The sequence below is a fragment of the Methanosphaerula palustris E1-9c genome, assembly GCF_000021965.1.
Taxonomy (GTDB): Archaea; Halobacteriota; Methanomicrobia; order Methanomicrobiales; family Methanospirillaceae; genus Methanosphaerula; species Methanosphaerula palustris.
On sequence record NC_011832.1, the window covers coordinates 1,773,630 to 1,831,300 of the forward strand.

48 protein-coding genes, 2 tRNA genes, 1 other RNA gene and 1 pseudogene (1 of these 52 only partly in view) are annotated in these 57,671 nt (G+C 54.0%); 21 read left to right on the plus strand and 31 right to left on the minus strand.

What is annotated here, in order from left to right; genetic code table 11:
* Positions 1 to 2: 2 nt before the first annotated feature.
* The 7 genes and pseudogenes from MPAL_RS08490 (at position 3) to pfkB (ending at position 14,897) form a co-directional block, all read left to right on the plus strand.
* Positions 3 to 2,012 carry a response regulator gene (locus MPAL_RS08490; protein ID WP_012618336.1) on the plus strand — a complete coding sequence of 670 codons (2,010 nt, stop codon included), beginning with the start codon at positions 3 to 5 and terminating at the stop codon, positions 2,010 to 2,012.
* A 951-nt stretch (positions 2,013 to 2,963) separates the two neighbouring features.
* Complete coding sequence (locus MPAL_RS14560; protein WP_012618337.1) at positions 2,964 to 7,031, plus strand: methyl-accepting chemotaxis protein; 4,068 nt, start codon at positions 2,964 to 2,966, stop codon at positions 7,029 to 7,031.
* A gap of 14 nt (positions 7,032 to 7,045) precedes the next feature.
* A pseudogene (locus MPAL_RS08505) lies at positions 7,046 to 7,592 on the plus strand (chemotaxis protein CheW); the annotation flags it as partial.
* A 538-nt stretch (positions 7,593 to 8,130) separates the two neighbouring features.
* Positions 8,131 to 9,189, plus strand: a complete 1,059-nt coding sequence (locus MPAL_RS08510; protein ID WP_012618338.1) for a lysylphosphatidylglycerol synthase transmembrane domain-containing protein — start codon at positions 8,131 to 8,133, stop codon at positions 9,187 to 9,189.
* Between the two features lie 147 nt (positions 9,190 to 9,336).
* The gene (locus tag MPAL_RS08515) at positions 9,337 to 11,388 is read left to right on the plus strand and encodes a sodium-translocating pyrophosphatase (RefSeq protein WP_012618339.1); all 2,052 of its coding nucleotides are present in this window, start codon (positions 9,337 to 9,339) and stop codon (positions 11,386 to 11,388) included.
* A 635-nt stretch (positions 11,389 to 12,023) separates the two neighbouring features.
* A complete protein-coding gene (locus MPAL_RS08520) occupies positions 12,024 to 13,850 on the plus strand; it encodes a KUP/HAK/KT family potassium transporter (RefSeq protein ID WP_012618340.1) in 1,827 nt (608 codons plus the stop codon).
* 66 nt (positions 13,851 to 13,916) lie between these two features.
* Positions 13,917 to 14,897 carry a 1-phosphofructokinase gene (gene pfkB / locus MPAL_RS08525; RefSeq protein ID WP_201763841.1) on the plus strand — a complete coding sequence of 327 codons (981 nt, stop codon included), beginning with the start codon at positions 13,917 to 13,919 and terminating at the stop codon, positions 14,895 to 14,897.
* Here pfkB and MPAL_RS08530 read toward each other — a convergent pair.
* Genes MPAL_RS08530 through MPAL_RS08595 form a run of 14 tightly spaced genes read right to left on the minus strand, consistent with a single transcriptional unit; the run spans position 14,870 to position 26,350 of the window.
* Positions 14,870 to 15,451, minus strand: a complete 582-nt coding sequence (locus MPAL_RS08530) for a cobalt-precorrin-7 (C(5))-methyltransferase (protein ID WP_012618342.1) — start codon at positions 15,449 to 15,451, stop codon at positions 14,870 to 14,872. The two genes, pfkB and MPAL_RS08530, sit on opposite strands and share 28 nt — an antisense overlap.
* A complete protein-coding gene (locus MPAL_RS08535) occupies positions 15,448 to 16,470 on the minus strand; it encodes a cobalt-precorrin-5B (C(1))-methyltransferase (RefSeq protein ID WP_012618343.1) in 1,023 nt (340 codons plus the stop codon). Before MPAL_RS08535 ends, MPAL_RS08530 begins: the two co-directional genes overlap by 4 nt.
* A complete protein-coding gene (locus tag MPAL_RS08540) occupies positions 16,463 to 17,116 on the minus strand; it encodes a precorrin-8X methylmutase (protein WP_012618344.1) in 654 nt (217 codons plus the stop codon). Before MPAL_RS08540 ends, MPAL_RS08535 begins: the two co-directional genes overlap by 8 nt.
* Positions 17,064 to 17,861: a precorrin-3B C(17)-methyltransferase gene (cobJ, locus tag MPAL_RS08545; RefSeq protein WP_012618345.1), complete on the minus strand. Its 798-nt coding sequence runs from the start codon at positions 17,859 to 17,861 to the stop codon at positions 17,064 to 17,066. Before cobJ ends, MPAL_RS08540 begins: the two co-directional genes overlap by 53 nt.
* Positions 17,830 to 18,702 carry a cobalt-precorrin 5A hydrolase gene (gene cbiG, locus MPAL_RS08550; protein WP_012618346.1) on the minus strand — a complete coding sequence of 291 codons (873 nt, stop codon included), beginning with the start codon at positions 18,700 to 18,702 and terminating at the stop codon, positions 17,830 to 17,832. Before cbiG ends, cobJ begins: the two co-directional genes overlap by 32 nt.
* Positions 18,699 to 19,421, minus strand: a complete 723-nt coding sequence (locus MPAL_RS08555; protein ID WP_012618347.1) for a cobalt-precorrin-4/precorrin-4 C(11)-methyltransferase — start codon at positions 19,419 to 19,421, stop codon at positions 18,699 to 18,701. The genes cbiG and MPAL_RS08555 overlap by 4 nt, the downstream gene beginning before the upstream one ends.
* Entirely contained in the window at positions 19,418 to 20,026 is a 609-nt protein-coding gene (locus MPAL_RS08560; RefSeq protein WP_012618348.1) for a cobalt-factor II C(20)-methyltransferase, read from the minus strand. Before MPAL_RS08560 ends, MPAL_RS08555 begins: the two co-directional genes overlap by 4 nt.
* Entirely contained in the window at positions 20,026 to 20,550 is a 525-nt protein-coding gene (locus MPAL_RS08565) for a bifunctional cobalt-precorrin-7 (C(5))-methyltransferase/cobalt-precorrin-6B (C(15))-methyltransferase (RefSeq protein ID WP_012618349.1), read from the minus strand. The genes MPAL_RS08560 and MPAL_RS08565 overlap by 1 nt, the downstream gene beginning before the upstream one ends.
* 56 nt (positions 20,551 to 20,606) lie before the next feature.
* On the minus strand, positions 20,607 to 21,359 hold the full coding sequence (gene cobA / locus MPAL_RS08570; RefSeq protein ID WP_012618350.1) for a uroporphyrinogen-III C-methyltransferase: 753 nt from the start codon (positions 21,357 to 21,359) through the stop codon (positions 20,607 to 20,609).
* A complete protein-coding gene (gene hemC / locus MPAL_RS08575; RefSeq protein WP_012618351.1) occupies positions 21,356 to 22,240 on the minus strand; it encodes a hydroxymethylbilane synthase in 885 nt (294 codons plus the stop codon). Before hemC ends, cobA begins: the two co-directional genes overlap by 4 nt.
* A complete protein-coding gene (gene hemL / locus MPAL_RS08580) occupies positions 22,225 to 23,487 on the minus strand; it encodes a glutamate-1-semialdehyde 2,1-aminomutase (protein WP_012618352.1) in 1,263 nt (420 codons plus the stop codon). The genes hemC and hemL overlap by 16 nt, the downstream gene beginning before the upstream one ends.
* Entirely contained in the window at positions 23,471 to 24,442 is a 972-nt protein-coding gene (gene hemB / locus MPAL_RS08585; protein ID WP_012618353.1) for a porphobilinogen synthase, read from the minus strand. The genes hemL and hemB overlap by 17 nt, the downstream gene beginning before the upstream one ends.
* Entirely contained in the window at positions 24,439 to 25,716 is a 1,278-nt protein-coding gene (gene hemA / locus MPAL_RS08590) for a glutamyl-tRNA reductase (protein WP_012618354.1), read from the minus strand. The genes hemB and hemA overlap by 4 nt, the downstream gene beginning before the upstream one ends.
* Positions 25,706 to 26,350, minus strand: coding sequence for a precorrin-2 dehydrogenase/sirohydrochlorin ferrochelatase family protein (locus tag MPAL_RS08595; protein ID WP_048145284.1), 645 nt, complete (start codon positions 26,348 to 26,350; stop codon positions 25,706 to 25,708). Before MPAL_RS08595 ends, hemA begins: the two co-directional genes overlap by 11 nt.
* A gap of 149 nt (positions 26,351 to 26,499) precedes the next feature.
* Between MPAL_RS08595 and rnpB the strand changes: the two genes are divergently transcribed.
* Both rnpB and MPAL_RS08605 read left to right on the plus strand, forming a co-directional pair.
* An RNA gene (gene rnpB, locus MPAL_RS14880) (RNase P RNA component) lies at positions 26,500 to 26,836 on the plus strand.
* Between the two features lie 82 nt (positions 26,837 to 26,918).
* Complete coding sequence (locus MPAL_RS08605) at positions 26,919 to 27,473, plus strand: CBS domain-containing protein (protein ID WP_012618356.1); 555 nt, start codon at positions 26,919 to 26,921, stop codon at positions 27,471 to 27,473.
* On the opposite strand, the gene tpiA is transcribed toward MPAL_RS08605, so the two are convergent.
* From tpiA to MPAL_RS08645, 8 genes are all read right to left on the minus strand, one after another.
* The gene (gene tpiA / locus MPAL_RS08610; protein WP_012618357.1) at positions 27,470 to 28,138 is read right to left on the minus strand and encodes a triose-phosphate isomerase; all 669 of its coding nucleotides are present in this window, start codon (positions 28,136 to 28,138) and stop codon (positions 27,470 to 27,472) included. The two genes, MPAL_RS08605 and tpiA, sit on opposite strands and share 4 nt — an antisense overlap.
* Before the next feature lie 73 nt (positions 28,139 to 28,211).
* Positions 28,212 to 30,833, minus strand: coding sequence for a U32 family peptidase (locus MPAL_RS08615; protein WP_012618358.1), 2,622 nt, complete (start codon positions 30,831 to 30,833; stop codon positions 28,212 to 28,214).
* Positions 30,834 to 30,877: 44 nt separating this feature from the next.
* Positions 30,878 to 31,198 (minus strand): DUF167 domain-containing protein, encoded by a 321-nt coding sequence (locus MPAL_RS08620; protein ID WP_012618359.1) that lies wholly within the window; start codon positions 31,196 to 31,198, stop codon positions 30,878 to 30,880.
* A 199-nt stretch (positions 31,199 to 31,397) separates the two neighbouring features.
* Positions 31,398 to 32,666, minus strand: coding sequence for a dihydroorotase (gene pyrC / locus MPAL_RS08625; RefSeq protein WP_012618360.1), 1,269 nt, complete (start codon positions 32,664 to 32,666; stop codon positions 31,398 to 31,400).
* Complete coding sequence (gene hypE, locus MPAL_RS08630; protein ID WP_012618361.1) at positions 32,660 to 33,655, minus strand: hydrogenase expression/formation protein HypE; 996 nt, start codon at positions 33,653 to 33,655, stop codon at positions 32,660 to 32,662. The genes pyrC and hypE overlap by 7 nt, the downstream gene beginning before the upstream one ends.
* Positions 33,652 to 33,996, minus strand: a complete 345-nt coding sequence (locus MPAL_RS08635; protein ID WP_012618362.1) for a hydrogenase maturation nickel metallochaperone HypA/HybF — start codon at positions 33,994 to 33,996, stop codon at positions 33,652 to 33,654. The genes hypE and MPAL_RS08635 overlap by 4 nt, the downstream gene beginning before the upstream one ends.
* A 169-nt stretch (positions 33,997 to 34,165) precedes the next feature.
* On the minus strand, positions 34,166 to 34,396 hold the full coding sequence (locus MPAL_RS08640) for a HypC/HybG/HupF family hydrogenase formation chaperone (protein ID WP_012618363.1): 231 nt from the start codon (positions 34,394 to 34,396) through the stop codon (positions 34,166 to 34,168).
* Between the two features lie 97 nt (positions 34,397 to 34,493).
* Positions 34,494 to 34,877: a hypothetical protein gene (locus MPAL_RS08645; protein WP_012618364.1), complete on the minus strand. Its 384-nt coding sequence runs from the start codon at positions 34,875 to 34,877 to the stop codon at positions 34,494 to 34,496.
* A gap of 428 nt (positions 34,878 to 35,305) precedes the next feature.
* On the opposite strand from MPAL_RS08645, the gene MPAL_RS08650 reads away from it, so the two are divergent.
* Positions 35,306 to 36,541: a condensation domain-containing protein gene (locus MPAL_RS08650; RefSeq protein ID WP_012618365.1), complete on the plus strand. Its 1,236-nt coding sequence runs from the start codon at positions 35,306 to 35,308 to the stop codon at positions 36,539 to 36,541.
* A gap of 146 nt (positions 36,542 to 36,687) precedes the next feature.
* Here the strand turns inward: MPAL_RS08650 and MPAL_RS08655 are convergent.
* The 3 genes from MPAL_RS08655 to MPAL_RS08665 form a co-directional block, all read right to left on the minus strand.
* Positions 36,688 to 36,772, minus strand: a tRNA-Ser gene (locus MPAL_RS08655).
* Between the two features lie 55 nt (positions 36,773 to 36,827).
* Positions 36,828 to 39,215 (minus strand): DNA-directed DNA polymerase, encoded by a 2,388-nt coding sequence (locus MPAL_RS08660; protein ID WP_012618366.1) that lies wholly within the window; start codon positions 39,213 to 39,215, stop codon positions 36,828 to 36,830.
* Position 39,216: 1 nt separating this feature from the next.
* A complete protein-coding gene (locus MPAL_RS08665; RefSeq protein WP_048145286.1) occupies positions 39,217 to 40,083 on the minus strand; it encodes a malate dehydrogenase in 867 nt (288 codons plus the stop codon).
* A gap of 122 nt (positions 40,084 to 40,205) precedes the next feature.
* Here MPAL_RS08665 and MPAL_RS08670 point away from each other — a divergent pair, with 122 nt between their 5' ends.
* The 6 genes from MPAL_RS08670 to hisB all read left to right on the plus strand — a co-directional run bounded on the left by MPAL_RS08670 (position 40,206) and on the right by hisB (position 45,351).
* Positions 40,206 to 41,093: a dihydroorotate dehydrogenase gene (locus tag MPAL_RS08670; protein ID WP_012618368.1), complete on the plus strand. Its 888-nt coding sequence runs from the start codon at positions 40,206 to 40,208 to the stop codon at positions 41,091 to 41,093.
* Positions 41,086 to 41,883: a dihydroorotate dehydrogenase electron transfer subunit gene (locus MPAL_RS08675; protein ID WP_012618369.1), complete on the plus strand. Its 798-nt coding sequence runs from the start codon at positions 41,086 to 41,088 to the stop codon at positions 41,881 to 41,883. The genes MPAL_RS08670 and MPAL_RS08675 overlap by 8 nt, the downstream gene beginning before the upstream one ends.
* Positions 41,884 to 41,984: 101 nt before the next feature.
* A complete protein-coding gene (locus MPAL_RS08680) occupies positions 41,985 to 43,190 on the plus strand; it encodes a methionine adenosyltransferase (RefSeq protein WP_012618370.1) in 1,206 nt (401 codons plus the stop codon).
* Positions 43,138 to 44,049, plus strand: coding sequence for an ATP phosphoribosyltransferase (gene hisG, locus MPAL_RS08685; RefSeq protein WP_048145287.1), 912 nt, complete (start codon positions 43,138 to 43,140; stop codon positions 44,047 to 44,049). Before MPAL_RS08680 ends, hisG begins: the two co-directional genes overlap by 53 nt.
* A gap of 7 nt (positions 44,050 to 44,056) precedes the next feature.
* Complete coding sequence (gene hisA, locus MPAL_RS08690; RefSeq protein WP_012618372.1) at positions 44,057 to 44,767, plus strand: 1-(5-phosphoribosyl)-5-[(5-phosphoribosylamino)methylideneamino]imidazole-4-carboxamide isomerase; 711 nt, start codon at positions 44,057 to 44,059, stop codon at positions 44,765 to 44,767.
* Complete coding sequence (gene hisB, locus MPAL_RS08695) at positions 44,764 to 45,351, plus strand: imidazoleglycerol-phosphate dehydratase HisB (protein WP_012618373.1); 588 nt, start codon at positions 44,764 to 44,766, stop codon at positions 45,349 to 45,351. The genes hisA and hisB overlap by 4 nt, the downstream gene beginning before the upstream one ends.
* A gap of 58 nt (positions 45,352 to 45,409) precedes the next feature.
* Here hisB and MPAL_RS08700 read toward each other — a convergent pair whose 3' ends face one another.
* The 3 genes from MPAL_RS08700 to MPAL_RS08710 form a co-directional block, all read right to left on the minus strand.
* The gene (locus MPAL_RS08700) at positions 45,410 to 45,616 is read right to left on the minus strand and encodes a histone family protein (protein WP_012618374.1); all 207 of its coding nucleotides are present in this window, start codon (positions 45,614 to 45,616) and stop codon (positions 45,410 to 45,412) included.
* Positions 45,617 to 45,813: 197 nt separating this feature from the next.
* Positions 45,814 to 46,554 carry a methanogenesis marker protein Mmp4/MtxX gene (mtxX, locus tag MPAL_RS08705; RefSeq protein ID WP_012618375.1) on the minus strand — a complete coding sequence of 247 codons (741 nt, stop codon included), beginning with the start codon at positions 46,552 to 46,554 and terminating at the stop codon, positions 45,814 to 45,816.
* A gap of 8 nt (positions 46,555 to 46,562) precedes the next feature.
* The gene (locus tag MPAL_RS08710) at positions 46,563 to 47,555 is read right to left on the minus strand and encodes a methanogenesis marker 2 protein (protein ID WP_012618376.1); all 993 of its coding nucleotides are present in this window, start codon (positions 47,553 to 47,555) and stop codon (positions 46,563 to 46,565) included.
* Between the two features lie 82 nt (positions 47,556 to 47,637).
* Here MPAL_RS08710 and MPAL_RS08715 point away from each other — a divergent pair, with 82 nt between their 5' ends.
* Positions 47,638 to 48,987: a replication factor C large subunit gene (locus tag MPAL_RS08715; protein ID WP_048145875.1), complete on the plus strand. Its 1,350-nt coding sequence runs from the start codon at positions 47,638 to 47,640 to the stop codon at positions 48,985 to 48,987.
* On the opposite strand, the gene MPAL_RS08720 is transcribed toward MPAL_RS08715, so the two are convergent.
* Positions 48,961 to 49,383 (minus strand): UPF0146 family protein, encoded by a 423-nt coding sequence (locus tag MPAL_RS08720; protein ID WP_012618378.1) that lies wholly within the window; start codon positions 49,381 to 49,383, stop codon positions 48,961 to 48,963. The genes MPAL_RS08715 and MPAL_RS08720 overlap by 27 nt on opposite strands.
* A gap of 16 nt (positions 49,384 to 49,399) precedes the next feature.
* Between MPAL_RS08720 and MPAL_RS08725 the strand changes: the two genes are divergently transcribed.
* The gene (locus MPAL_RS08725) at positions 49,400 to 49,927 is read left to right on the plus strand and encodes an archaemetzincin family Zn-dependent metalloprotease (RefSeq protein WP_012618379.1); all 528 of its coding nucleotides are present in this window, start codon (positions 49,400 to 49,402) and stop codon (positions 49,925 to 49,927) included.
* A gap of 173 nt (positions 49,928 to 50,100) precedes the next feature.
* Here the strand turns inward: MPAL_RS08725 and MPAL_RS08730 are convergent.
* Positions 50,101 to 50,172 (minus strand) — tRNA-Gly (locus tag MPAL_RS08730).
* A gap of 125 nt (positions 50,173 to 50,297) precedes the next feature.
* On the opposite strand from MPAL_RS08730, the gene ftsA reads away from it, so the two are divergent.
* Together ftsA and MPAL_RS14565 are read left to right on the plus strand one after the other, a co-directional pair.
* Positions 50,298 to 51,653 carry a coenzyme F390 synthetase gene (gene ftsA / locus MPAL_RS08735; protein WP_012618380.1) on the plus strand — a complete coding sequence of 452 codons (1,356 nt, stop codon included), beginning with the start codon at positions 50,298 to 50,300 and terminating at the stop codon, positions 51,651 to 51,653.
* A 217-nt stretch (positions 51,654 to 51,870) separates the two neighbouring features.
* Entirely contained in the window at positions 51,871 to 54,216 is a 2,346-nt protein-coding gene (locus MPAL_RS14565) for a PAS domain S-box protein (protein WP_012618381.1), read from the plus strand.
* A 54-nt stretch (positions 54,217 to 54,270) separates the two neighbouring features.
* On the opposite strand, the gene MPAL_RS14570 is transcribed toward MPAL_RS14565, so the two are convergent.
* The gene (locus tag MPAL_RS14570) at positions 54,271 to 56,898 is read right to left on the minus strand and encodes a carbohydrate-binding protein (protein WP_158303659.1); all 2,628 of its coding nucleotides are present in this window, start codon (positions 56,896 to 56,898) and stop codon (positions 54,271 to 54,273) included.
* Between the two features lie 539 nt (positions 56,899 to 57,437).
* On the opposite strand from MPAL_RS14570, the gene MPAL_RS08750 reads away from it, so the two are divergent.
* Positions 57,438 to 57,671: the 5' portion of a cupin domain-containing protein gene (locus MPAL_RS08750; protein ID WP_048145879.1), read on the plus strand. Its footprint extends 105 nt past the window's final position; the window shows 234 of its 339 coding nt (coding positions 1–234); its start codon is at positions 57,438 to 57,440; its stop codon lies off the right edge, out of view.

Below are 57,671 nucleotides of genomic sequence, written 5' to 3' on the forward strand. Positions count from 1 at the left end.
AGATGGTTGTTAAAGCCGGACCAGGTTCTTCTAGGGTGGCAGAACCCCCACCACAGATCACAGAGCCTAGCATACGGATCCTCTATGTTGATGATGAACCTGAACTGCTTGAGATCGGAACATGGTTTCTGGAAAAGACAGGGATCTTCACAGTGACCGTCAGTTCGTCTGTTAAAGAGGGACTCAAGATCATCGACAGTCATTCATTCGATGCGATCGTTTCTGATTATCTGATGCCCGAAATGGACGGCATCGCTTTTCTCAAAGAGTTACGGCACCGTGGTGATCAGACCCCATTCATCCTCTTCACAGGCCAGGGAAGAGAACAGATCGCCATCGAGGCCTACGAACAGGGGGCAGACCATTATGTACAGAAAGGAGGCGACCCCCGCACACAATTTGTTGACCTTGCTCACAAGATCAGAGCCAGTGTTGAGAAACGTCTGATCGAAGAGAAGAACAGAGCTCTGACCAGACGTCTCGATTTCATGAGCCGAATCAACAAAGCACTTGCCCGGAGTCGGGACCGTGATGAACTGCTCGTAGAAATCTCCGACCTTGCGATCCAATTCTGGAATTTTGAACTCTGCTGGACTGGGTTCATCGACCCGGAACAGAGCATGGTGTTTCCCTATATCGCCCGCAGCAGTGATGGACAGGTGCCAGATATCCCCGGGATCACCCTATCAGATCCAAAAGAGGGAGAAGGGGATGACCCCTGTGGGGATGCATTGATTCGGGGATACCCTTATACCTGTAATGATATCAGTCATCTTCAGGTGATCCCCCAATGGGGTGAATGGGCAATGACCCAGGGCTACAACTCACTTTGTTCAGTGCCGCTCAAATTATATGGAGATCTGATCGGTGCAATTGTGTTCATATCTCGACAGAGAGATGTCTTTGATGGGGATCGGATAGAGATGTTCTCTGAGATTGGAGACGATATCTCATTTATTTTCAGTACCCTTGAGAGAGAGGAACGTTCTCATAGCACAGAGAATACTATCACCGCGAGTGAACCTCAAAACCAATCTCCAGACAAGGACCAACTGCTCAACCTGATCGATCAAACCACTGATGGGATCCTTCTGACCGACGAAGAAGGGATGATACTCATCTGGAATCAGAGCATGGAGCGGATCACCGGCATTTTAAAAACTCAGGCACAGGGAATGCCTCTCGGGGCGATATATGCCTTGCTCAACGCAGAAAATGACCCGGAAGAATATCAGCAGATAGATCTAATGCTCAAAGCAGGCCCTACACCATGGCCAGATATACCATGGAAGAGTACACTGATCACTTCCGGCAGAGAGAAAAAAGAGATTGAGACGTTCTGGTCTGTTGTTCAGACCAGTTGCGGGTTTAGAATACAGAGTATTGTCCGTGAAATTTTCAGGCAGTCATCAAAAAACTCACATCATATCCCAATGAACTCGTATCTCCCGACACTGATCGATGATCTCCTTGAGGTGATCTATACTGTGGATAAACACGGGATCGTCACTAGGATCGGTTCTGCGATCGAACGGCTCTCATCATATTCTGCACGGGAACTTATCGGTAAAGATCTCTGTGAACTGGCTTATCAAAAAGATAGACTCGTCCTGAAGGCCATGATAATGGCAGCCATACAGAAGGATGAATCACCAGATCTGACCTTTAGGATTCAGGACAGAGATGGCACGCTCCATCACATGAAGGGTTCGCACCACCCGCTGAACAGAACCGGGAAGGACAGCGGGTTAATCGGGATACTCTCAGAAGTGACCACACAGACAAAGACCTGCACTACCCTGCAGAGAACAACCCAAAAAGAGGATCAACTCTTTGAAGTCATCCACCATTCCCTCCTCAATCAAATCACTGCCCTGAACTGCTACATTGAACTGCTCGTCGAAGATAGCAGAGGGAAAAATCCGACGGATCATTATCTGGGAAAGATCAGAGAGATCGCATTGGCGATCCAGAATCAGGTCTTCCAGATCAGGGATAGCCGTGAGATATAGGTGGAACTTTCCTATATTTGTAATTTCTATCAGTAACAGATACACAGTACGAGCATCCGTATATCCTATAAAACTCCCCATTATTCACGATGTTACTGCTGTTTGATTAGATTTGCGACGTGTTTCCGGGATTGATTTTGAAAAAGTCAATCCCAGCCTTCCAGCCCATTATGAGATACATGATACTCTTTTTTCCTCACGATGAATAGATCACCTGCCAAATCATTTCATCATAGAAGAGAGGAGAGGAGACTTATTTGACTGGTCAATCATTTGAAGGAGAGCAGAGAGATCCCATCGAGGTACAATATACGGTGAATGATCTGATCGAGGAAACTGATGGTCAGACGTGCAGTTAATAGTTGTGGTTTTATCTCTTGCCAATGGATCTTCAGTTCCATTGGTGAACACAAATCATATTTGAGACAGAGACGAGCATCGTTACGGCACCCGATCGAATGGAAAGAGAAAGTAGACCTTTACCGCAACGAAGAATTTCACCTCAACATAATCTAATACCATCGGCATGTTGACACATCTTGCCACAGAATTCCAGTTCAGGTCCAGTTCCCGTGAGATATTAGTTATAGAAAGTCCACGCGGGTCCTATTCAGGACTTCCTTGATGGATGTCAGGTCCGGTTTTGCCAGGATCATGCCAACATCCTATCCTGCCGCCCTCCAGGCAATGTAGATTGAATATGATCTGTCTCCAATTTTTTGCCATGCATAAGTGCTGGAGCCTTCACAATTAGATATATTTAAATAATAATTCTGGTACTCAGAACGAAGATCCAATCCGTATCAATAGAGCAGGTCTACTACAGGAGAATTACCATGAGATCGTTTAGAATAAGACATTCCCGGATCGATGAAATCGTTCCAGGTTTGAACAGGTGGAATGCAGGAACATCCGGAGTGCAGTCGGACCATCTCAACAGGGGCGTCTGAAATGTCTGCTGATAAAGAGGACAGTCCATCAGGGTCTCTGGCACCTGACCCGACAACGATAGCACTCCTCATTCAAGGACTTGATCAGCTCCCGATCCCGATGCATGTGATCAGCAAAGACCACAGGATTCTCTACACCAATGAGGCTGCTGCATCACTGGTTGGAGAGAAACGAGAAGATATGATCGGTAAAAAATGCTATGATATCTTCAAATCCCCAAACTGCAAAACCCCCAACTGCACGTGCGAGATCGCGATGGAAAAGAAGATCCTCTATAGTGTCGATGTTCCCATCGGGGACAGGGTGATCTACGTAACCAGTGCACCCCTGATGGACAGTACCGGCACCGTGATCGGTGCGATAGAGTACTTCCCTGATGTGACCGGACAGAAGAAGGCAATCGCCGATATAATCACAATCACAGAAGAGGCGAAGAGCGGGGATCTTTCGGCACGTACAGATCTTACCCTCCATACCGGGGACTTCAAGAAGATGGCCGAGGGAATCAACAATCTCCTCGACATCTTCGTCGAGAAGAACAGTTCGGTCAGGGATTTCACCAAGGCTGAGGTTGAACGGATGGCTGCAAACCTCTCCCTGCTCGCAGAGGGAGACCTCAACTTCGACCTGACCGTCAGGCCGGCCGACGAGTTCACTCAGGCAGAATACGCCGATTTTTTGAAGATGAACGAAAGTCTGCACCAGGTGCAGCTTGCGGTCTGTGCAGTGATCAACGATGGTGCTCTGCTCACTGAATCTATAGGAAAGGGGAAACTTTCAGTGCGTGCTGACACCTCCCGGCACAAAGGAGACTTCAGGCAGATCATGGCAGGGTTCAACCAGACGCTCGATGACCTAATTCGCAGGCTCCGTATTGTATCGGTTGCAGTCAGCAAGATCGGAATGGGAGTTATTCCAGAGAAGATCACAACCGAAACGTATGGAGAGTTCATTGATCTTAGGGACAACTTAAATGCCTGCATTGACGGGCTTGGCGGGCTGGTCGAGGCAAATCAAATCCTAGAACGGATGGCGAATAACGACTACAGTAAAGGGATTGAAGGGAACTACCTTGGCCTCTTTGAAGAGGTCAAGATCCATGTCAACACGGTCAAGGATCGGGTCAACACACTGGCCACCTCGATAGAGAAGATCGGCGATGGCGATCTCAGCGAGTGGAAGGAATATGTTGCCATAGAAAAGAGATCAGAGCAGGACCGGTTGATCCCGGGATTCATTCGAACACTTAAACATCTGCATGCTTTGACCGAAGATACGGGGAAACTCGCCAGATCAGCCATCGAAGGAAGACTTGAAACACGAGCTGATGCCTCGGCCCATGAGGGGGAATACCGAAAGATCATTGAGGGGATTAACCAGACGCTCGATGCCGTCATTGGACCATTGAACATCGCTGCTGACTATGTCGATCAAGTCAGCACAGGGATCATGCCTGAGAAGATCACGGCAGAGTATAAAGGTGATTTCAACGTCCTGATGGGAAATTTCAACCACCTGATCGATGTAATGAGGATGCGGAATGATGAGATCGAAATGCTGATCGAGGCTGCGATCGATGGAAAACTTGAAACTCGCGCTGATCCGTCAAAATTCGAGGGTGGTAACAAGAAGATGATGGAGGGAATCAATGCAATGCTCGACGCAGTCATCGGGCCCTTGCATGTCGCTGCCGACTATGTCGACAAGATCAGTTCCGGGGAAATTCCCCAGAAGATCACCGATCAGTATTACGGCGACTTCAACACCATCAAAAACAATCTGAACAACTGCATCGATGCGATTGTCGAACAGGCGAATACCGCACAGAAGATTGCAGAAGGCGACCTGTCGGTGAAGGTGAACGTACGATCTGATAACGATCTTGTTGCAAAGAGCCTGGTCGATGTCATTAATGTTCTCGCAAATCTACAGGAAGAACTGCTCCGGTTGACCGAAGCTTCCAGTCAGGGGAAACTGACTGAACGTGGAAGGGCGGATCAGTTCAATGGCGCATATGCCGATGTGATCCACGGCGTAAATCATATGCTTGATGAGATCATTCTTCCAATTGAGGCAGGCAACAAGATTCTGCGCCAGATCCGGGGTGGTGATCTGAGCGAACGTGTGGAGATCGAGTGCTATGGCGACCATCAAAAGATGAAAGATGCGATCAACGGCGTCCACGCGTGGTTGAATGACCTGATCACTTTTATTACAAAAATTGCCAATGGCGATCTCACCGCTGATATGGAGAAGGCATCCGAACGTGACCAGATCCATGAGTGGCTGATACTGCTCAAGAATAACATCAATGCACTCGTTGTTGATGCAGAATTGCTCTCAGCGGCAGCAGTCGAGGGTAAGCTTGAGACCCGGGCGGATACAACCAAACTCCAGGGGAACTACAGAAAGATCATTGAAGGGTTCAATCAGACGCTCGATGCCGTCATCGGGCCTTTGAATATTGCGATTGAAAATGTTGAAAAGATCGCCATAGGGGTCGCACCGGATAAGATCACGGCAGAATATAAGGGGGATTTCAACCACCTGATGATAAATCTGAACCACCTTGTCGATGTTATGACGATACGAAACGCTGAGATCGAGATGCTGATCGAGGCTGCAATCAATGGAAAACTCGCAACACGCGCTGATCCGTCAAAATTCGAGGGTGGTAACCGGAAGATGATGGAGGGTGTCAATGCGATGCTTGAAGCCGTCATCGGGCCTCTAAATGTCGCAGCAGATTATGTCGACAAGATCAGTTCCGGGGCGATCCCCCTGAAGATCACCGACCAGTACAACGGGGACTTCAACACCATCAAAAACAATCTGAACACCTGCATCGATCACATCAACGCACTCGTCGCAGATGCCAATATGCTCTCGATGGCAGCAGTCGAAGGCAGACTCGCAACCAGGGCAGATGCAACCAAACACCAGGGTGACTACAGGAAGATCGTTGAAGGGGTCAACCAGACACTCGACTCCGTTATCGGACCTGTCATTGAGGCGACGCGGGTCGCAAAAGAATTCTCCCAGTACAACTACGCGGCCAGGATCGACAAGAACCTCATATTGGCTGGAGACTTTATCACGGTCAAGGAGGCCATGGATAATATCGGAATCGCGGTCTCGGCTGCAATCGGAGATATTGGCGTGCAGGTGACCGACCTCGCAGCCTCGGCAGAGGAGGCGAACGCAAGTGTAGAGGAGGTGGTCTCAGGGGCACAGCAGGTCGCTGAAAGCGCCGGTAAGGTCAGTTCCAACGCTGAGAAAGGGAACCAGGGTCTCGAACAGGTGCTCAAAGCGATGGAGGATCTCTCCGCCGCCGTCGAAGAGGTGACTGCCAACACCGAGGCAGTAGCCACCCTTGCAAATGGTGCGAACACTCTCTCTAAGGACGGGGCCGAACTCGCTCGGAAGGCTGAACTGGGGATGGTTGGAATCACCCGATCCACCACCGAAGTGGACCAGATCATCGGCGAGATCAAGGTCGAGATGCAGAAGATCGGGAAGATCGTCGGCCTGATCTCGGACCTGGCCAGCCAGACCAACCTGCTCGCCCTGAACGCGGCAATCGAGGCCGCACGGGCTGGCGATGCCGGCCGCGGGTTCGCCGTGGTCGCAGCAGAGGTGAAGTCTCTTGCCCAGGAGTCGAGAACCTCAGCAGAATCGATCGCCGAGATGATCGGGGGACTTCAGCAAAAATCCGAACTGGCAGCGGTAGCCACAGCCTCAGCATCAAAGGAGGTCGGCGAAGGGTCGGCAGTTCTCTCCGAGACCCTGAATGTCTTCAACCGGATCGTTGGTGATATCGAGAAGATCACCCGTTCGGTCGAAGAGGTTGCAAGCGCCTCTGAAGAGCAGGCAGCCACCGTAGAGGAGATCACGGCCAGTGTCCATGAGGTGAGTTCCCTGATAGGCGAGACAGCCAGCGACGCAGGGGATGCAGCCGCTGCTAGTGAGGAGTCCTCGGCGGCGATCGACGAGGTCGGAAAGATCATCGAGAATGTGAATGTAGTCGTCGATAAAGTCTCCATGGGGATAGGAAAGTTCAGAGTCTGAACAGTGAGGTTGTAATGACTGAATCCATTCATGAAGATCGGCCTGAAACTGGGAGAAGATATATTAGAGGAGAACTGAAGGCCACTGCCGCAGAGAGCGTCCAGGTGGTTGAGTTTCTCCTCGGCAAAGAGCATTTTGCCATCGATCTCATCGATGTCAGAGAGGTGGTGGAATACACCACTATCACAAAACTTCCCAACACACCCACCTATATCAAGGGGATCATCGATCTTCGAGGTGAGATCACCACGATCATCGATCTGAAACAACAGATGAACATCCCGGAAGAGACCGAAGTGCATGAGGAAGACTGCAGAGTCATCGTCCTCGATGATAAATAAGATCACAAAGTCTAAGATCGGGATCATGGTCGATGACGTCTCATCAGTCTCCACTTTCTCCCTGACCCAGGTCGATAAGACTGCCATCGGAGAGACCAACGCGGACACCCATATCATTGGCATCATCAAGAAACAGACCTGGATAAAAGAGAAAGATATCACTGAACTGATCATCTGGATCGATATCCGGCATCTGCTCGGAACCATCAACCACACGGTCAGATCTATGGGATCCCTTTCCCTTTTTTCCAAGAAGAACGGGAGGTATATGATGAAAGCCAAAACCAGGTCTTTTAATGGTGGCAGAACCCTCTACAAATAATAAAGACCTGCAACTCCATGGTGGAAAACCCAAAAAAAGATTTACTCTCTGATATCACCCCTCATATCTTCTCAATCCAATGACCACTCTGAACTACTCATCGAAGAGAACATAGAATCGATCAGATGAGAAAATCCCCAGAGATGAAGACCAGTGGTATGCCGATATAATAAAAGATATGTGCATTCAAATCTAAATTCATCAGGTATTATCCGCCAATATATAAATTTAATAGAGATCTGGTCCTCCAGAGAGAGATCCGGAACTTGAGAAGAATCCTCTTGATTCTTCGAAGATCTGGTTCATCTCTTTGGGAAAATGAGACAACGATATTATTTCTGGAGAGAAGAACAAGGAACCAGTACTATAAACCTGTCTCCATCAAGATCTAAGATACGATTTCATAAGATCGGAACTGTAGAGTTAAGGAGCATACATGGAGCGGTCGCAGATAAAGTGGGTCTGGATTTCAATCGCATTCAGTTTACTGGTGCTGGTCGGGGTTATGATCACCACCTACGACAAGAATACCCTCAATTACCTGCTCCATTTTAATCCATATTACCTTCTGTTAGCGATCGGCCTCCGAACCAGCTCGCTGGTATTCTGGGCATTACGTATCCAGAAGATGGCAAAATCACTGGGATATAAGATTCCATTTTTCTATTCACTCAACCTGGTGATGGCCAACCTGCTCGCCGGCGCGATCACACCAGGACAGGCAGGCGGGGAACCGGTCAGGGTTCATGAACTCTATCGGGCCGATGTCAAGGTCGGCGACGCCACCGCGATTGTGATCATGGAGAGAGTACTGGATGGCGTCGTCCTGACTCTGATGGGAATCATCGCGATGCTGACGCTCGGTGGGATCTGGCAATCTCTCTCAATTGAAGTGATCATCGCAATGATGGTCGCCTGGACGTTCATGATCGGGATTGTTATCCTGCTGATCTTTGCAGCACGAAAACCAGAACGGGCAAAGAAACTGATACTCAGAGTGTTATCCTGGGCAGAGCGCAAGACCCCGGTAGAACGACTGAAGAAGTCGATAGTATTTGCCAACCAGGAGATCGATAACTTCTTCGCGGCCCTCAACTTTTTTACGAGTAGAGGCCGGCGTGGACTCTTCGAAGGGACTGTCTTCACCATCCTCTTCTGGTCATCAGAGTTCTTCGTTGCGTCGCTGCTGTTGGTCGCGCTCGGGCAACACCCGTTCATCGCCGAATCGTTCCTGTTCCAGTTGATCATAGCCGTCGTGATGATGGTCCCGCTGACCCCAGGATCATCAGGGATCGCTGAACTCTCGGCGACATCCCTGTACGTCCTGATCATACCATCGTCGATCGTCGGTGTTTTTGTGCTGCTCTGGAGAGCCCTGCTCTACTACTTCAACATTATCGTCGGGCTGGTTGCAAGTCTGATCATCGTCCGACGCGAGATGAAGAGGACTGGGTCTGATAAAAGCATGACATCTATAGAAGAACAGACCAAATAGTTCCCTGTGCGTGCTTCCAGCACAACAAAAGCGCTATCTATTTTTATTACGCAACCAATATCTGTTGTCTCACAGAGCATCGTTACATGATTTGTAGCAGATACCCTATCCAAAAAAAGGGAGTGGGAATTTAATCGAGAGGTTACTATGTATGTCCAGTTGATTATTACCGCTACAGCCGGCCTGATTGCGCTGGCTGTCGCAGCATTATTCGCATTTGAGGTGATGAAAGCTGATACAGGGACTGCGGGGATGCAGTCTGTGGCAGCGGCGATCAAAGAGGGGGCAATCGCCTTTATCAAGAGGCAGTACTCGACGATCGCAGTTCTAGCTCTCCTAGTTGCGGTGTTGATCTTTGCGGTCTTCAGTTTCACCGGGAATACGGAACTGGCCTGGCACACGGCCGTGGCGTTTCTGTTCGGAGCATTCTTCAGTGGTCTCGCAGGGATCATCGGCATGTGGGTATCGGTCCACGCCAACCTTCGCTCGGCCGCTGCAGCACGGACAAGCCTTGGAAAGGCTGTGAAGATTGCACTTCGCGGTGGAGCGGTATCAGGTCTGACGATCGTATCGCTTTCACTTCTCGGTGTCGCTATCATCTTCACACTGCTTGGAGCAAACCCGCAGGAGACCCCCTTTGTCATCGTCGGGTTCGGGTTTGGAGCTTCATTCATCGCGCTCTTCGCCCAGCTCGGTGGTGGGATCTACACCAAGGCGGCAGATGTCGGTGCTGATCTGGTCGGCAAGGTCGAGGCAGGGATCCCTGAAGACGATCCACGCAACCCGGCCGTCATCGCAGATCTCGTCGGGGATAACGTCGGGGACTGCGCCGGTCGTGGTGCAGACCTGTTCGAATCCACTGTTGCAGAGAATATCGGGGCTATGATCCTCGGTGTCGCGCTCTTCCCGATCTTTGGGGTGAATGGCGTCCTCTTCCCACTGGTGGCCGGCTCGTTCGGGCTGCTGGCGACGATCATCGGGATTCTCTCAGTCACTGAGAAGGACGGCAACAATCCCGATCCAATGCGGGGACTCAACAAGGGATATTATGTGACTGCGTTCATCTCCATGATTCTCTTCTACGTGGCGGTCACCTGGTTCCTTGGAAATATATGGTTCTTCTATGCTGGTCTTGTCGGCGTTGGACTCTCGCTGGTCTTCGTCTATATCACCCAGTATTACACAGACTCAAAATACAGGCCAGTTCAGTCTATCGCAAAAGCTTCGGTGACCGGAGCCGCGACCAACATCATCACAGGACTTTCAGTTGCGTTTGAGACCACCGGTGTCTCAGCAATTGCCATCAGCATTGCTCTGCTCCTCTCATACAAACTCGGAGAGATGAGCGGTGTCGCAAACGGTGGACTGTATGGTACCGCAATGGCTACGATGGGAATGCTTGCACCCTGTGCATATATTCTCGCAATGGATACCTTCGGACCGATCGTCGACAATGCCGGTGGCATCGTCGAGATGAGTGGCCAGAACGAGGAGACAAACAGGCGGATTGCAATCCTTGACTCGGCCGGAAACACCACCAAGGCTCTGACCAAGGGATACGCAGTCGGCAGTGCGGCACTCTCTGCGTTCCTACTCTTCAACGCATATATGACCGATATCACAAAGTTGACAGGGAAAGCATTCGAAGTTGTCAACCTTGCACAGATCCCAGTCTTCGTCGGTGCCCTGCTCGGTGCAATGCTCGTCTTCCTCTTCACATCGCTCGCAATCCGGGCAGTCGGAGAGACAGCCCAGTACATCATCACCGAGGTCAGACTCCAGTTCAAGAACCCAGGAATCCTGAAAGGGACTGTCAAGCCCGACTATGCCAGGTGTGTCGACATCACCACCAAGGGGGCCCTCAAAAACATGATCCTCCCAGGAACACTGGTGGTACTCTTCCCTATCATCATCGGATACCTGCTCAAATATGAAGCGATGGCCGCTTTCCTGATGGTCGCAACCATCGTTGGACTGCTCCTCGCATTGGTGCTCAACAACGGTGGTGGCGCATGGGATAATGTCAAGAAATTCATCGAGAGCGGTGAATACGGTGGTAAAGGAAGTGAGGCTCATAAAGCCGCAGTTGTCGGTGACACCGTCGGTGACCCCTTCAAGGACACCGCAGGGCCATCACTCCACGTGCTGGTGAAACTGCTCGCAACGATCACGCTGGTCTTTGCCGCACTCTACATCTAAACCAAACACTCAATTTTTCTTTTTTTCATAATTCCCAGTGACAGGGAATAGTGCCTAGGATGACCAGTTGGGAAATTGTAATGAACCCGGGAAGGAAGAGCAGATAATCTTCAATCAGGACTCTGAAAAAATCGTCTTTAAACGGCTGAAAGAAGAAGATATATTCAATGACTGGGATCAGGTGGCATTGGAGTCCGGATACCAGGTGCAAGTTCTGTACTGATGACGCCCACTAATATTTCTATCCGAACAGACCCATATGGGTGATTTTTCGACAGATAAACGGTGAATAACTGGAAAGCGAAGGCAGTTGAGGCCAAAGGGCTTCGGATCATCGCGAACATCGAAACAGGCCCAGGGAATGATCCACCAAATGTGGCTGGCGAGGTGCTGCACATCAAAAAAGATGGCTATAAATGCAGCAGATGAAATTTTGACTCATATCGAGGGGAAATGAAAGAAATTCAAAACATAATCTGTTGCATACCCTACACAGATAAGGTAGAACTACCACCGGTGATGCACTTTTTTCAGATCAGCGATCACCCATACGGACTTTAATATCATCATTCCCAATAATAATCGAAGAGATCGAAACCACCAAACGGCAGAAGATCTCCAAAGGATACGACGAGATGTCTGAAGAGCATGGTAATAGTGAGCAGGGTATAGGTGGGATCATCAAAGCGATGGGTCTCGTCTTCGGGGATATTGGAACCAGTCCGATCTACACTCTCTCAGCGATATTCCTGCTGACAAAACCAACGGTTGAGAATGTGCTCGGGATCATCTCGCTGATCATCTGGACTCTGATTCTGCTGATCACCATCCAATACGCCTGGCTTGCAATGAGCCTTGGACGGAAAGGTGAAGGGGGAACCATTGTACTCCGCGAACTGCTGGTTCCACTGCTCAAGAAGGGACGTGCCATCACCGTTGTGACGATGATGACCATTATTGGAATCTCGCTCTTCATTGGCGATGGTGTGATCACCCCAGCCATCAGTATCCTGAGCGCTGTCGAAGGGCTAGCCCTGATCCCTGGTCTTGAAATGATCGATCAGAATATACTGATCCTGATCGCAGCCGTGATCGCCATCATGCTCTTCTCATTTCAGAAGCGTGGAACCGAACGGGTAGCCTGGACATTTGGACCGATCATGGTCATCTGGTTTTCAGTTCTGACACTAACAGGCATTATCTCGCTGATTAAGATTCCATCCATCATCTTCGCTATCAACCCAATCCTGGGCTGGCAATTTTTGACAGGAAACGGGATCTCAGGCTTTTTAATCCTCTCTTCAGTGATCCTCTGTGCAACGGGCGGCGAAGCCCTCTATGCTGATATGGGGCACCTGGGGAGAGAACCAATCAGAAAAGCCTGGTATTTTATCTTCTTTGCTCTGATTTTGAATTATCTGGGGCAGGGGTCATTCATTCTCCAGAATCCCGGAGCAAAGAGCATCCTCTTTGACATGGTCTTTGCTCAATCCCACCTGTTATACATCCCATTCCTGCTACTCAGCATTGCAGCAACGGTGATCGCCTCACAGGCGATGATCAGCGGGATCTTCTCGATCGTATACCAGGGAATCAATACCCATATCCTTCCAATAATGAAGATCGACTACACCTCCAGCGAGTTGAGATCGCAGATCTATATCGATGTGATCAATTGGTTGTTGCTGTTCTCGATCCTGTTTGTGATGGTTATCTTCCGATCTTCATCCAACCTGACTGCAGCATACGGACTCGCGGTAAATGGTACAATGATGCTAACAGGGATCATGATTACGAGTATCTTCTTCCTGCGTGGATCGTACCTGAAGTCAACGATCGCCTGGTTTGTGACGATCATCGATATCGCATTTTTAATCGCAAACATCCATAAGATTCCAAGCGGTGCCTACTGGTCACTGATCATTGCGATGGTTCCGTTTATGATCATCATGATCTACATGCAGGGTCAGAAAAATCTGTACAAGGCATTAAAACCGATCCCACTCACGGTTTTCTTGCATCAGTACAATGAGATCTACCACACCATGAATAAGATCAGCGGGACCGCCCTCTTCTTTGCCCGGGATTTCCACAATATTCCGCCATACATGGCACTGACGATCTTCAAGAACAATATTATCTACCAGGATAACATCATCATCTCGATCGTTACCGGGGACTATCCCTTCGGTATAGAAGGGGCCTTCAAGAAGAACCTGGCCGATGGGCTCAGGGTCTATGAGATCAGAATGGGGTATATTCAGGTCGTGGACGTGGTCAAACTCTTCAAAGAGGCTAAAATAGATGAGAAGACCATTTTCTATGGGATCGAGGATATCGTCCCGAGCAACCTGATCTGGAAGATCTTTGCGATCATCAAGCGTCTGACCCCGTCATTCGTCCAGTTCTACAAACTCCCGGCAGATAAGATCCATGGCGTCGTCACCAGGATCGAGATGTGAAGGTTTGGAACTTTTTTTGACGAAAGACTCTTATTATCCAAGTAACGTATCATTGCAGAACGTGAGATGGCAATGATCTATACTGTGACACTGAATCCGGCTCTTGACCGGACGATCGAGGTCGACCAGATCCGCTGTGATGTCGCAAACCGGATCATTGAGGAGCATTGGTACCCCGGTGGAAAGGGGGTCGACGTATCGAGGGTGTTGACCACCCTCGGTGCTGATACACTGGCCTTTGGATTTATCGGAGGTTTTCGGGGAGACCAGCTCGAAGCCGGCCTGATCACCGCAGGGATCGGCTGCGACTTTATCCGGATTGCCGGTGAAACCAGGTCGAACCTAGTGATCCATGAACAATTGATCGATACACAGGTGCTCCTCAACTCCAGGGGGCCGGAGGTCGAACCCAGTGCAATGATGGCACTGCTTCGTAAGATCCGGAATCTGCAGAACCCGGGACTGCTGACTATCGGCGGGAGTCTTCCCCCAAATCTGAATCCTTCAATCTACAGGACGATCATTGAGATCGCACAGGAACGTGGTGGTACGGTCCTCTTCGATGCAGATGGAGCTGCCCTGAAGGCGGGGATCGAGGGGAAGCCCTATGCGATCAAACCGAACCTCCATGAACTTTCAGAACTGGTCGACAGACCGCTGAACTCTCTGGAAGAGATCCTCTCTGCAGCACAGGAACCACTTGAAGCGGGCGTGAAGGTGGTACTCGCCTCACTCGGCCCGGATGGAATTCTACTGGTCTCAAAGGATCTGATCCTCCATGGGATACCACCAAAGGTCAAGGTAAAGAACACCATCGGAGCGGGGGACTCGGCAGTCGCCGGGTTTGTCTATGCCCTCGCCGAAGGGAAGGATGTTCAGGAAGCACTGATCTATGCTGTGGCAGCAGGAACCGCGACCACGATGCGGTCAGGTACGGCATTAGGAAAAAGAGAGGATATCATGGCACTGATACCACAAGTGCAGGTGAAGAACATCCCCCTGCCGGACAGAAGTCCAGGTCAGAACAATCCTGCAAAGAGGACATAGAGTCCTGAACTGACTGAGGGAGGATTACCCGTATCCCCACTGCTGATCTCCTCTTCAGGGTACCCGAGGTCGGCACAGACAACCAGCCGGCAGGAGAACAATGCAGCCTCCAGTGCCCCGGCAAGAGCCGGGATGGAGAAGGCTGGGTCTGCAATCAAAAAAGCGATCCTGCCATGGTGCACCACACTTACCACCTCCTCGATTGCATGGAGATGGTCCTTTCCATGAGCATTCACGATCATAACCCTGGTCAGCGGAATGCCAATTCGGGCTGCAGCCAGTTGGAGCGAAGAGATCCCGGGGATAACCTCGCCGCCGAGGTAGCCGAGGCCGGCCAGCATCGGGTCGCCTGTGGAGAGAACGACCGTCGTCGGTGGGAGCGTCCGGAGGGCTTTGTAATCCTCGATCTCATGAACTGGACAGTCCTTCCTGATACAGTATGCAGCCAGCGCTATCGCACGTGGTGAGCCATAGATGCTGCCAGCCCGGGTGATCGCATCAGCAGCTGCCCGGGTCAGCATCCCCGGGCCGCAGCCGACCCCGACCACCTTCATCGCTCCCCTCCAATCGTACTCCCGTCCCGCTCGATCAGCACCACCTGAACATTTGGGTGCTGCTCGGTGAACTGTTTGAGTGCAGCCTCCATCCGTGGTACAAAATTATCAGTTCCCCGCAGTTCTTCGACCGTAACACAGCCGGTCCCTTCCAGAATTGAGGGATCGATATACCTCAGGATCAGCCCTGGGAGCCCGCAGAGGATCACCTCGCCATGCGCAACATCCAGCGCCTCCCGAATCTTGCCACCGATCAACACCACCTCATGATCAGGAAAGAGAAGCCGGGAATACCGGAGTCCGATCCTGCCGGTGGTCAGCACCACCCGGTCTGCTCCGCTGACCCGGTCCATGATGGTGGAGGTGAGGTGATCGTCCCAGGGCTCGACGAGCCCGGTGGTCCCGAGCAGAGAGATCCCGCCGATGATCCCGAGCTGCGGATTTAGAGTCAGGGATGCAACAGCAACCCCGTCAGGAACCGAGAGTTTCACCGAGGCCCCTTTACAACTATCACCCAGGGCTGTTATGCCATCCCTGATCGCCTGAAGAATACAGGCCTCTGCAGAGGTACTGATAGCCGGTTCTCCAACCATCCAGCGGGCGGTGCCCCGGGAATACCGACCGATCCCTTCGCCGGCAGAGAGATTCGTCTGGTCGGCAGGCATTGCTTCAGCACGGATCGCCAGTCCGGATGTTACATCAGAGGGGTAATCACCGGAGTATTTACGGCAGACTGCAACACCGGCATGGAGCGTCGTGACCGGCAACGTTGCGGTGAGGCCGCACGGCAGCCGGATCTGTACTGACGCCACCGGTCCATCCAGCGAGAGGACAGCAGCCATAGCCGCTGCAGCAGCCGTAGTCCCGGTGGTGAACCCACGCTTCAGCACCGTACCGGCAGAGGTGAGAACCGCAAAGCCAGTTGAGACTGCGTTGAGACCGGCCGGATCGGCGCACCGGACCACCCAGTCAGCAGGATATATGAACCCACTGACCGGATCGATGATCCCTTCATTCATTGATGATCGTGATGATCTCGTTGATCGCCGCGACCGCGACCGGCGTGCCTCCGCGGGTCCCCTCTGTTGATATCGAGGGAATATCCACCGTTCTGAGCAGCACCTTCGACTCGGCCGCATTCACAAACCCGACTGGCGCTCCGATCACCAGCGCAGGCCTCACTCCCTGTTTGATCAGGTCGCAGAGCGTCAGCAGCGCCGACGGAGCGTTCCCGATCGCCACGATGGAGCCGGGGAGTCTCTCCCGAAGAGCGAGAAAACCAGCCGAGGTCCGGGTGATTCCCTTCTCCTGAGCTGTCGTCAGACCATGATCGAGGGCGCAGATTACCTCGCTTTGATGCCCCTTCTTCTGGATTCCAACCTGGACCATCCTGATGTCGGTGATGATCGGAGCCCCTGCCTTCAGTGCTTGTATTCCAGCCGGAACCGGATCGTTCATAAATCGGAGAAGGTCAGCCATCTCAAAGTCTCCGACGGCCACCGAGCACCGCTGCCGGACCCGATCTTCATCAGACTCGTTCCCGATCACCGATCTGGCCAGTGTTCTGCTCTTCGCCGATATCGCAAAGGCCTCGGGCGTGACCGCTCCGAGGTCAATATACGTATTTTCTGTGGTACCCGCGTGGGGTGATGATTCCTTCGCCATGATCGTCCCTCAAAAAGATTCTGCTCTCCTCTCCACCGAGGATCACAATCGAGTGCATATCCACCTGGTCCTCGATCGTCCCGACATCCCCGAGCGTGGTGACCAGCACCCGCTCCCCATCCCGGTACGCATTCTGCACCACACCGACCGGAGTCTCTGCCGGACGATAGCGGGCCGCAATCTCCATCGCCTGGGCAAAGTTATGTGGGCGACCCCGGCTCTTCGGGTTGTACAGCGCGACCGGCACTCCCATCTGGAAGGCCAGCGAGAGCCGATGTTCGATCACCTCCAGCGGTGTCAGGAGGTCCGACAGACTCAACGTCACAAAATCCCCGGAGAGGGGGGAACCGAGCAGCGCTGCAGCTGCGTTCGCCGCGGTCACACCCGGGATCACCACGAACGGCACCTTGACCTCTGCATGGTCGAGCACCTCGAGCACAATACTGGCCATCCCATAGACACCGGCGTCACCGCCGCTGATCATCGCGACCGTCCGATTCTGAGCAAGAGCGATCGAGCGTTTGGCACGCTCGACCTCCTGCCCCATCGAACTCCTGATCACCTCTTTACCGGCCAGCAGCGGCTGGAGCGCATCCAGGTAACTCTGGTTTCCAATGACACAGTCAGAGGCAGCGATGGCCCAGACCGCCTCTCCGGTCATCTGTTCAATTCCGCCGGGTCCGGACCCGACGATATAGAGCCGGCCTCTGGTTTCAGCGTGCAATGGCAATCGTAACTCTCCCATACACTTTCTTCTCCATGATCATCTCTCTCTTCGTTGATAATGCCAGCGCAGCAGGCTCTGCGACCCCGACAAGCCCGATCCTGTCAGCCCCGGACCTGCTCGGGGGAGACTCGGCATTGATCGTCTGGTCATCCAGAAAGATCAGATCGCCACCCATGGCGAAGACCCCATCGATCAGTCCTGCCTCGTCTCTCTTCTGGACGGTCGTGGCATAACAACGGACGTCATCAACTGCTATCCCAGCCGCTGACAGGGCCTCTTCAACACTCTGCTGCACCTCCAGGGGCGTAACCCCCCGCCGGCATCCGATCCCGACCACATACTCGCCTGAAGCGACCAGAAACGAGACCGCTGGTCCCGCAATCACGATCGCAGGTCCATCGATACGATAGACCGGGACATCACGTTCAAGGATCGCCGCATTGACGGTCCTGGTCGAAGGACGGTTCACGACATCGCATTGTCGGGCTGTAGCGATCCCCTCGACCGACGGAAGGCCGAGGGACTCGGTCGCGGTCGTCAGTACCGGCAGAAGGCCGGCTTTTGAAAGTTTCTTGGCAAGGTCGTTGGCACCGTGATGCCCTCCGACCAGGGGAATTGCATACCGAAGGTCTGGGCTGACCACGACCACCGCTGGGTCCTGCCACTTGTCCTTGAGGAGGGGGGCCACCTGCCTGACCACGATCCCGGCGGACATCACCGCCACGATCCGGTTGTAAACTCCCCAGACCTCTGCAAAGACGCCGGCAACGTAGTCACGGTGGTCTGCATCGAGAAACCTGGCGATCATCGCCGCCTCTCCGCTGAAGCGGGGGAGCGCGATCACCACGGTCCTGGTCATGAGTACAGCACCGAATGCTGGTACCCGGTCTGTTCGGGGTCCACAACCCCACCGATCAGGATCAGCGCAGTCTTTGTAATCCCGGCCTCCCGAGCTTTCCCTGCAATATCCCGAATCATCCCGCGGACGATGATCTGGTCTGGCCAGGTCGCATGATAGACAACTGCCACGGGCGTGTTCTCCGGTCGGTCGAGCTTGGCCAGCACCTCCTCAAGGTGTTCGGTTCCGAGAAAGACGACCAAAGTCGTCCCGAGCGCAGAGAGAGCAGTGATCTTATCCTCTTCGAGGGTAGCCCCTGCCGGCCGGGTGACGATCAGCGAGTCTGATACCCCCCGGAGGGTCAGCTGCGTTCCAAGGGCCGCCGCCGCACCGAACATCGAGGAGACACCCGGCACGATCTCAACAGAAACCCCCTGCTCTGATAGCGCACGGATCTGTTCGACGATGGCCCCATACAGGGAAGGGTCCCCGCTGTGCAGTCGCACAACTTTTTTACCCTCCCTAACCGCCGAAACCATCGCCTCGACCAGTTCGGCGAGGCTCATTCCCCAGCTGTCCAGTTTCACCGCTGCCCTGCTCGCACTGACCAGGGCAGGGTTCACCAGGGAACCGGCATAGATCAGCACCTCGGCCTCCCGAAGGAGATCCATCCCCTTCACCGTGATCAGCCCGGGATCGCCTGGGCCGGCTCCGACGATAAAGACCTTACCGAGGGTCATGAGCGCCTCGCAAACATGACGCTGAAGTAGTTGCTGGTCTGTTGCAGTTCCTCGTTCCGGTAGATCTTCATCTCGTCCATGAACATCCGCTCGACCAGCACAAAATCTGAGAAGCCCTCCTGCATCAACTGGTCGCGGGTTGCCTGTGGTTTCTTCACCTTCAGCAAAATTTGAGACGAAGGGACTGCTCCATCAGAGACGATGAACCCACCTGACAAGGATACATCGGCCACCGATGCAAATGCCGTGATCGACGAAATCCCGGGCTCGGTCGAACAGATGATTGCAGGATACCGCTCCTTTATGACCGCACAAAGACGGGAGAAGGTCGAGTAGAAGTTCGGGTCACCCAGGATCCCGAGCACGACGAGCCCGTCCTTGGCGGTCGCTGCGATCTGATCGGCGTTCTGTTCCATCGATCGCTTGATCTGATCCTGATCCTCGATCATCGGAAAGTCAAGTATCTCGGCCTCCCGGTATGGAGAGACCAGCGCCTGTGCGATCTGGCCCGGCACATAGACGGCATCTGCCTCGGTCAGCAGCCTGACCGCTCGAAGGGTCAGCAGTTCCGGGTCTCCTGGGCCGAGACCGAGACCGACCAGCATCAGGCCACCCTCCCGGTCACAATAAAGACCGGATCGATCGGTCGGAAGATCAAACTTTTCCCCAGCGGATATGACCGCGCCACCTGCACCTGCACTACCTCTTCAAAGATATCCAGTTTTTTCATCACCCGCACCGCCTCATATACCGTGTCGAGAAGGACCGCATTCACCACGATCGTCCTCTTCACCCGCTCTGCAAGCAGGTCAAGGACCGTCTCAAGCGACTGCGATCCCCCGAGGAAGGCACAGTCCAGCGAAGGAATTTGCCTGAGCAGATCCGTCGCCTCTCCACAGTGAAATTCTATATTTGAGGTCCCTGCCTCGAGAGCAGCCTGTTCTGCGACAGCGATTGCTTCCTCCCGCCGGTCCACGGCGATCACCGATCCGGCATCTGCAGCCATTGCAATCGCCACCTTTCCGGTGCCACAGCCAATATCTGCGACAGTATCCCCGCTCTGCACTCCGAGCTTAAAGAGTGAGATCGCCATGACCTCATCCTGTGTCGGTCCGCCCTTCAGCACCATAATCTTAGTAAAATAAAGTTACCTTAACAGAAGAATATTTGTCCAGAAAGGGGAGATCAGAAGGGGATCAATGGTGGATAAGCCGGATCATAGAGTGTGACCACGTCACCGATCACAATCACTGCCGGCGGTTTCACACCTGCCACGACCGCCTTCTCCCCGATATCTTCGAGTGTCCCCACCGTGACCCGCTGGTCAGCCCTGAATCCCCGCTCGATGATCGCAACCGGTGTCGTCCCGCTCCGGCCGTTCTTCACCAGCAGCCCGGTTATTTTGGACAGGTTCTTCACCCCCATCAGGATCACGATCGTCCCCCGCGAACGGGCAAGCAGTGACCAATCGAGTGCAGACTCCGGCTTGGTCGGATCTTCATGACCGGTCATGATCGTGACCTGCGAGGCGAACCGTCGATGCGTCAACGGAATCCCGACCGAGGCCGGCACCGCGATGGCACTGGTGATACCGGGGACCAGTTCGGCCTCGATCCCAGCCTGCCGGATCGTCTCCAGTTCCTCGCCACCGCGCCCGAACATGAAGGGATCGCCCCCTTTAAGCCTGACGACCTGCTTCCCGACCCTGGCACGGTCGACGATCAGCGCCTCGATCTCGTCCTGCTCGAGGGTGTGATTCCCCCCATACTTCCCACAGTCGATCAGTTCTGCATCCTCAGGGAGCGAAGAGAGGATCTCCTCACCAGGGAGCTGGTCATACAGGACCACCTCAGCAGCATCGATCACCTCCCGCGCGCGCTGGGTCAGCATCCCTTCACTTCCCGGACCTGAGCCCACGATGAATACCTTACCGTTCATTCTTCCAACCCCAGTGTTCTGACCGCGTCGCTGATCAGATCAGCCGCCTGTACCTTCAATCTTCTTCCGATCTCACGCGCCTCTCTGACATCGGACGGATCAGCCTCGATCCGTTGATAACGCGAACCGTCCAGTGCCAGCACCTCGGCGATCAGGTGGCCGTCCCTGCAATAGACCCCTTCCGGAACGAAACAGCCGCCACCGAGTTCCTCCATCACAGCCCGCTCGAAGACCACATCCTGCCGTGTCCCCTCATGATCGAGGGCACAGGCCAGGGTCTCGATCAGGGACGGATCCTCTCTGCAGACCACAGCCACCGTGCCCTGATTGGGGGATGGAACAAACTCATCGACTGGCAGCCGCTTTCCTTTGAGCGAGAGACCAAGCCGTTGAAGGCCTGCTTCGGCGAGGACGATCCCATCATATTCACCAGCCTTCAGTTTTCGAATCCTGGTGTCGACATTGCCGCGGAGCTGCTTCACCTCCAGGGATGGATCATGCCGAAGGAGTTGTGCACGCCTGCGAGTGCTTGAAGACCCGATGATCTGTGGATTCTCCACCGCATCGACCGCAAGAAAATCAGCCGGGGAGTTCCGCTTGAGCACGGCACAGGTGAGTACACCTGGCGGACGAAGAGCGGGGACGTCCTTGAGACTATGGACTGCACAGTCAATCTCCTGCGCCTCGATGGCGTCGTCAAGCGCCCGTACAAAGACACCCTGCCCCCCAATCTCATGGAGGGGAACGCCGGTGACGGCATCACCATGAGTGGTGATCACCACAGTCTCAGTCTCGATGCCCCGTGAGGCCAGCATGGAGCAGACCTTCTCGGTCTGGACCCGTGCCAGCGCACTGCCTCTGGTTCCTACTCGTATCGACATGATCGGTATGCTGCGCTGATCGCTTCTATCTGCTGCTCGGTGTGTGCTGTTGAGAGGAAGTTGGTCTCAAACTGCGAGGGTGGGAGGAAGATCCCTGATTGCAGGGTCTGATCCCAGAATTCTTTAAATGCGGTGGTATCACTCTGTTTGGCCTCGATGTAGTCCCGTGGCGGCGATGACCTGAAGAATAATTTGAAGAGAGAGCCCAGCCTGACAAACGAACCATGGGCGCCGGCCGGCGAGTCTATCACCGCCTCTTCGATAGCCCGGGTCTCATCATCCAAGTGGTGATAAATCTCCTGGTGGGCCGACAGCCAGGCCAGCGTTGCCGTTCCGGCTGTCATCGAGAGTGGGTTGCCATTGAAGGTCCCGGCCTGGTACACCGGGCCTGCAGGCGCGATCAGCTTCATGATCTCAGCCCTACCGCCAAACGCCCCAATAGGCAATCCACCACCGATGATCTTGCCAAGCGTCGTCAGATCCGGCGTGACCCCGTAGCAGACCTGTGCCCCGCCGATTCCGAGCCGGTACCCGGTGATCACCTCATCGAAGATCAGCAGCACGTCATGGGCTGTAGTGATCGATCGGACCTCGCGAAGATAGTTCTCCTCCGGCAGAATCGGACCGATGTTCCCCATCACCGGCTCGATGATCAGGGCCGCGACATCACTATGCTTTGAGAGGAGCATTTCGAGGGCTTCAGGGTCATTGTACGGTACCTGCAGCGTATGCCTGACCAGATCGGGAAGAACCCCGGCTGAGTCGGGCACCCCAAGGGTGGTAGCCCCCGAGCCGGCCTTCACCAGCACCGCGTCATGGGCGCCATGGAACCCGCCCTCGACCTTGACGATATCAGACTTTCCGGTATATCCCCGTGCCAGGCGTATCGCCGCCATCGTGGCCTCCGACCCGCTGGAGACGAACCTGACCATCTCGATCGAGGGGTGATCCCTGATCACCTGCTCCGCAAGCCTGACCTCATGAAGGGACGGGGTGCCATACAGCCAGCCGTCCTGCAGTTGTTCGGCGATCGCCTCCTGTACTGCAGGGAAGGCATGACCGAGGATCAGCGGCCCATAGGCCAGGCAGCAATCGATCAGATCGGTTCCGTCGATCGTCGTGAGGACGGCGCCGGACCCCCGTGCCGTATAAAATGGGTACGGAGCGATGGCACGGACTGGACTCGATACCCCGCCAGGCATCAGACCCCGCGCCTTTTGATAGAGATCCTCACTCACAGTCTTCATCGAGCCACCCCGCTACGTCCTCGGCAAAGTAGGTGATGATCAGGTCGGCACCCGCCCGTTTGATTGCGATCAAACTCTCCATGGCCACTGCCTTCTTATTAATCCAGCCATTCTCAGCAGCTGCCATGATCAAAGCATATTCACCACTGACCTGATAAGCCGCAACCGGCAGACCGAAATCGGTGATCGATGCGAGCACATCAAGGTAGAACCCGGCCGGCTTCACCATCAGCATGTCAGCCCCCTCATCGACATCGAGCCTAGACTCCATGTACCCTTCGCGACCATTGGCAGGGTTGATCTGGTAGGAGGTCCGGTCACCGCAGAAACAGCTCGAATCAGCGGCGTCCCGGAAGGGGCCGTACAGCGCCGAAGCGAACTTGGTCGAGTACGAGAGGATCAGCACGTCCTGGAAACCGGCCTGATCGAGTGCATGCCGTATCGTGATTACCATCCCATCGAGCATGCACGACGGGGCTACGATATCGGCCCCGGCCTCAGCATGACTGACTGCAATATCAGCCATCAATGCAAGCGAAGGATCGTTCAACAGGTCGACCTCCCCGCACCGGTTCGGTCCGCCGATCCCACAGATGCCGCTCGAGGTGTACTCACAGGCACATACATCGGTGAGGACGACCATCGCCGGCACCGCCTGTTTTACGGCCCGGACGGCCTGTTGTATGACCCCATTGGGATCAAACGCCCCGCTGGCCTCCGGATCCTTCACTTCTGGCACCCCAAAGAGAAGCAGTGCCCAGATTCCTTTCCGGAACAGGCGTGTTGCAACCTCCCCAACCGCAGATACAGGATACCGATTCTGCCCCGGCATCGTCTCGATCGGGCGTGGAACCGTGATCGTCTGGTCGACAAAGATCGGCGCAATCAGGTCTTTCTTATTCAGGTGATGTTCAGTCAGTAGTGGAAGCAGATGCCTGCCCCGCAGCCGTCTCATTCTTTTTTCTGGATACACAATTTCTCCCCCTGGGTGATCGCATGGACGAGCGAAGCCGCAGCCTCCATCTCTCCACACTCCGCGCTGGCACGAATTGAGAACGTGGCATCAGTCAGCAGTTTCTTGACCAGCACCCTGGTCAGATCGTCGACGACAGCGACCGCCCTCTGATCCTCTGACCCGAGCCGGGCCAGCGCACGGTCGCGCTCCCTGACCCTGATCTGTTCGGCCCACGAATGAAGCATCGAAAGATGGTCGTCGGCCGCCTTCCGGTTGATCAACTGGACGAACTGGTTCAGTTCCTCCTCAATATAGGTCTGCGCCCGTGAAGCTTCGCTCTTTCGGTAATCGAGATTATTCTGACTGATGGTGCGCAGGTTGTCGATGGTACAGAGGTGAACCCCGTCGATCTGATCGGCCCCCACCTCGACATCGCGCGGTTGGGCGATATCGATCAGGATCAACGGCCGCGGGTGTCCCTCGAGCGGCCAGCATCGTCCCTTCATCACCTCTTTGAGTTCCTCGCATCGGATGATCGGATGCGGGGCGGAGGTGCAGGAGATCACCACATCCGAGAGAACCAGGTACCGGTGCATTTCAGCCATCGTTACCGCCTTTCCACCGATCTTCGATGCTAGTTGCACGGCACGGGCGTATGTCCTGTTGGCCACATAGATCGCAGTCAGATCCTTAGCCGCCAGGGCCTGGGTCACCAGCATCCCAATCTCCCCGCCCCCGACCACCAGGATATGCCGGCCGGTCAGGGTTCCGAGCAGTTCCTCTGCGAGTGTCACCGCGGCGGATCCGATCGAGACAGCACCCCGGTTGATCTCGGTCCGCCGCCTGACCTCAACCCCGACATGTACCGCCTTGTTTACACACTGCTCGATGAGCGGGCTGCAGGCTCCGGCCGTCTGTGCAGCGGCCAGCGCCTTCTTCAACTGACCGAGGATCTGGTCTTCCCCGACGATCATCGAATCGATCCCGCATGCCACTTCGAGCAGGTGCCGGATCGCATCCAGATCCTCACGGACCTCAAAGGAAGCCCTCCCCAGTTCATGGAGGTATTCGGTGAGCCCGGCTCCGGTCCCCTGTACCAGTATCTCAACCCGGTTACAGGTCTGAAGGAGGATCGCACCCTTGAAATGAACCTGAATATCAGCAAGGAACTGTTCCTCATCGCCAAACCGGAACTGCTCCAGCATATCCATATCTGCCGTATGGTGGTTCATCCCTCCGATCGCAATATGAGCAAAGAGCGGATCAACAGCCATCCGGAGACCTCCCCTGCAGGTATCGTGTCCACACCACTGCAACGGCCTGGTCGACACCGGTGTTCAGGGCACTGTTCACTGCAGAATCACGGAGGATCGCTGAAAGGATACGTCGCCGCTCGTCTGAAGAGAGGGGCAACTGTTTGAGTGCTCCACGGACTTCACGCTGAAGCAGAATCATCCGATCAAGACAGGGCACCTCGCGTTCAATCGTCTCCCTGATATAACGGGCCACCGCCGGGCTGCTCCCACCGGTAGAAACCGCAATCAGGTACTGCTCACCTCTGGCCACCGCCGGTAACTGAAGATCGCCCTGTTCACCATCTGCATTGTTGAAGAGCACACCCAGGTCCCTGCAGATCCTGCCGATCCGATTGTTCTGATCGGGGGAAGATGTCGCTGCGACTACCAGAAATGCCCCCTTGATCAGGTCACCAAGGGTCTGATCATCGAGCAGTTCAACATCGAGAACCTGTGATGTCACCGGCAGGGAAGAGAAACGGGAAGAGAATGAACGACTGAAGATCTGCACTGCCGCCTCGTCTGCAAAGAAGGCCGCCTTCCGTGCTCCAACCTCCCCCCCCCCAAAGATCCGTACACTCCGGCCGGAGAGGTCAAGCATCAGAGGTATCATTGATCAAGGTCTTGTTCTTCAGTGAGATTAAGATATTGACATGGTTCAGGCGGTTCCTGTTTTTTCCAGACAATTCTGAGCGGTTTTTTGAAAGAATCGCGTGGCCTTATGTGGAAGATGTAAATAACCAGGCGACATTTCTGTACATGGAGAGGGAGAGTGTGGCTGACGGTGGCGTAAGCTGCTGAGGAAAGTCCTCCCACCGACCGGATGCGCAGCCGTATGCAAGTATGGGTGGCGAGAGTCACGGCAATGGCACAGAAACGATACGGCCTTCCCTGAGCGATGATACGGCCGAGCCTCTTGGCGAGACGGATGCCCTGCATCCTATTAACCCGCTGAGCAGATGACGGGAAGGATACGATGAAACGGTGAATCCCTGCGGGTGCAAGTCAGAACAGGGCGCGTGGAGAGTCCGGTCTCTGCCCGGGTATGACGCATAGCTGAATGCCACAATGAACAGAAGGAGGCTTACTCCTCCCACTCCAGTTCTGATATCTTCAAATATGTTCTTTTCTGCATAACGAATTAAAAAAATTAATAACCTGTCATCACCATGAGTAATATAATGCATATCCCGACGCCGTCTGAGATCAGGGCTAAGCGTGAGATGCTCGACCTGACCCAGTCTGAACTCGCACGAAAGGCCGGAGTCAGCCAGTCGATGATTGCCAGGATAGAGGCTGGGAGCGTTGATCCGCGGGTAGGGACGCTGGATAAGATCATCAGAGTACTAAACATCGCCGAGCGCTCGATCGTGACGGCTGCTCAGGTGATGCATACACCAGTACAGAGTATCCATCCCGAGAACCAGATAGCAAGTGCCGTCGATATCATGGAAAAGAACGGCATCTCCCAGTTGCCGGTGATCCTTGATGGGGTGCCGGTAGGTTGTATCTCAGAATCAGCGATCCTCTTTGCCATCGAAGAGCAGCACGCTCATAAATCCCAGAATTATCTGGTAAGAGATTTTATGGAGTCCAGTTTCCCGACGGTTCCCCCGGATATCGATGTGGAGACCGTCGTCCATATTCTGCAGCAGCACCATGCGGTGCTGGTCCTTGAGAAGGGGAAGGTGCAGGGTGTAATAACCAAGCACGACCTGATCTCGCTAATCACCTAGAGAAGGGAGACCAGATCTCTGAGCACGATGGCAGGGTCTTCAACTTTGACCACGCTTGAGGCGAGCAGTACACCATCTGTTCCGAGGTCACGGGCGATCTTCACACATTCCCCCGACTGGATGCCGGCACCGGTCAACACCTTCACCTTTGGATTCACCGCGTGCACGGCTGCCACTGATCGTTGTATGATCCCGGGGTCCGCCTTGGCCACCGACACCCCGCTACCGATCAGTTCTGGCGGTTCAATCGCAACATAGGTCGGTGAAAGGGCCGCTGCCGCTGCACTGGTCATATCGTTGTTTGAACAGATCACCGTGACCAGCCCTGCTTCCGTCGCAGCCCGCACACTGGCTTCGATCTCAGCAAGAGTCAGCCTCCGTTCAGAGTGGTTGATCAGAGTCCCCACCGCACCGGTCTGTCTGACCGCGGCGGCGGTCACATGACCGGTAAACGCACCAGGGACAACGCCGTCCAGATGCTGTGCAAAGACCGGGATCTCAAAGTGTTTGCTCAGAGGATGGAGGTCGAAGAACGAGGGTGCGACCCCGATCTGAATGCCGCTCTCCTCACTGACCTCTTCTGCAGCTCGCGCAATCATATGGGCTCGGGGGCCCATCCCTTCCTTGTAGGCCTTGAGGTTTACCAGAATGAACTGTGATGACATAGGATCTCCCTGAAAGGAACCCGGTTCCTTCTTCACCCGGACAGTTCTGTCTGCAGATATTTAAATAATGAGTTCAGGTCTCTTTGAGTCCATGCAGGAACGGACCGGTGGTGATGCCACCAAGGGAGATCACCTTCACCTTTTCCTTAAGGTGCGCAAGTTCCTCTACACTCCGACGACCACCCGTCGCCACCAGATCGAGCCCCTGCAGGTACAGCCGGGTCATCTCCTCTGCATAGAGGGGGGTTCTGCCCCTCGCGTCGATCACCACCTCGGTGACACCGATGCCAGCGATCGCCAGGAGATGATCGATCAGACAGGTCTCGACGGCGTTCTGGATGCGGGTCCTGCAACTGCCATCGAAGAGGAGAGGGAATACCTCGCCTTTCTGATCGCGGACGGCCCATGAACCGGTACGCGGCGGGATACATCCACAGGACGTGCCGACCGGACAGTCCTCGGTCACCAGTGCCCCGGCACTCCCCTGAACGATCAGGGCGAGATGTGGACAATGATCGCTGGATGGTAGACGCGAGACGATATCGGTGAGTTCTGCAATCTCCTCACGTGAGAGTTCCCCAGAGAGGGTCAGCAGGTGGAACCCAGTCAGCGCATTGACCGTACATCGGTTCCAGATGTTCAACCCCTGCCCGCCATAGAGTGGAAGGGTGGGGGCCATCTCCTGCAGGGCAGTTGCCGCTCCGATCCCGTTGACCATCACACCTGCGAGGTCTTCGATAAGAGGAGTAGCCAGGATATCGCCGGCCATCTTAAAAAACTCATGACGGGTGATCTGCGGCCACTTCCAGACCAGTTTCGCCCCGGTTGTACGGAGGAGATTAACTGCCTTGGTGAGTTGATCGATCATCGAGGGGACCGTACCAGTACATCCACAGGGGGCGGGTGATTTTGGTTCAAAACAGATCAGACGACACCCGGCCGCAGCCGCAGCTGCCACCGCTTCCAGGGTATCTGTAAAGAGGACCAGATTCGGGATCGTCGACACTGGTATAACATTCCCCGGCTGGCTCTCCATCTCAACAAACCGGGTGCATCGGGCTTCGGCGGCAGCCTGTGCCTCCTCTGATGGATGATATGAACTGACGATTACACCGGCCGCAGCGGAGAGGAGGTCGCGCCGGAGCCTGTTGAGCGCACTGCTCCGACCAAAGAGTGTACCGGGGTTGTCGATCACAAGATCGGTGATCACAAACGGAGTTCCCCCAGTCCGGGTCAGCTGTTCCCGGATCCGGTCGCTGGTGAGCGGGTGTTCCCGTGCCTCCAGAAACGGTTCGTCGCCGATGACTGAAACCGGAACTGCAATCTGGTCCCTGCGGAGGACCGTGCCGGAGAGGTGCGGCAGTCGCTCTTCATCAAACCAGAACGAGAGGGAGAGGGAGACTCGAGCAGGGGGGTGTGCCGCATCATCGCTGATCTGCCGCCGTGTGGCCCGGGTATACACTGCACTTCTTGTCAGGTAGACCTTCGAACCCACGACAACCCGATCCTGCACAGGCAGGGAGACCTTCTGTTCCCCTGGATGGTACCACGGTGTACCCCGCAGCACCAGACCGCACTCCTCACCGTCAGGAGCGATGAACACCAGCCCGTCACCTGTATCAGGGGCGGTCGTCCCCTCCAGGGTAACGATGACCTCCCCCCGTTCGCTATCAGATTCCAATACCGTCCCGACGAAGAGCCCGCGATTATCCGGTCGATCTCGCCCCATCAATGATCGGTGACGGGCGCCCAGCAGGTACCCACCCGTGAAACCCCGGTTGAAGGCCATCAGCAGGCGTTCGATCACCGCATCTTCAGGCTTCCACCCCCCAGTTTTGATCGCATCGAGCGCGGTACGGTAGATCCCAACAACGGTGGCAACATATTCGGGGGACTTCATCCTTCCTTCGATCTTTAACGAGGTGATCGGCGAATGGACAACCTGATCGAGGTGCGGGTAGCAGGCAAGATCCTTTGGCGATAGGAGGTACTGCTCATCATCCCGGACCTCCTGCATCCGAACAGGCCTCCCGTACTGGTCTGTCTCTCCATGGAGGAGGGTGTATGGTTTTCTGCACGGCTGTGCGCAGCTCCCCCGGTTTCCGGACCGTCCCCCGATCACCGACGAGAGGAGGCACTGTCCTGAGTAACTGTAACAGAGCGCTCCATGTAAAAATATCTCCAGACCGATATCGAGATGTTCCTCCTCTGCTGCAGCGGCGATCGCCGTCACCTCTGCAAGGGAGAGTTCGCGGGCCAGCACCACCCGTGAGAATCCATGCGCTACGGCCCACCGCACCCCTCCAATGGTGTAGATCGTCATCTGAGTCGACGCGTGGAGCGGCAGGTCAGGAACCAGCCATCTGGCCAGGGCTGCCACTCCGACATCCTGCACCAGCACCGCATCCACCCCCATACGGTACAGCACCAGCAGATACCGGGCCACGTCAACGAGTTCCCGGTCATGGATCAGGGTGTTGACGGTGACATAGACCGCGACGTTCTGTGCATGCGCTCTGGCTACCGAACGGACCAGGGCCGCTTCATCAAAGTTCGTTGCAAACTGTCGAGCCCCAAAACGCGACCCGCCCAGGTACACGGCATCCGCCCCTGCATTAATGGCAGCGATCAGCGCCTCTTCCGACCCTGCTGGCGCGAGCAATTCAGGCAGCCCATCCCTCTGTTTCTGATTCATCTGGACTCCGCTACTGAATGGTCTGCAGAGAGGGATGAGGGTTGTTATCGTGGACAGCGTTCCCTGAGAAATCCAGCTAGCTGCTCGAAGGTCATCCCCTGGATCAGCACCCGCTTCTGCGAGGAGGTGGCACCGCTCAGGATACTGATCCCGGACTGGGGGATGGTCAGCGTTCTACTGAGCAGCGCGACGATAGCCCGGTTAGCCTTCCCTTCGACGGGCGGTGTGGTGATGGAACAGCCGATCGCATGCCGCCACTCATTGTACCCTGCAGGAAAACGGTCGGCTTTCGCTTTAGAATTGACATCGAGGAGCAGGACGGTCCCCTCTCTGGTAGAGGTCAATGCATCAGCAGGATCTGCCATAAAAGAGCCCTGCAAAGGAGGTTTGTCGCCCGACATTAACAAACATGGGTCATCGGTGGCATTGCGCCGTTCCTCCCCCGTTTTAAATCCCTCATGCCGGGCGGTGCCTGTCGCGCAACCGGGTTGTCCCATGGATCACTTCTAGGCGCTTGCCACTCGATCACCCGGGGACCTATGGAAGCGCTGTATCGGCACAGAATCATATCTGTGGTCTCTCCATATAACCCCTCCCCCTGTACCAGCAGGGGTCGATCCTTGTGAAGTCCCCATGGTCATAGACGACCGTTCCCCGCATGATTACCCGTTCAGGAAAGACCGCCAACATCCCTTGATACGGTGTCCAGGTACACCTGCTGTGCAGGTCGGCGGCCTCAACAGGGACCGCCTCACGGGGATAGAGCGCAAAGTCGGCACGATCGCCGGGTGAGAACCCGGCCGGTGGGATTCCCAGAACTTTCGCCGGTGCAACAGCGGTCTTCTGCACGACAGAAGCGAGAGAGAGTTCGCTGGTGAGGACATGCGCCATCAACAGCGGAACCATCGTCTCGACGCCCGGCAGCCCGGAAGGGGCATTCGTAAAGGCCTGCGCCTTCTCGTTCAATGTGTGCGGCGCATGGTCCGAAGCGATCAGGTCGATCCGATCCCAGGCCAGAAAGAGTTCTCTCTGGAGACGTTCCGACCTGAGCGGTGGGTTCACACGCCCGTGAGTGTCGGTATCGGCGAACCGTTCGATGGAGAGAAGGAGGTGATGGGGAGTCACCTCGGCCGTCATCCCTGCCCGATGAGCTGCATCCAACGATCCTGCCGTGCTCATGTGGCAGCAGTGGACCCGCTGACCGGGTGCGCACGATGCCCGCAGGGCCTGTACAGCTCGCTCTTCCCCTGCCGGCGATCGCTGCAGACTGTGCTGGCGGAGCCCGACCGGCGCGGTACCGGAGACCTCCTCAGCATGAACGGTGACGAGCCCCCCCAGCCGATGGATCTCAGCAAAGGTGCGCTGCTGCACCTCCAGTGTCAGGGCCTCCCCGTAACTGGACGGAGCGATGAAGACTTCGCCGAACGCCAGCGCCCCGCCCTGCCAGAGGTCCGCAATTCTCGCATCCCGGGTCACGGCCCCGTTCACCCCGAACCCGCAGTACGAATGGGCGGTGGCATCGGCGACCCTGACTTTGAAATGTTCCCGGTTGGTGATCGGCGGGACAGTGTTCGGCTGGTCGACCACCACCGTCACCCCGCCGGCCAGTGCGCTCTGCGAACCGGTGGTCCAGTCCTCCTTGACGGACTGAGTGCCGCCCCGCATATGAACATGCATATCGATCGCGGCCGGGAGGACGAGCAGTCCCCTGCAATCGAGCGTCTGATGAGCCGGAGCTCCGGCACCTGCATGCACGACGATCCCGTCCCGGACCTGCAGGTCGACAACCCTTCCGTCCGGAAGGGTCAGGTTTAATAGGAGGAGATCTAGCATACCCGCGGAACCGGGTCACCCATCGGCGGTTCGATAAACCGTTCGCCGCCGATCGAGGTCTCCATGATCACAGACGATCCTTCGACGACCTTCCCGATGATCGCGGCGTCCTTACCGAGGGGATGGCGCCGGATCGCGGCGAGTATGCTCTCTGCGTCCTCTTCTGGAACTCCCATCACGACCTTTCCTTCGTTGGCGACCTCGAGCGGGTCAATGCCGAGCAGCGAGCCGGCACTCCTCACACTGGCCCGGATCGGGACCGCAACCTCCTCAAGTCTGACGCCGACGCCAGCTTTTCTGGCCATCTCGTTGATGGCCGCCGCAAACCCTCCGCGGGTCGGGTCCTTCATCGCATGGATCGTGCCGGCCGCCATCGCCCCCTTCACCAGTGACCAGATAGGAGCCACATCAGAACGAATCTGGTCCCCAAGGTCGAATCCTTCCCGATGGGTCAGGATCGCAAGCCCATGATCCCCGAGCGTACCACTGACGATGATTCGGTCCCCTGGCATCAACCCGTTGTCGCGGACCACCGTTTCGGCAACACCGATCCCGGCCGTGTTGATGGCAATCCCATCGAGCGCCCCCTTCTCGACGACCTTGGTATCTCCGGTAACCAGCGAGGCACCGGCCTCGCCGAGTGCGGTATTCATCGACTGCATGATCTGCTCGAGATCCCCGACATCGAACCCCTCCTCAAGGATCAGCCCGCAGGAGAGGGCGATCGGACGACCGCCCATCATGGCCAGATCGTTGATCGTCCCAGATACCGCGATCCTTCCAATGTCCCCGCCCGGGAAGAAGATCGGATGGACCACATGCGAATCTGTGGTGAAGACGATATTGGTCCCCCCGATCGGGATGACCGCACCGTCATCGAGTGACTCAAGACCGATACCTCCGGCATTATTGTGGGTGACGCAGGAGAGCACCTTCAACAGTTCTCCCATCACCTCCCCGCCAGCGCCATGCATCATCTGTACTTTCATGATTCGTTCACTTCGATCTCAATATTGCTGACCACGATCTCTTTTCCTTTGACGATCTGCGGAAGTCCGCCACACGACGGACAGACAAATTTATTCTCGCCAGAGTAGTTACCGCACGAACAGGTCATCACCGGTTTCACCGTTGTGCAGACCAGGTCTGTTCCGGAGAAGAGCGGATCGTCTTCGATGATCAGTTTGAACAGATAGACCACCTGCTCCGGGTTCACCATGGCAATCTCTCCGACATCGACGTGGATCGTGGTCACCGAGGTTGCGCTGTTCTCCTGCGCTGCTCGTCGTGCAGTCGCATAGATATCATAAGCAATGCTGTATTCGTGCATCTTCTCTGACCTCTCTGCCCAAAACCAGGGGTACATCACTGCTGACAGGTGCACCCTGACGACCGACTATATGGTCCTTCAGAGCGTATTCCCATCCACACAGTAGTATTTGACCGGTGCTCCACTAAAGCGTTCCCAAACGTTGGCAGAAGTTTTTCACTCAGAACGATCAGTCGCTCTCTTCCATCGCCGCGTAGACCTGCCTGAAGACCTCCAGGGTCTCAAGCCCCTCCTCACGGCTCAACCGCTGGATCGCAAAACCGACGTGGACCAGCACATACTCTCCGACCTTGACATCGACGAGGTCCAGCCTGACCTCCTGCTGAAGTTCACCATAATCAACGACACCAATGTTCCCATCCTTGATCTCAATAACCTCAGCAGGCACTGCAACACACATGTTCCAACCTTCATCGATACATTAGTCGATCATAGACAATAAACGCAGTGATACATCTCTCCGAAAGAGAGAATGCGAAAAAAGAATTCTATTGATATCAAAAGACCGGTTCGGTCAGTGTATCTACGCATGTCTCAGCAAGGGACTCGGAAGGGCCCATGGCCGGCAGGTCTCCATTCCCTTCACTCACTACTTCTGACGTCCGATCATTCTGTTCGAGCATCATGGTGGCCGGGTCGATCAGGTCACAATCAGAACAGTCCAGGATGGTCGTGACGCACCGTTCCGCCTCTTGCTGTGACTTAAACGTTCCAACAGTCAGATAATCCGGCTGTTCGATATTGCCACACAGCAGATAGTAGCGCCCATCCTGATGTCGGATCAGATAGGTGTAGATATCGCAGGTGTTGACATAGATCGGCTCTTCAATGATCTCGTCTCTGCTGTCCTTCTTCGGCCTGATACACTTTAACCATACCATGCGTTACCACCTCAACGATGTAGTATGTAGCTCCCGGTCACATGCAGAGGATATGACAGCGATTATCGGCATCAAATCCAGTCGATGACTTTGGAATGCAACAGTACTGATATTGTTCTCCATGGGTAAAAAACCTTCCATACGTCCTTTATATGAGAATTAGACTGAAAATACGTAAGATTTCGTTCGCTTTGCAAAAAGGAGATATATATTGCAATGCATAATTGCATGGCCTTTCCCTCCTGCATAGAAAAAGTACCCATCGCGCAAGATCATCCCACCCCATCAAGAATATCACCATCAGTGACAGACTGCTTGAACCAGTCGTGAGAACATGAAAGCAAGGGAATATTCGATCACCCGGCAATCCGGAAAGTCATGTATCTAAATGATGGATATTTATAAATCCAGATCATCTTGATTTGGATATGTACACCCGGGAGGCCTCGAACCTCGATCTATTCACCGATTCTGTCAGACTCATGGGCGATGCCACTCTTTGTGCGGTTATCGAGTTCGACAGGAGACTTGACCCCTGCACTCTGGAAGAGGCTGCGCAGGCATGTCTCCGGGCTCACCCAATTCTTCACAGCCAGCTTGTCCGGGGAAAAGGCACGGTAATCTGGAATATGATTGAACCTGCCCGCATCCCCACCCTGAAAGTGGAAGAATGCGCCGGCAACTATCATCACCTGGTCATCGGGCCAGTTGATCCATACGGGTCGCTGCAGTTCCGTGTACGTCTGTTGAGAAGAACAGAGGGCGACATCATCGTCATCAACCTTGCTCATGCCGCAGCTGATGCATACGGCCTTCAAATTCTCACATCACAACTGTTGCAGGAATATCAGAGACCAGGCAGCATCAGTCCCGCTGAAGGAGGGATCCCCGAACGCGACACGCTCTGGACCCGTGAATTGGATCCAGAAGAAAAACCTGCACCATCCGAGATGAAGGTGATCAACCCCATGTGGCCCGATCCCTTTGGCACCTCCCGTAAACCCTCATCGTATCACAGGGATTGGGTCAGCCCCTCAGAATTAGAGAGAGTTCACACACACGTCAGAACACTCGGGGGGACCATCAATGACGCGGTGATGGCAGCCTATTACCTCTCAATAAGCGACCTCACAGGTCACTGCGAACCGATGGCCATCTTCTTCCCCGTCAACCTTCGCCAGCATCAAAACGATGGATCCCGGGTGATGAGCAATCAGGCCAATAACGTCTGCTTCATGATGGAGCGCAGGGCAGGAGAGGAGATAGAGGAGATCCTTCCTCGTGTCATTGAGGAGACAAAAATTCTCAAGGCAGGACGTATCGGCATCGCCGAACAGATTGAGATGGACACGATCTGCGATCCCGAAGGCAGGCGAATAGATCAGATGGTGGAGGAGATGATCGCCCTGCAGAATATGGGTCTGGCCGATATCTTCATCTCAAATCCCGGACTGTTTAACCTCCCGGATGTTGAAGGGCTCTCTGATGCTTACCTCTGTTATCCAGGGGGATACATGCCCACAACCTGTTTCATGACCAGTACGTTCCGTGGGAGGATGACGATCACCATGGGGTACCAGAACAGCGATCAGGCGAGGGAGGGGACACGCAGGGCGATGGATCTCTTTCGACGACATCTCCTATCACTGGTGGATGGAAGTTGACCCAACGCCGGAGTATCCATGGATAACTGTTCGAATCCCCATTTCAAGATAAGACAGCCGGATGAATCCGCCATGAGATCAGGTAGGAACAGTCTAACAACTGGATGAGCATTATTGAGACCCATAAGAAATCTAACCAAAACAGACGCCGAGGGAGAGATTTGAACTCTCGAGGTGCCAAGCACCAGTGGCTTTCAAGGCCACCGCCTTCCCGGACTAGACTACCTCGGCCTTACCTCATGCTATTGGATCTTCTTCAATTAAAAGCCTTTGAAAGATTGATGGCTCAGAAACCGAACTGTGCAAGCGTCGTCCTCGACGGGTCTACATCCTCCCAGTTCCAGCCAAGTGCTTCGATGATGCGAGTTATCGGCTGTTTAATTGTCTTTTCGAGCATGGTTTCGTAGTCGATGACAAACTCGGATGGCACCTGGTCGGCATACTCAAAACAGAGCACATCGGTCTTCGGGTACTTGCCCTTCACCTGTTTGATGTAGACCCGCTTCGGTTTTGACCCCTTACCATACTCCGTGCCCAGATAACGGTTCGAGTACTTAGCCCCCCTCACTTGCGCATCATCGGTCTCGTACTGGCCGAGCTGCTTTCCGATTCCCCCGGGGATCCCGATCTCTTCAAGGGGGAACTTCCCGCCCCGGTATCTCCTGATCACATCGCCAAGATAGGATTTGACCGCAGAGTATTCTTCACCAGAGAGGATCATCTCCATCACGCGTCGTTGCACGATCTTCGTGATCTGGGGGGAATCACTCCGCTTGATCTCGAAACCGACGATATCGATCTCGTCGACATCCTTCCCCTCCTTCCAGACGAGATGGCCGGCATACCGCTTCTTCTTCCCGGCCTGGAAGAACCGCAGATAGATCTTTTCAAATTTGATCGAGAAGTAGTGCTTCTCAGCATTGAGGACGGTCCGCGAGAAGAGACCGTAACTCTCGTTCAGTTTCTGCTCGATGGCGCGTGCATTTCTGATCGTCGTCTCCTTATCACCAGGAGGGAGCTGGATCATACATGAATCGGTATCGCCGTACAGGACACGGTACCCCATCCCCTCGATCACCTGCCTGGTGTGCTCGATGATCGCCCGCCCGACTGCGGTGACTGCAGCTCCGATCTCACGATCATAGAGCCTGAACCGGACATACCCGCTGACACCGTAGTAACTATTCATGATCACCTTCAGCGCGTTCTGCTGTAGATCGTAGAGCAGGTACTCGTCGGACCCGAATGGAAAGGTGTTCCGAAGACGTTTCTTCTCGTCTCGTTCAACAAGCAACTCGCTGATGATCGACCGGGTCAATCCGTCGGGAGCAGATCTGAAATGAATACCATTGGGAGCCCGCAGTTCCCCGTCGGGATCCTTGGTCTCAGGGGAGGCGTTGATCGTCATCATCGCCATTGGATAGAGGGACTTCAGGTCGAGGACCACCACATTCTCGCGCACCCCCCGGGAAGGATCAAAGACGGTGGCACCCTCGAACTCTTCGGCCACCACCGCCCCCTTCGAAGGGAGGATGAACCTGCCAAAAGCCTTACGAAGGATATAAATGTCGATCACATTCGAGGAATTGACCGTCTTATCGAGCGGGCAACCGACGTACCGTGCGATCTCCCGGTAGAAACTGATGATATGATCCTTCTGATCGATCCCGGTGCAGAGGACGACATCCTTGCGATTGTAAGCGACCAGCGTGGCTGGGTCGGTCTTCCAGAGCGAACTGATCGTGCCGGTGTACCGGAGTTTGGTCTCTCCAAGCTCACTCTCAGCCACGGCATCGAGCCGGTAGGATTCACGCCGGGACGGATGCATCTTCTTATAGGCTGCGAGAAGGTCGAAGAGCACCCTGCCACGCAGCGCATTGCGCTCGGTGTACCCCGGCAACCGGGAGAGTCGGGTCGGGGTGATCGTGAGGTGCTCCATCCTGTTCATGAGATAGGGAATATCAAAGTCGACGATGTTCCAGCCGCTCATAATATCCGGATCCTTCTCGGTGATATAGGCGATCAACCCTTCGAAGAGGGCCTGTTCTGTTTGATAACAGATCAGTGTCTGCTGTGGATCAACAGGGTCTGCCGGCGCCGTCGTTCCTTCTGCCAGGAGAAGAAGGGTCGTATAGTGATCATCGTATGAGTCGTGGCAGGTGATACAGATCACAGCATCTCGTTGTGGATCAGGGAATCCCCGCTCATCTTCACACTCGATATCCAGAAAACATACCCTGGCCGGCACATCGATCGAGACCGGACTGATCTCAGAGAAGTCGACATCACAGGAGGGAACCCTGACCCCGTCTCTCAGGTCCGCATCGATCAAAAACCTGGTCGCAAAGGGGATATCAGCTTCGAAGTGGCGGTAATCCCCCCTCACCTCCCGCACATCCCCGGGCCGTCGGGTATAGAGTCGGATCAGCGGCTCACCCCGAATCGAAGGGTAGGTAGTCCCCTGCTCCGCCTCTACTCCAACCGGGAGCGGAATCTGGTTGACCTGAGCAACAGGAGCATAGAAATACGGCCGAAATCCGTGCACCACTATCTGGACCGCTCCCCTCTGTTGATCCCTTCCAAAGATATGGATCAGAGGACCGGCAGCAGTATTGCTATATTCCACCTGGATGATCGCAATATCGCGACCATCGCAGGTAACACCTCCATCCACATCAGAGGTCAAGATTTTGACAGAGCCCCTGGACAAACGCCCCTGCTGCATCGAATTTCTGCTGCTCCCAACCATCCAGGGGCCACTCCTCGATCGTCCTGATCCCCTCCTTTCCAATCTGAACGGGCACACCAAGCGAGCAACGATCGAGGCCGTACTCTCCGTCAAGGACTGCCGAGCAGGGGATGGTCTGACGGCTATCACACAGGATCTGGCGAATTAGATCTATGATATGATAGGCTGGCCCAAAGACCGTACCTCCTTTCCCATTGATCACCTCCATGCTCGATCCACGCAACTCTGTCAGGATCTCCTCCCGCATCTCCGGCAGGACACCTTCACTGATCCTGCCAAAGACAGGTACCTGGTGTTCGCCATGCTCCCCAAACACCCAACCCTCTCCAGATAGGCACCGCTCGGAGAGCGCGAGATTGAACCGTGCACTGTCCAGTTGTCCGCCAAACCCGATGCACCGGTGCCGATCGATTCCGGACTTATTACAGAGATAATAGTTGTTGACATCCATCGGGTTGGTGACCGTGATCAGAATGCCATCAAACCTGCTCAACGTCCGGATGGCCGCATCTGCCACCGGAAGGTTAGCAGAGAGAAGGTCAGCCCGGGTTTTTATCAAAGGATTCCGAGGTGAACCTGCAGCAAAAAGACAGATGTCTGCGCTCTCAGCGGCCCTCGAATCAGTACTGACCTCGATATCAAGGCCTGTGTGGAGGAGGTCCAACCGTTGCGCCTCAAGGAGTGGAACAGAGGTGTCATGCAGGATCAATTCGTCGACGAGTCCGAGAACTGATGCTAAAAAGGCCACTTCGCCGCCGATCTTACCGACTCCCATCACACAGAGCCTTGTCATGTATCAGTATTTGCGTGTACAAACAATAAATATTGGTAACCGGGATGGAGCGAAGATCTGAATGAACCTGGAGAAAGCAGGAGACACAGATTAATTACCCCTGAACGGTGATCTTCTTCCTAATGTGTGTTCTACGATCTGGCCCGGTCAGGGCAGGAGGGGTCGCCCTCACCAACCATCTGATCCTCGCTGCCGGAGTCCTCGGCACCACAGGTGCGTCACTTCGGCGGATACTTCGGTCAGGTGCCGGCGGAGTAGTGACCAAGTCGATCGGTCCATCTCCGATGTCCGGGCATCCGGGACCGTGCCTGGCAGTACTTGAAGATGGAATATTGAACGCGATGGGCCTTCCCAACCCCTCTTCTGAATTCACCGAGGAACTGGGTGCCGTTGCCGGCGAACCGGTCATCGCCTCGATCTTCGGGGGTTCACCCGAAGAGTTCAAGACAGTTGCAGGATGGTTTGCCGGAAAGGTCAGTGGATTCGAACTCAATCTGAGTTGTCCGCATGCAGAGGGGTATGGAGCTGCCCTCGGCAGCGATCCGTCACTGGTCGAAGAGTGCACCCGGGCAGTCGCATCCTACAACCTCCCGACCTGGGTGAAATTGACCCCGAATGTAACCGACATCACCATCTACGGCAGAGCAGCAGAGAGAGGCGGAGCAACGGCCCTGGTTGCGATCAATACGGTGAAGGCGATGCGGATCTCCCCTGAACTCCGCAGGCCTGTGCTGGGGCACGGATATGGTGGCCTCTCCGGAAATGCAATCCTTCCTATCGCGGTCAGATGCGTCTACGAACTCTACGAGGCCTGCTCCATCCCGATCATCGGGTGCGGGGGGATCTCCTCGGCCAGGGATGTCCTTGAGATGATGATGGCCGGTGCTACGGCCGTCGAGATCGGCAGTGCCGTCCTCTCGGACCAGCAGATCTTCAGATCGATAGAACGGGAGCTCTATGCCCCCGATGGAGAAGACCCGACAACCATTGTGGGGTGTGCCCATGTCTGAACCGAATCCGCATAGAAAAATTTGCACTCCCAGTATAGCGGTGACCATCACCGAAACGATACAGGAGACTCCCTCCGTGAAGACCTTCCGCTTTGACCGGAAATTCCCATCAGAGGCGGGCCAGTTCGTGATGGTCTGGGTACCCGGGGTGGATGAGGTGCCAATGGCCCTCTCATCGAACGACTCGATCACCGTCCAGAAGGTCGGAGATGCAACGGAGGCTCTCTTTGCCCTGAGTCGGGGAGAACAGATCGGGATCCGCGGCCCATACGGAAATGGATTCCCAACAGCAGAAAGAACTCTGGCTGTGGCTGGGGGGATCGGGGCGGCGCCCCTGTTTCCGATAGCCATGGCCAACAGGGTGACAACGTTTCTGCTGGGCGCTCGAACCACTGAAGAACTCCCATTTAGGACGGCCCTTCAACAGTGTACAGACCTCCGTATAGCCACTGACGATGGTTCTGCCGGCTATCACGGATTTGTGCCGGCCCTCTTCGATGGACTGGATCTTGACTCGTATGACCAGATCTGTGTCTGCGGACCGGAATTGATGATGAAAGCGGTTCTCGACCGGCTCACGGCCCTACAGGTGCTCGATCGGGCGTATTTCAGTCTGCACCGGTACATGAAGTGCGGGGTAGGAGTCTGTGGGTCCTGCTGCATCGATCCTGAGGGAATCTGCGTCTGTCGGGAAGGACCGGTCTTCTCCGGAGAACGGCTGATTCAAAGCGAGTTTGGGAACTACAGCAGGAATGCCAGCGGACAGCGTATTCACCTCGGTCGGAGGTAAAAAACACCCCCTTCGTATAGTTTAAATCAGATTCGATCGAAATTAGATTAGTTATAAAATTATCAGTCATTTTTAGGATTACTTAAAAGATGAGGGATTCAATGAGCAGCAGAAACATACGCGTTGAGGCACTGGATCAGATTCCCCTTGAACAGCAGCAGATAGAGCTGGTCGAGCGGAAGGGGATCGGGCACCCGGACAGTCTTGCAGATGGAATCGCAGAGTCGGTCAGTCAGGCCCTCTGCAAAGCATATATGGAGGAATGCGGCGCCTATCTCCACCACAATTCTGATCAGGGTGAGATCGTGGCCGGGGAGTCGCAGCCAAAATATGGTGGAGGCAGCATCATCAAGCCGATCTACGTGCTGCTCGATGGCAGGGCGACCAAGGAGTTCGAAGGGATCACATTTCCAACCGATGCGATCGCAATCGAGGCCGCACGAAAATACCTGGGTTCGACCCTAGGTGAATTGAACCTCGAACGGGATCTCATTGTGGACTGCAGACTCGGCGTCGGGTCAACTGACCTCCGCGATGTCTTCCGCCCCTGTGACAGTAAATTACCGCGGGCCAATGACACCTCGTTCGGAGTCGGACATGCCGCCTTCTCAGAGACAGAAAATATCGTGAAGGGGGTCAGCGACTATATCGACGGTGATCTCCGCAAAAAATATCCGATGATCGGTCGAGATGTGAAAGTGATGGGTCTTCGGCAGAAGGATGAGATCACCCTCACGATCGGTTGCGCAATGGTGGACCGTTACTGCGCAGGACTCTCTGAATACATCGAGATGAAAGAAATTTTGAATGAAGCAGTGCTGAAGGTTGCGAAGACCTACACCTCCCGTTCAATTAAGATACAGATCAACACCGCCGATGATATCGAACGGGGCTCGGTCTACCTGACCGTGACCGGGACCTCTGCAGAGATGGGGGATGACGGCTCTGTCGGACGTGGGAACCGGTGCAATGGCCTGATCACTCCTAATCGTCCTATGTCGATGGAAGCAACCAGCGGTAAGAATCCGATCAACCATATCGGAAAGATCTACAACCTGCTCTCCACCCAGATCGCCCGCGAGTGCGTGAAGAAGGTTGACGGGATCCAGGAGATCTATATCAGGCTGCTCTCTCAGATCGGAATGCCGATCGATCACCCCCTGGTGGCCAGCGCCCAGGTGCTGCCCGCATGCGGGGCTGACTTCACATCGATCAGCCGCGACATCGAAGGGATCATCGATGAACAGCTTGCTGATGTCACCTGTGTCACTGAGAAGGTCATACGTGGCGAACTCAACACCTTCTGATCTAGTCAGACTGGCTGTCCCGAATAAGGGACGAATCTCGGTCCCCATCATGGACCTGCTTGAGAAGAGCGGACTCCACTTGGGAGAATCCGGCGAGCGGAAGCTGATCGTCAAGACCCTCGATCCGGGGGTCGAGATTCTCTTCGCCCGGCCGATCGACATTCCGGCTTATGTTGAAAACGGGGCTGCGGACATCGGCATCACCGGACATGATATGGTCAGGGAGCGGAATGCAGCTGTCGACGAGATGCTGGACCTTCAGTTTGGAAAAGCCAGGCTTGTGCTGGCGGTGATGGAGGATTCCCCGTTTCATCAGGTCGGAGATCTGAAAGGAGCACGGATCGCCACCGAATTCCCAATCATAACAGAGACTTTTTTTGCAGAACAGGGGATAGCAGTCACCATCGTCCCCGTCGCTGGAGCCTGCGAACTGACGCCGCATCTTGGGGTCGCCGATGCAATCGTGGACCTGACCAGTTCCGGAACCACGATGAGGACCAATAACCTCCGGATCCTCGAAGAGATCCTCGTCACCAGTACGCAGGTGATCGCAAACCGGACAGCCCGGCTGCAGAAAGCGGACAAGATAAACGAGGTTCTCCTGGCCCTCGAGAGTGTCATCCGGGCCAGTGGACAGTGCTACCTGATGATGAATGTACAGCGTTCAGCACTGGCAGACGTTAAAAAGACGCTGCCCGGGCTCTCCGGACCTACAGTGATGGAGGTCGCCTCATCAGAAGACCTGGTCGCCGTCCATGCAGTCGTCGACGAACACTGTGTCTACCAGCTGATCAACCAGTTGAAACAGGCCGGCGCACGGGATATCCTAGTGATGGCCATCGAGAGGATGATCCGCTGAGGTGACCATGAAGGTTTTTCCTGCAGTGGATATTCTCGGGGGCAGATGTGTTCAACTGGTGCAGGGAAGGCGGGAGAGTGCCACTGATTTTGGTGATCCGCTCTCCTGTGCCACTCAATGGCTTGAAGAGGGAGCGACAGCGCTTCATGTGATCAACCTCGATGGTGCCTTTGGGAAAGCACAGGCAAATGCCGCTCTGATCAGAGATCTGGTTGACGTAACCGGAGTCGAGGTCCAGCTCGGAGGCGGGATCAGGTCGATTGCTGATGCAACGGCCTGGCTCGAGACCGGGGTCGACCGGATCATCATCGGGACCCTGGCCACAGAACACCCAGAGGTGCTCGGTACGCTGGCGAGCGAGTATGGGGGTGCACGGATTATGGCTGGCGTCGACGCCAGAGACGGGCAGATTGCTGTTGAAGGCTGGCAACAGACCAGGGGAAATTTCTGTACCTGGGCGACCAGATTCGAGGAGCAGGGTGCAGGGTCACTTCTGTATACCAATGTTGATATCGAAGGACTCCAGCAGGGGGTCCGGCTGGACCCGGTCAAAGAACTGATCAGGATGGTCTCGATTCCAGTGGTCGTTGCCGGTGGCGTCTCGTCGCCCGCTGACCTGCAGGGACTGCACCAGGCAGGGGTTGCCGGGGCGGTGCTCGGATCCGCACTGTACAGCGGAAAGATTACGCTTGAAGAGGCACTGAAGGCGATTCAATGAGAGAGAGCATCGTAGAACGAAGAACATCAGAGACAGATATCGTACTGAAGATAGGTCTTGATCGGACCGAACCTCACCAGATCACCATCTCCACAGGCATCCCGTTCTTTGATCATATGGTACAGGCGATGAGCAGGCATGGAGGATTCGACCTCAACATCACTGCAAAGGGTGACCTAGAGGTTGATAGCCATCATACCATCGAGGACATTGGAATTGTGCTGGGGACAGCACTACAACAGGCACTTGGTGATGGCAGGGGGATCAAGAGGTTCGGCTATGCGATCATTCCAATGGACGAAGCACTCGCCGAGGCGGTGCTCGACTGTGGAGGACGCGGATACCTGGTCTTCAAGGGAACCTTTGGAAATAGCACGGTAGGCGGGATCGATACATCGCTCTTCGAGCATTTCTTCTACTCACTCTGCATACATGCCGGCATCACTGCTCACATCAGATTCTCTGGGCAGAACGACCATCATACTGCTGAAGCGATCTTCAAAGCATTTGGTATCGCACTCGGCCAGGCCGTCACAATAATTCCCGAGTCGAATCAGATCCCGAGCACCAAAGGAACCCTCTAAGTACCAAATAACAACGCTCACTATCCATCGTGTGAGTGATATAAAAGAGGAATTGGATTTACGCGGACTTTGCCGCGAGTTCAACATCCTCTTCCTTGATCGTCTTCCTGCCTGCGTGCTGAGCGAGCCTGTTTGCTTCCTTGGTCAGGTTTGCAATGTATGCCTCTGCCTTGGCAACAATCGCGCCTGCTGCGTCGCTACCGACACGTTCTGCACCGCTCTTCTTAGCAATACGTACAACTGCTGCAATTGGTAAATCTGCCATGATACTTCTCAACCTCAAAGAGAAATCAATCAATTAATATTTAAACTTTTCGAGTTGAATCCAGTAATTCATCCTCCGATCCCCTTTTGGGAGTAACTCCTCCGTTCTCACCGGGTATAATGACAGAAAAGAGTGCATATGCAAAAATATGGGCATATTACATCTAGATCTGCAATAGACCATCAAATTTCGCAGATTTACCAATCAAACATCGATACGGCAAGCAATAGCGCATTGGTATAATCTGGAGAGGCGCGCGAAGTATCAATGAAAATTTTATCGATATTTACCACCGGCGCACCATGCCCTTTTCCTCCTCCAAGGAAGGTAAGCGTCCGAAAGATCAGATTTCCAGCGATGCCATCAGGAGCGATCACCACACCACAGGACTCAACGGCATCCTCAATCCTGATCTCATAATGGATAGCACCTGCCACTTTTGCCACCAGTTCCCCTGCTGCGAGGCTCTGGTCGACGATCGAATGCCGCCCCACATCGCCGTACCGACCACCAGAGAGAACCGCCACTTCAGAGGAGAGGCCAAATCGTCCTGCAATTTTCCTGGCCTTTTCCACGAGAGACACCCGTTGTGCAATCGTCCATCCCTCGTCAACCCCAACCGGGGCGAGCAGAAACTTCTGACCGGAGACAGTCTCAAGAAGTGCAATCCGCTCCAGATGTTCGACCTGCATCATGTTTCGGAGAAGACCGAGCGTGGCATTGGCTGGAAGAGAGCCCCTGACTGCAGCATCGATAACACCGTCCCTGAGATCGCTGATCAGGGCACACTCAGGTGAGTCTGATCGTACCACACGATAGAGCGGGGATGGCGGAAGATCTGTTGATGTGTAACAGATCACCTCCGCGACACCATTCAATGCCGCAATGCTGGCAATCACCTTCTGTTGATCCAGGGCTACCCCAATCCCAATGATCAATGGCACACCTACTGAGAAGTCAGCCGCATGATCCCATCGGCTGCAAAATCAAAGACTGTGACCGTCTCATCAGCTCCTGTCAGAGTGAGAGAACTGCTCGCATTGACCTCACCGATCACACAGGCAGTCATTCCAACTGCCGAGAAACGCCTGCATACCTCCTCAATATGTTCAGGCCGTGCAGTCAGCACAAATCCCATCCCAGGGTACATCCGCACCCAGTGCTCAAATGAGAGGTTGAACTTCTCAAGGTCGGGGCGGGGAATCGCATCTACACGGATCTCAGCACCCATCCCACTCACCTCAAGCATCATCCCGAGCGAGCCGATAACTCCAGGGTTCGAGATGTCCTTACCAGCGGTCACCAGATGAGCCTCAGCCAGTTCCTGGAGCAGGCTGATCTGCGCCCTGACATAGGCCCCCGTCTTCATCGTCACAGAATCCCAGTTCAGCGCGCAGGAGGGATGAACACGCCCGTCGAGGTCGATCGCCACGATCACATGATCGCCAGGCGCTGCCGTGTGACTGTATATCACCGAGTCGAGTCGCGCGATCCCGAGGATCGAGAGATCGATCACACTATACGGTGTATCCGGATGAAGATGACCGCCAACGATCGGGACACCAAACTGAAGGGACGCGTCCCGCATCCCCCGGATCACCTGATCGCAGATCGTACGGTCAGCGATCGAGAAGACATCCACCATCGCGAGGGGTCTCCCCCCCATCGCTGCGATATCATGGATGTTCACCAGCACAGCACAGTACCCCGACCAGTACGGGTCGACCTCCATCAACCTGCTCCAGATTCCATCAGCTGCCAGAAGCAGGGCGTTCTGATCCTGTTTGATCACGGCTGCATCCTCACCAAACGATGCTACGACCTGCGGTGCATCGATTTGGAAAGCCCTGACCATCCCTCCGATATCATGCTTCCGCTTCACACCCTCGTATTCTCTGACGGCTTCTGCGATCTTCGCTGTGGAATGGGAAATTACCACGATAGTACCAACATCCTTGATTCTCTTATGGTATGTTGTCTCATCAGACATAATTAATTTGATTATCGAACGAAGTATGGATATGGACTGGACAGAGAAGTACCGCCCCGAACATATCCGGGATCTGACCGGAAATGCCCCAGCAATACGGCAGATGGTTGATTGGGCTGCTTCCTGGTCGAAAAAAAGTAAACCGCTGCTGTTGTATGGAAAGCCAGGTACCGGAAAGACCTCGAGTGCTTACGCGCTGGCCAATGACATGGACTGGGAGATGATCGAGTTGAATGCCAGTGATCAGCGGACAAAAGGGGCAATCGACCGGATTGCAGGGCAGGGCAGCACCTCGGGGAGTTTGACTGGAGCTGCGCACAAACTGATCCTCCTCGATGAAGCGGATAACCTACAGGGGACCGCCGACCGCGGGGGGGCGCGGGCGATCGTCGATCTGATCCGACAGTCCTATCAGCCATTGATCCTGATAGCAAACGACATCTACGCCCTTCCCGGGGAGATCAAAACCAGGTGTGAACTGGTTCAGTTCAAAGCCTTGCAGGCGCGCTCGATTGTGCCAAGGCTCAGGTTCATCTGTGCATCTGAGGGGATCATCTGTGCTGATGAGGCACTCCACGAGATCGCAGGCAGCACCCGTGGTGATCTTCGGGCTGCGGTAAACGCCCTATACGCTACCGCCATTGGGAGGGATCATCTCGACAGCGCGTCGATACATACCTCCCAGAAGGACGAACGGTCAACGATCTTCGATCTGATCACGGCTGTCTTCTCAGGGCAGCCGGACCGTCGGTTATTGCAACAGTCTTATGCCGTCGATGACAAGCCTGATGCGATCCTCCAATGGTTGGAGGCGAACCTAGAGCACCTCCCGGATCAGCGTTCGATCGCCGCTGCTTACCGGTCCCTTGCAGATGCAGACCTCTTCATCGGGGACACCTACCGTCGACAACACTACACCCTCTGGCGGTATGCATCCGCATTGATGCTCATTGGAACCGCAGCTGCCGCGGATGGGAGAGGGATCCACGCGCGGATCCAGTCCCCCCAGCGATGGAAACGGATGAGCACCGCCAAGAGGCAGAAAGGGATCCGTCAGAACCTGATGAAAAAATTCTCGATACTGCTCCATGTATCAGAGCAGACCCTGCGGGAGTGGTACCTGGACCAGATGGGGCCGTTGGTGGAACAGCAACCAGAGCGCTATGTCAGAGAACTGGCTCTGGATGCCGACCAGTTGAATTTCTTTCTCCATGACAAGACCCTATCGACAGGAATCGTCACCACCGTTCTGAAAGAGCAGCAGAAAGAACAGAAAGGGCGTGAGAAGAAGGAGAAAAAGACCAAAAAACGGATGGATACACTGGAGGAGAAGGGACCTGAAGAGCGGAAGGTCTCAGTCCATCAGGCCACTCTGTTCTGAAGATACCCGATATTGATGAAGGCGCACACCACAATCGATCGTAACCCCTCCATCCAGGTACACTTCATCTCCAAGGTGATAAACGACAAGATCTGCGTCCAGTTCTGTGGCCAGCGCAATCAGGGACGGGATCATCTCAACCCCGGGTCTGATTGCATAGATCAGATCAGCACCCCAGTAGAAGGAGAGATCCGGTCCGAAGATATCATCCAGCGTAAAATCTATCCCTGCCGGCGGATCGAGTGGGTGTACATCGGTGCAACGGACCCGGACGTCGGCGTCGCGGATTACCTCTGCCGCGACCGTGTTCTGTCCGATCCCGACCTCGACCACATCCTTATACCGGGCGCCAAGGTAGGTGCCTATCAGATGCTCAATATGTTTATACCCCTCCATCTTTAGAGATATACTGATGGGTGTCAAAATATTTTGGGATGAGCGAGCCCCTGCAGGAATTCAGGCGCCAGTGCAGCGGTGTATCTCGATGATCCTTCAGATGCCCGCGGAGATCGTGATCGAAGGAGGACTACTGTTGAAGGGATATGATCCCAGTCGGCGCCAGTACAATGCCCAGCAACTGTTGACCTGTATCGACACCATACGGACCTGCGCAGCAATATCAGATCTGATGCTGCTGGTGATCGCCGGCGATCTCTACATTCCAGGATATGACTTTGTCTTTGGTCTAGCACGCCCGAACAACGGGGTGGCTGTCGTCTCAACAGCGCGCCTTGGGAACGGGTATTATGGACGCTCTGAGAACGATGACGACCTGATCGATCGGATCGCCAAGGAGGGGGCGCACGAGGTGGGGCACCTGCTCGGTCTTGAACACTGTTCCAACCCAGAGTGCTGCATGTTCAAACCCGATACCCTCGACGAACTGGATCGAAAGAAGAAGATGCTCTGCTCCAGTTGTCAGCAGCAACTCTCACTCTGACCAGGAAACTCGTTTTTATTTCAGAGCCCGGTCCTTTTTTGAATAGGGTCACCTGCTGTAACATACAATAACGAAAGGACACATGAGGTATCTATTGGAAAAATTGAGTGGATAGGAACAGAACCATCGCTGGTAGTTATAGAATATTCTCAAAGAGAATTATGAAAAACGAATGCGCCGACCGGGACTCGAACCCGGGTTTAGGCGTTGGCAACGCCTAGTGATAACCACTACACTATCGGCGCATTACCGCACTAAGTGCTTTACAAGATATGGTGTAGTTGATTAAAAACGTATCGGAATTATCCCGAAAACCGGGTGCAAAGGGCAGTGCACCTTTTTTTATCATATCAGAACCGTATCAGGGATCATGGCAGGGCTTGAGTTCTTCAATAAACCGGTTGAAACGATGGATCGAACTGAATTAGACGCATTAATAGACGAACGGGTCAGATATACGATAGCCTATGCCGACGAGCACTCACCGTTTTATCATCACTGGTTTAAGGAGCACCGGATAAACCCAGAGGAGATCACCACGCATGAAGACCTGCTCGACCTGCCGATCATATCAGGGGTAACGATCAGGGAACATCAGCCACCAGTGACCCAGAAATTTGAATTCAAAAGCGTACCTCTCGAACAGGTCTTCACGATCCATGAGACCAGCGGAACCACCGGCATTCCGAAATCGCTCTTCCTGACCTGGCAGGACTGGCAGCGATATGCAGAGAAGTATGCCAGGACCTTTGTCTCTCAGGGTATTGGTCCCGGGGATCGAGTCGTGGTCTGTGCATCATATGGCATGAACGTCGGTGCAAATACCATGACCTTGGCCGCACATCGCTTGAAGTTCACGGTGATCCCGGAAGGAAGTTGCACGTTCCCGACCAGGGTGATAAAAAGTTATCAACCCACCGTGATCATCGGTTCGGTCTTCAAACTCCTCCACCTTGCAGAACGGATGAAAAATGAAGGACTCAAACCCGAAGAAACTGGGATAAAGAAATTGATCGTCGGTGGAGAAGGGTTCGCTGACGAGGCGCGACAGTATGTTTCTACGCTCTGGGGATGTCCGATCTATAACACCTATGGCAGCACCGAAGGGACGATGTGCGGGGAGTGCAAGGAGCAGACCGGGCTGCATGTCCCTGAAGATCTGGTCCATCTGGACCTGTACGACCCTGCGATGCAGAAATTTGTCGATGATGGAGACCGTGGGAGAATTGTTCTGACCAATCTGCTCCCGGTCGATGGAAAGACCGGTACCCTCCTGATCAACTATGACACTGAAGATACCACGATCATCCGGTCACAGGGCCAGTGTGTCTGCGGACGGACCCATATCAGAATAGAACCTCCAATGCGCGAGGCAGAGACGAAATGGATCGGCGGGACCTGGCTGAACAGAGTGGATATCGAACAGGCGGTCTTTCACCCAGAAAATATGCAGGACCTGACCGGGGAGTATGAAGCATTTCTCTACGGGGGCGGCGACCAGGAAGAGACTATGTTGCGCGTGAGCATGGAATGCAGAGACCCGGTCACCGCAGATAAGAGAGGGGTTGAGGAGCGGTTTCTTGCAACCCTCCTCTCCAGAAGAACCACCCTCAGAGAAGCCGTGGATGACCTGCAGGTCTCGATTCTCTTCAATTTCACTTCTCCCGGAGGTCTAGAACTCGCCGCTCTGAAAGGAAGACCGCGAAGATTCGTCGACCGACGATGAAGACCACAGAACAGATATCATTCAATTGATAAGGAGATTTTCTTTTTCTTTTTTTTATGATCTTTGACACACAGCAATCGGTATCTCCCCCGATTCATCCTTGATAAAATAGACATATTCAAGTAAAAAGAATCTGAAATAATAGTAGATAGATAAAAAGGCGCTTCACCGTGAGTACCATAGATGAATATACCATACTCTTTTTGACAGATCTTACATGATCACACTCCTCTATGTCGATGACGAGCCAGCCCTATTGTCACTGGGGAAGGTTTTCCTTGAGCGGCTGGGTGAATTAAATGTGGAGACCATTCAGGAACCAGAACTGGCACTTGAAATGCTTGCAGCCCGTCATTACGATGCAGTCATCTCCGACTACCAGATGCCTGAAATGAATGGGATCGAACTTCTGATTGAAATCAGGAAGAGATACAACAAACTCCCCTTTATTCTCTTTACCGGAAAAGGACGCGAAGATGTGGTGATAGAAGCGCTGAATAATGGTGCAAATTTTTATCTTCAGAAAGGAGGTTCACCCCATGCACAATTCGCCGACCTTTCAAACATGCTAAACCGGGCTGTGGAACAGAACCGGGCCGATGAGAGACTTGCACGACTGAACCGTGCCCTTCAGATGATCAGCGCATGCAACGCAGAACTTGTCAGAGCAACCGAAGAGAAGCAGCTCCTTGAGACGATCTGCAGGGTGATCATTGAAGAGGGGAGTTACCAGTTCACCTGGGTCGGTTACCAGAAGGAGGAAGGACTCCCCCTCCAGATGGTCAGTTGGGCCGGAGATGACGGCGGGTACCTTGACATCTATAGATCTGAAGGGAAGGAATCCATTCCCCTAACCCAGGATACCGTGACCTCACTCAATACAGTCAAACCGGCAGTATCACGAAAACTACCTGGAAATAATGAGACAGTTCTGAATAAAAATGCGTTATTGAAGGGATTTGCAGCCTCAATTTCAGTTCCGCTCCATTCGGGAGAGGTGAAACTGGGCGTCCTGAAGATCTACTCGGATCAACCGGATGCATTCGATCAGGAAGAGGTTGCCCTGCTGACACAACTGGCGGCAGATCTCAGCTTCGGGATCTGTGCACTCAGGAGGGAGGAAGAGCAGAGGAGGACAGAGATACATGCTTGGGAGATGGAGGACCAGTACCGGATCATCTTTGAATACAGTGGCACCGCGATGCTCTTCATCGAAGAAGACAAGACCATTGCACTGGTGAATACTGGATTCTCATCCCTCAGTGGCCAGACAAAAAAAGAGATTGAAGGGAAAAAAAAGTGGACAGAATTTTTTGATAGTGACGATCGGATGAAGATGGAGCAATATCACGACCTGAGAAGAAAAAACGGGCACAACACCCCATGGGCCTATGAAGCTCGGTTCATCTCATCCAATGGCGAGGTCAGGACGGTGATCCTCACTGTTGGGATGATACCCCGAACCAGCAGGAGTGTCGCCTCATTGATCGATATCACAGAGCAGAAGATGGCACAGGAAGCACTCCTTGAACGTGAAAACTGGTATCGGGCGATGATCAATGATCAGACCGAGTTCATCTGCAGGTTTCTCCCAGACTGTACCTTCACATTCGTCAACGAAGCATACTGTACTTACTTCAACAGGACCTATGATCAGATTATCGGCCAAACATTCACTCCTGTTCTGTATAAAGATGATATCCATCGGGTTCAGGACTTTTTTAAATCACTCACCCCGGAGCATCCAGTCGGAACTATCGCAAACCGATGTGTGATGTCATCAGGGGAGGTACGCTGGCAGCAATGGAGCGATCGCGCCATCTTTGACAAAGCTGGAAACGTGCTTGAGTATCAATCTGTTGGACGTGACATCACCGAACAGAAACTGGCCGAATCGGCCCTGGAACTTGCAAACCGGAAGATGACCCTGCTGGCCCGGATCTCCCGCCATGATATGCTGAACCAGCTGACCGCCATTCAGGGATATATTATGCTCGCCCAGGACAATTCCCCCCCTCCCGCAGTTCTCATACCGCTGACTCAGGCTGATCTCGGATGTCAGAACATCAGAGAACAACTTGAGTTCACCAGGGATTACCAGGAGATGGGGACGAAACGACCAGGTTTCATGAACGTACGGGAGAGTCTGATGAGAGGTATCGCCCAGATCGATATCAATGATCTCTCATTCACACTCGCCCTTGGAGACCTTGAGGTTTATTCAGACCCCCTCCTCGACCGAGTTTTCTACAACCTCGTTGAAAATTCTATCAGGCATGGTCATCATGTGACCGAGATCAACATCAGCGCCTTACCATGTGAGCAGGGAATGATGATAGTCTACGAAGATAACGGCTGTGGAGTCCAGGAGAAGCAGAAAGAGTTGATATTTTCCCATGGTTTTGGAAAGAATACAGGCCTTGGACTCTTTTTGATCAGAGAGATCCTCGGGATGACCGGTATTAAAATCCGCGAGACCGGCAAGGAAAACGAGGGGGTCAGATTTGAAATAACACTCCCCAACGGCAGTTTTCGAAAAAGAAAACCTGATTCTTCACAGTGAGCAGATACTGAATTTACCCAGGCAAACAGGATCTGTCTAAATTTCAGACCATCTTCACGGAGTAAATTTCATTGTATCGATCGAGAGCGGACCACTGAATTTTAACCTGAGCATATGTTGACCTGCCGGAAGCCAGATCTGCCTGGTTATCCAGGTGAATGAAGAGAGAGATCCGGTATCCGGCACCTGAACCGCACTCAGATTGGAATCATCGATCAGAATATCAACGGTTGAACCCGACACATTTGCCGCGACTCTGAAGCTGGCATTATAGACCCCACTCTCCGTGATATTAACCGGATATCTGATCCATTCCCCGGGTTCTATGTCAGTAACACTATTACTCCCATCCACTGGGTTAAAAATGATATCCACTCCCTCGTCACGGTACGATTCCCCCAGGTTTTCTGAGGTCGTGTCATGGTATGCCACCATCTCGCCACCGGTGTCGAAATCCTCTGCCTGGATCTGACCGGGAAGTGACTGGAACTGGCCGAAGGTTACCGATGGAGTCGGTCTGACGATGAATGTCTCTGATGGAGAGACCGTAGGCGTCTCCAAAATCGGGGCGGGTGTAGCCACGGTTGTTGAAGAGACCTGGGGCTGTAGACCTGCAGCCACAAACTGAAGATTGTCAACGTCCTGTCGTCCAATAAATGAGAGTTTCAGCAGGTGAACACCTGCAGGCAGACTCACCATCCGCTGAACTGTTCCAAAGCGATCAGAGGATCCGGTATCTGGTAATGAGACCGTCGTCAATGTGGTATCATCGATTGAGAGGGTGCATGATGATTCCGGGGTTATCGAACAGCCAGTAAATATGACAGTGTAATTTCCTGCCTGAGGGATCGTGACCGTATACGTGAGCCACTCACCATCCCTGATCCAGCAGACTTTATAGCCGCCAGTTGGATGAATCTGTTCGATATCGACACCGTCATTTCTATAAACCGATCCTTCATTCCATGCCGTCGTGTCATGATAGGCGATCCCCTCACCACCAAGATTATAGTCCTCCGCCTCGATCAGAGCCGGTAAGGTATGGTTCACATACGGGGCTGGATAACTCCTTAACAGGGTAACATTCATCTGCTGAGTCTCCCCGGACTTTATCACAGTTGTCAGTTGTTGTGTCTGGTATCCACTCTTGGCAATGTCCAGATGGTGACTGCCTGGGCGCAGGGAAGGTATGGTCAGCGGGGTCATACCGGCCAGCACGTTATCCAGGAAGACCGTTGCACCCGATGGAGTGGACCCAAGAGATATTTTCCCATCGATCACTCCCTGCTCAGCAGGAATGGCTGGATTGATCTCGAAGTAATCGATGTTCTGACGATCACCTGCGAAGGTAAGCCTGACCAGATGCCTCCCGGCTGAAAACTTAACCGGGAGGGATACGTTGGTGTAATTATCAAAGGAATCGGTCTGTGGAATGATCAGGGTTCCAGCATCAATGCCATCGACGCTGACAACAATCTGGTCACCTGCACCCGGTGAGGAGGATCGAATCCTCATCTCATAATCGCCGGCCTCGGGAACGTCGAGTGTGTACTGCAGCCACTCGCCATTCCGGACCCAGCCGACATCGAAGCCTCCAGCCTGCGTGGTCTGTTCGATATCGACATCATCATTCCGGTATACTTTTCCCGAATTTCCACTGGTCGTATCATAATACGAGATGTTCTCCCCTCCATAATCATAATCCTCTGCTTCAACCCTGCAGGGGACTGTATGGGTGGTATAGGGTTTCTCGATCGATGTTGACTGTGGGGAGGGTGAATAATTCATATCGATCGTCTCCCACTCAGTTGCAGGGATCGACATCGAGGAGGTGAACATGGCATCATAATCGATATCCATCTTCACCCGGAAGAGGCCGCTCGGCCGATTCCCAAACGCATTCCCCCAGGAGTTGAGCATGATCCAGTACCTGTTTGCAGGATCAGTATCCTGGTACCCAACACAGAGGACTGCATGGCTCCCTCCGCTCCAGGATTCCCAGGGATTACCATCATAGAGATCGGGGTTCCAGACCGCTGACTGGTTCCCTTCAAGCCAGAATTTGTTGAAGTCATTCCATGCCTGTTCGTTCGGAAGCCGAAATGCGAAATAGACTCCTTTGTTACTGTCCAGAACAGTCTTGATATTTGCAATGGCAGCCTCTGTTCCGATACTCCGGGTAGGGATCTTCTGCTCCTGGATCGAAGCGATCGAGTAGTGAGGATCTGTTGCGATATCCGATGCCTTTACCCAGGCCTGGTTGTTATCATTACACCAGTAGGTATTGTCCTTGAACGAAGCGTTGGTATTGGATGCAGGAACTGCTATCTTCTGTTGCTGATAAAAATTGACAAAGTCAGCCAGGGTTCCCCCATTCCCGGCCCAGGTCAATCCTGCCCCACCATGATAGGTGGAATCAAAGTACTGAATGGACAGGGGATCCCTGATTGCATCCTCTACCTGATGAGTGATCTCCATCAAGCCGGTACCAACCCAGACCCAGCAGTTCCCCGTCGGGTTCTGATCCCTCTGGATAGCATTATAATCAAGATAGGGGAGGAGATTCTGAGATCTGCTAAGGCCTAAGCGAGCTTTCAGCACCCCTGCAGTGTCAAGAGAGACAGTTGGCGCAGTCTCATACTGATCGATCTGATGCTTCAGCGTGGAATCATTCTGATGCATGACCGGTAATTGCACCGCAGAAGAAGAGTTATTCGAAACCCCAGATATCCCTACCCCTGCATATACCTCCTGAGCAGAGGCACCCCCCATCACCATAACCAGCAGCAGGAGTATGATCATACACCCGAGAATCCAGTTATACCATCTGCCGAAACCCCTGTTCATCCCCTTCATCACCCTCAATAGGTCCGTTTACCCCACCACTCATCACCTGATCTGATCACGATTCCTGGACCACCCTGCAGGTGGGAAACATGTTTCTCTGACAAGGCACAGAGCGTGAAGAATCCAACTGTCCCGAAACAGCAATCAAAGCAGATACTGTAATAGATACTGCATTTTATAACAATTATTCAAACAATGCAGATCCAGATGTTTAATTGTTACCTAATGCAACTATCCAGCGCTTAAAGTTTTTGCTCCTGACAATCAAAGGAACCTCTTTTTGATGAGGGAGATTTTTTACAGGAGACTACAAACAGGTACCAGATACTCCCCTGTTGATCTATGATACCGCTACCTCCCCATATATTCGGGTAATGGACAACTCACTCCTTTGTGAACTGATCCACCCCGGAAAGACTCAGGATGACATAAAGATCAGATACAGGCTTGCCCATGTATTTGTATTAAAGGGTGAGTCGACACTACCTCGTCTCCTGAAGAACAGTGCTGAGGTCTATTATATGATCAGAGGGCAGGGACTGATGCATATCGACGAACAGGCTGATTCCATAGATGCTGGACAGGCAGTGGTCATCCCGGCAGGATCG

What these genes read in the sequence shown, in the direction of transcription:
- hisG (WP_048145287.1), top strand. Translation starts at nt 43,138, where the DNA reads ATGTCACCTGTGTCACTGAGAAGGTCATACGTGGCGAACTCAACACCT.
- MPAL_RS08725 (WP_012618379.1), top strand. Translation starts at nt 49,400, where the DNA reads ATGGGTGTCAAAATATTTTGGGATGAGCGAGCCCCTGCAGGAATTCAG.
- hypE (WP_012618361.1), bottom strand. Translation starts at nt 33,655, where the DNA reads ATGAAAGTACAGATGATGCATGGCGCTGGCGGGGAGGTGATGGGAGAA.
- MPAL_RS08565 (WP_012618349.1), bottom strand. Translation starts at nt 20,550, where the DNA reads ATGGTGCTGAAGGGCGGACCGACACAGGATGAGGTCATGGCGATCTCA.
- MPAL_RS08535 (WP_012618343.1), bottom strand. Translation starts at nt 16,470, where the DNA reads ATGAATGAAGGGATCATCGATCCGGTCAGTGGGTTCATATATCCTGCT.
- hemC (WP_012618351.1), bottom strand. Translation starts at nt 22,240, where the DNA reads ATGTCGATACGAGTAGGAACCAGAGGCAGTGCGCTGGCACGGGTCCAG.
- MPAL_RS08540 (WP_012618344.1), bottom strand. Translation starts at nt 17,116, where the DNA reads ATGGCGAAGGAATCATCACCCCACGCGGGTACCACAGAAAATACGTAT.
- ftsA (WP_012618380.1), top strand. Translation starts at nt 50,298, where the DNA reads ATGGCAGGGCTTGAGTTCTTCAATAAACCGGTTGAAACGATGGATCGA.
- hemB (WP_012618353.1), bottom strand. Translation starts at nt 24,442, where the DNA reads ATGAGACGGCTGCGGGGCAGGCATCTGCTTCCACTACTGACTGAACAT.
- MPAL_RS08620 (WP_012618359.1), bottom strand. Translation starts at nt 31,198, where the DNA reads ATGGCAGATCCTGCTGATGCATTGACCTCTACCAGAGAGGGGACCGTC.
- MPAL_RS08515 (WP_012618339.1), top strand. Translation starts at nt 9,337, where the DNA reads ATGTATGTCCAGTTGATTATTACCGCTACAGCCGGCCTGATTGCGCTG.
- hisA (WP_012618372.1), top strand. Translation starts at nt 44,057, where the DNA reads ATGAAGGTTTTTCCTGCAGTGGATATTCTCGGGGGCAGATGTGTTCAA.
- MPAL_RS14560 (WP_012618337.1), top strand. Translation starts at nt 2,964, where the DNA reads ATGTCTGCTGATAAAGAGGACAGTCCATCAGGGTCTCTGGCACCTGAC.
- hemL (WP_012618352.1), bottom strand. Translation starts at nt 23,487, where the DNA reads ATGAAGACTGTGAGTGAGGATCTCTATCAAAAGGCGCGGGGTCTGATG.
- MPAL_RS08680 (WP_012618370.1), top strand. Translation starts at nt 41,985, where the DNA reads ATGAGCAGCAGAAACATACGCGTTGAGGCACTGGATCAGATTCCCCTT.
- hisB (WP_012618373.1), top strand. Translation starts at nt 44,764, where the DNA reads ATGAGAGAGAGCATCGTAGAACGAAGAACATCAGAGACAGATATCGTA.
- MPAL_RS08635 (WP_012618362.1), bottom strand. Translation starts at nt 33,996, where the DNA reads ATGCACGAATACAGCATTGCTTATGATATCTATGCGACTGCACGACGA.
- pyrC (WP_012618360.1), bottom strand. Translation starts at nt 32,666, where the DNA reads ATGCTAGATCTCCTCCTATTAAACCTGACCCTTCCGGACGGAAGGGTT.
- MPAL_RS14565 (WP_012618381.1), top strand. Translation starts at nt 51,871, where the DNA reads ATGATCACACTCCTCTATGTCGATGACGAGCCAGCCCTATTGTCACTG.
- MPAL_RS08615 (WP_012618358.1), bottom strand. Translation starts at nt 30,833, where the DNA reads ATGAATCAGAAACAGAGGGATGGGCTGCCTGAATTGCTCGCGCCAGCA.
- MPAL_RS08640 (WP_012618363.1), bottom strand. Translation starts at nt 34,396, where the DNA reads ATGTGTGTTGCAGTGCCTGCTGAGGTTATTGAGATCAAGGATGGGAAC.
- MPAL_RS08645 (WP_012618364.1), bottom strand. Translation starts at nt 34,877, where the DNA reads ATGGTATGGTTAAAGTGTATCAGGCCGAAGAAGGACAGCAGAGACGAG.
- cobJ (WP_012618345.1), bottom strand. Translation starts at nt 17,861, where the DNA reads ATGGGAGAGTTACGATTGCCATTGCACGCTGAAACCAGAGGCCGGCTC.
- cbiG (WP_012618346.1), bottom strand. Translation starts at nt 18,702, where the DNA reads ATGACCAGGACCGTGGTGATCGCGCTCCCCCGCTTCAGCGGAGAGGCG.
- tpiA (WP_012618357.1), bottom strand. Translation starts at nt 28,138, where the DNA reads ATGTCATCACAGTTCATTCTGGTAAACCTCAAGGCCTACAAGGAAGGG.
- MPAL_RS14570 (WP_158303659.1), bottom strand. Translation starts at nt 56,898, where the DNA reads ATGCATCAGAATGATTCCACGCTGAAGCATCAGATCGATCAGTATGAG.
- MPAL_RS08700 (WP_012618374.1), bottom strand. Translation starts at nt 45,616, where the DNA reads ATGGCAGATTTACCAATTGCAGCAGTTGTACGTATTGCTAAGAAGAGC.
- MPAL_RS08595 (WP_048145284.1), bottom strand. Translation starts at nt 26,350, where the DNA reads ATGATACCTCTGATGCTTGACCTCTCCGGCCGGAGTGTACGGATCTTT.
- MPAL_RS08555 (WP_012618347.1), bottom strand. Translation starts at nt 19,421, where the DNA reads ATGACCCTCGGTAAGGTCTTTATCGTCGGAGCCGGCCCAGGCGATCCC.
- MPAL_RS08675 (WP_012618369.1), top strand. Translation starts at nt 41,086, where the DNA reads ATGTCTGAACCGAATCCGCATAGAAAAATTTGCACTCCCAGTATAGCG.
- hemA (WP_012618354.1), bottom strand. Translation starts at nt 25,716, where the DNA reads ATGGCTGTTGATCCGCTCTTTGCTCATATTGCGATCGGAGGGATGAAC.
- cobA (WP_012618350.1), bottom strand. Translation starts at nt 21,359, where the DNA reads ATGAACGGTAAGGTATTCATCGTGGGCTCAGGTCCGGGAAGTGAAGGG.
- MPAL_RS08715 (WP_048145875.1), top strand. Translation starts at nt 47,638, where the DNA reads ATGGACTGGACAGAGAAGTACCGCCCCGAACATATCCGGGATCTGACC.
- MPAL_RS08510 (WP_012618338.1), top strand. Translation starts at nt 8,131, where the DNA reads ATGGAGCGGTCGCAGATAAAGTGGGTCTGGATTTCAATCGCATTCAGT.
- MPAL_RS08670 (WP_012618368.1), top strand. Translation starts at nt 40,206, where the DNA reads ATGTGTGTTCTACGATCTGGCCCGGTCAGGGCAGGAGGGGTCGCCCTC.
- MPAL_RS08650 (WP_012618365.1), top strand. Translation starts at nt 35,306, where the DNA reads ATGTACACCCGGGAGGCCTCGAACCTCGATCTATTCACCGATTCTGTC.
- pfkB (WP_201763841.1), top strand. Translation starts at nt 13,917, where the DNA reads ATGGCAATGATCTATACTGTGACACTGAATCCGGCTCTTGACCGGACG.
- MPAL_RS08665 (WP_048145286.1), bottom strand. Translation starts at nt 40,083, where the DNA reads ATGACAAGGCTCTGTGTGATGGGAGTCGGTAAGATCGGCGGCGAAGTG.
- MPAL_RS08720 (WP_012618378.1), bottom strand. Translation starts at nt 49,383, where the DNA reads ATGGAGGGGTATAAACATATTGAGCATCTGATAGGCACCTACCTTGGC.
- MPAL_RS08490 (WP_012618336.1), top strand. Translation starts at nt 3, where the DNA reads ATGGTTGTTAAAGCCGGACCAGGTTCTTCTAGGGTGGCAGAACCCCCA.
- MPAL_RS08605 (WP_012618356.1), top strand. Translation starts at nt 26,919, where the DNA reads ATGCATATCCCGACGCCGTCTGAGATCAGGGCTAAGCGTGAGATGCTC.
- MPAL_RS08560 (WP_012618348.1), bottom strand. Translation starts at nt 20,026, where the DNA reads ATGCTGGTCGGTCTCGGTCTCGGCCCAGGAGACCCGGAACTGCTGACC.
- MPAL_RS08530 (WP_012618342.1), bottom strand. Translation starts at nt 15,451, where the DNA reads ATGAAGGTGGTCGGGGTCGGCTGCGGCCCGGGGATGCTGACCCGGGCA.
- MPAL_RS08520 (WP_012618340.1), top strand. Translation starts at nt 12,024, where the DNA reads ATGTCTGAAGAGCATGGTAATAGTGAGCAGGGTATAGGTGGGATCATC.